Below are 57,671 nucleotides of genomic sequence, written 5' to 3' on the forward strand. Positions count from 1 at the left end.
GAGTAGTACTAATAGCCCGAAGCTTTCTACAGCGATAGAAACACTGTTGTTTTCTTCTTTGTTACTCTTCTTTCTTCCAGTATTGTCAATTAAATAATGCAGACCCTTAATAGGTTGATATAATGTGTCATTATTTATCAAGATATTCAGGTGCCTATATCGGCGGTGTCTACCTCTTCCCATTCCGAACAGAGAAGTCAAGCCCGCCAGAGCCGATGGTATTGCCGTAACAGGTGGGAGAGTAGGTCGGTGCCTAATTTTAAACAAAGCCCCTTCAGGAAACTGGAGGGGCTTTTTGTTTGTACTAACTTTTCCCCAATCACCAGACAGCAGCAAGCAGTCCCCATGCTGTAACTACAACAGCTATAGCTACACCTTATTTTAAGTAAAGCACGTATTCCTTATATAGCAGACTTAAACCTTCCTAAGCGATACTGCAAATTGTCATCCTGAGCCTGTCGAAGTACAGCATCACAACCTGAATAGCTTTATACAAAAGAAAAATGAGCCGCAAAACATAACTAATTTGCTTTGCTAAGAAGAAGGCCTAGGCATCTGCTGCGTAAAATCGTAACGTAGAAAATTCCGTAAGAAGAAAACGCTGTTTGAGCGTAGCGAGTTCGTTTTGTTCCGGAATTTACAAGCGAAGATAGCAGCGTATGCCAGCCTTGATTTTTGCCACACTTTTCATCAAGGAAAAGTGTGAAGCCCCGTCCTGGCTAAGGACACGCACTATAATTAAGCAAAAGACTCCATAAGCGTTGCAAACGCTATCCTCCAGCATCCTCGTTGCAAACGAGGACGATAGACTGTGCAAACAAAACCTTCCTAAAGGATGCTTCGGCTTTTCATCCTGAGCCTGTCGAAGGACAGCATGACAACCTTGATGGGTTGGCGGAAAAAAGAATTGACTTGCAGTTGCTAAGAAGAAGGCCTAGGCATCTGCTGCGTTAAATCGTAGTGCCGTAAATTCCGCAAGAGCAAAACGCTGTCTGAGCGGAGCGAGTTCGTTTTGCTCTTGCGGAATTTACAAGTGAAGATAGCAGCGTATGCCAGCCTTGATTTTTGCCACAATTTCATCAAGGAAAAGTGTGAAGCCCCGTCCTGGCTAAGGACACGCGCTATAATTAAGAAAAAGACTTCAATAAGCGTTGCAAACGCTATCCTCCAGCACCCTCGTTGCAAACGAGGACGATAGACTGTGCAAACAAACGGAGAGAACTAGCGAACAGTAGCAAAGTTGGTATTCCTTATATATAGGGGTAAACCTTTCTAACACGATGCTTCGACAAGCTCAGCATGACAACCTTGATGGGTTGTTGCAAAAGAAAGATGTGTTGCAAAACAGAACTTACTTGCAGTTGCTAGAAAAAAGGCCTAGGCATCTGCTGCGTAAAATCGTAGTGCCGTAAATTCCGCAAGAGCAAAACTTTGTCTGAGCGGAGCGAGTTCGTTTTGTTCCGGAATTTACAAGTGAAGATAGCAGCGTATGCCAGCCTTGATTTTTGCCACCCTTTTCATCAAGGAAAAGGGTGAAGCCCCATCCTGGCTAAGGACACGTTCTAATAATTAAGCAAAAGACTTTACTCAGCGTTGTAAACGCTATCCTCCAGCATCCTCGTTTCAAACGAGGACGATAGACAGTGCAAATAAATTTTTCTAAACGATGCTTCGACAAGCTCAGCATAACAACCTGAATAGCTTTATACAAAAGAAAAATGAGCCGCAAAACATAACTAATTTGCTTTGCTAAGAATAAGGCCTAGGCATCTGCTGCGTAAAATCGTAGAGCAGTAAATTCTGCAAGAACAAAACGCTGTCTGAGCGTAGCGAGTTCGTTTTGTTCCGGAATTTACAAGGGGAGATGGCAGCGTATGCCAGCCTTGATTTTTGCCACCCTTTTCATCAAGGAAAAGAGTGAAGCCCCGTCCTGGCTAAGGACATGTGTTATAATTAAGCAAAAGACTTCAATAAGCGTTGCAAACGCTATTCTCCAGCATCCTCGTTTCAAACGAGGACGATAAACAGTGCAAATAAATCTTTCTAAACGATGCTTCGACTTGTCATCCTGAGCCTGTCGAAGGGCAGCATGAGAACTAGGAAATAGGAATACGAAAAAATATCCTTATTAGATTAACTTTAGTTAGATAAGGAATTTCCTATTCCATTTTTAATGTTACAAAAATGAAATAGGAAACTAAACCTTGCATATTTTAGAATTAAAAAAATAAAATACTTTTTAAATATTACAACTAGATTTTACTTTTAAAATGCTCGTCGATACTCCATTGGTAGGTAGCAATTTTGAAAAGTAAAAAACTAGCTGATGAAGCCGTAAAAACTCCAAAATTTATCGGTTTTTGTATACCGACGGAAGTAGCCATAAATATGATAAAAGTTAAGGTTATCAAGGAACTAGCCAATGCTGCATATTTTGTTTTATAACCAAGTATAAGTAAAATAGCAATTATAAATTCTGCAATGGTGGCTATACCACCCATCACGTTAGTGATAGATCTATCAAAATAAGGCATTAATTTTTGGGTGTAGTTAATAAAATTACCCCAGTTTCCCCATTCAATATTTCCTTTCCCTAATGGACCTAAGACACCTAGTCTATCTAAAACAGGTACTAAAAATGTAAGGCCTAAGGCCAACCTCAAAACTAACTGAGGGACTTTAATGTTATCTTCCATAGTTATAAATTTTAGACAAATATAGAATGAGTATGAACTGTTGTAATGCCCCAGATTCAGCATATACTATAGCCCAATGAATAATTTCGTTATACCAATTTCTTTCCAAAGCGATATTTTACTCTATGAATAGTGCCCAGTTTATATACTTATGATTATACAAAGACGACTATTTTTTGTAGCAGTCTTACTGATTTTATTTATGACAGCGTAATAAAGGAATATATGTAAATCTGGGCTGTTACATATTTTGAAACTGTGCTATAATAATGGTGCAGGACATGGTTAACTTTGAAGTGTTAACAATAAGATAATATAATAATGGAAAAACGTATTAAAATCGATGAAGTGGAACCAGCAGGTTATCAGGCAATTTTAGGACTTGAAAAATTTATAGAAAGTACTCCTTTAACTAGAATTCACAAAGATTTAATTAAGATTCGTGCATCACAAATCAATGGATGTGCATTTTGTATAGCTATGCATACGAAAGAAGCCCGTAAAGCAGGAGAGTCTGAAAATAGGATATATGCTCTTAGTGCATGGCGGGATACTCCTTTTTTTACTAAGGATGAAAGGGCAATTTTAGCATTAACCGAGGAGGTTACTTTGATTGCAAACCATGTTAAAGATGAAACCTATAATGAGGCTGTTGAAGCTGTTGGCGAAACGTATTTAGCACAAGTAATATTGGCTATTATTACGATTAACGCATGGAATAGAATTGGAATTACCACACAGCTTATTCCTCAATAGTTTTAAAAATAAAAGCTAAATAGAGCTGCGCTCACCAATAGTGCAGCTTTTTTTTATAAAATTGGATTATATTTGTTTAGGCAAAACGCTATGTATTATGGCCCAGAACTTACCTTACAAATCTTTAATTCAACTAAAACGAAAATCAGATTTATCGCTCCACATTCAGATAAGTACACGTTTTATCTCTTTAATTACGAATGGTACCTTACTTCCTAAAAGCCCATTGCCAAGTACTAGGGTATTAGCCGACCTAATTGGAGTGAATAGAAATACCGTTAAGTTAGCCTATGAAGAACTGATAAGCCAAGGTTGGGCCGATTCCGTAGCTCGAAAAGGGGTTTTTGTTATTTCTTCACTACCACTATTGAAAAAACAAATAGCACCACCTCCTGTAGTGGATTATGAGGATTCATTTAGCTGGAATAATAAGTTTGAGACGCTGCCGTTTAGCCCCAATTTCCAAACTAATATGTTAACGGTTGACGATGGTTTTCCAGATGTCCGATTGACTCCAGTGGACTTCTTGATGCGTGAGTATAGAAGCATTTCCAAAAAATTTTATGGTAAGAGTTTCCTGAAATATGGCTCTAGCAAAGGGTCGGAGCGTTTGCGTGCTACACTTTCGAAATATGTAAGTACGACTAGAGGTTTGCAGGTCAATCTTGATAACATACTTATTACCAAAGGAAGCCAGATGGGAATATACTTAGCAGCGCACCTTCTCTTAAGCTCCTCCGATTATATTGCCGTAGGCATTAATAATTATGGACCAGCAGACAGTACATTTAAACTTTGTGGAGCGCAGCTTTTACGTATTCCAATCGACGATTTTGGAATGGATATAGACTACTTAGCCAAACTGTTAGAACATATTAAAATTAAAGCTGTCTATATTATTCCACACCATCATTTTCCAACGACGGTTACTATGAGCGTGGAACGACGACTAAAGCTGTTAAACCTTGCTAAACACTATAGATTTGCTATTATTGAAGACGACTATGATTACGATTTTCATTATAGCAATAGTCCTTACATTCCATTAGCCAGTATAGACCACAACAATAATGTAATCTACATTGGGTCGATTACAAAAACATTTGCCCCGGCTTTGCGAATTGGTTTTCTTATCGGGCCACCTAAATTTGTTGATAATGCATCCGAATTAAGACAGTTGATTGATAAGCAAGGCGACTCCTTGCTTGAGGAAGCTTTTGCTTCATTAATTGAAAATGGTGACCTCGAAAGGCATTTTCGGAAATGTTTGAAAATATATAAATATAGAAGGGATCTATTTTGTCAAATACTTAAATCAGATTTCAACGATGTAATTACCTATAAAGTTCCTGAAGGTGGGCTTGCTGTATGGTCATGCTTCGATGAAAAAATCGACCTATTGAAATTATCCCAAAAGGTAGCAAAGCAAGGACTTCGATTAGGCGATGGTACATTTTATAAGAATGAAGTATTCGATGTAAATGGATTACGATTAGGCTTTGCTTCGCTAAATGAGATGGAGATGCAAGAAGCTTTAAACATTCTTAAGAAGAACGTTTAAGAATCAACTGTAATAACCTTCTACAGTGACCACAGGAAGCGATGAGAACTAGCAATCAGAAAAAGTATACATTCATTACAGATATGACTTTCTAGGATGATGCTTCGACTTGTCATCTTGAGCGTGTCGAAGTAACGCATGATAATTTGCAAATAGGACTGCGGATTTTTTTTTATGCCTGACAAACTTAGAAACAGGCAAACCAATCCGGGGAGGATTGACACATTTTAGACAATTTATAGTAATCAAAATGAGGCTCCCTGCGGGTGAGCCTGAGCAAATTTTAGTACTTGAGTCGCCATAACATGTAGATAGAAAAATAGATAAAAATCATTTACTGTGTCCAGCTGTTTTAAAGCACGTATTTGATAAGTATAGAATAATAAGTGATTGGTATTCAGTTCTTATGACTACCTTTAGTTACCTCCCTACGTGCAGACCTTGTCAAGGACCGATCTGGTAGTATGCAAGGACACCTTACTTTGTTCACCATCATGATTTCAAAGAATTATAAAGAGATAGCCGTGCTATCTACTTTTCCTCCCCGTGCTTGCGGTATTGCCACCTATTCAACAGATTTAATTGATACTATCGTTGAAAAATTCCATACATCCTATCATTTTCAACGAATTCCTATTATACTAGAAAATGATCCAATTATTGCCAACATACCACAGAATAAGATTATTCTTCAGCCAAATAAAGCCTCTTCATTTGATGATTTAGCAAGCTACCTCAATGACCCTACAACAGTTGATATCGTTTTCATACAGCATGAATTTGGCTTTTTTCATCAGTATGAAGACCTATTTTTAACCTTTCTTTCACAGCTTAAAAAGAAAGTAATAATTACCTTTCATACCGTGTTGCCAACACCTGATGCCAATTTGCAAACTTATGTAGCTGCCATAGCAGGATACTGTTCAAAAATCATTGTTATGACCCAGTACTCAGCAGATATTTTGCGTGATACCTATCATATTCAAGATGATAAAATTGTTATTATAGCGCATGGAACACATTTGGCACCAGCTATCGATAAGGCATTAATTCGCAAACGATATAAACTTGTTGGTAAGAAAGTCCTTTGCACATTTGGTCTATTAGGACCAGGCAAAAGTCTCGAAACGACTATAGCGGCCCTGCCTAGTATAATAGCAGAAACTCCAAATGTGATTTTCCTAATCTTGGGAATGACGCATCCTAATTTAATTGCAGAACAAGGCGAAAGCTATCGTATGGGGTTGGAACAGTTGGTGCTTGATATGAACCTGACTAACCATGTAAGATTCATTAATCAGTACTTGCCAACCGCAGATTTGCTAGCTTACCTACAGATAACAGACGTTTATCTATTTACATCTAATGACCCATTTCAAGCAGTGAGTGGAACGTTTGCCTACGCGCTAGGCCTAGGCTGTCCTATTGTCTCTACTCCAATTCCCCACGTATTGGAGACATTAACACCAGCAATGGGTATTATCATTGATTTCAATGCTCCCGATCAGTTAGCGGTAGCGGTAAATACGATTCTTAGCGATGCAGAGGCATTGGAGAAAATACGAAAAGTGAATTTGCAGCAATCAATCTCCACTTCTTGGCATAATATTGCTATTGCACACGCACAATTATTCGGAACTTTGATGGAGACGGATAGTTTGACCGTTTATACAATCCCGAAGATAAAGCTCGATCATCTCGAGCGTATGACTACAGATATTGGGATAATTCAATTTGCAGAAATTGCCGAACCAAAGATGAGTAGTGGCTATGCGCTTGACGATAATGCGCGTGCATTAATTGCAATATTACATAACTACAATAGCTATAAAGCATCCAAAGATCTGGAAAAGATAAAAGTGTACTTCAGGTTTATAATGATGTGTCAGCAAGAGGACGGTACATTTTTAAATTATGTAGATAAGGATAGAAATTTTACTGAACAAAATAAGCTCGAAAATTTAGAAGACGCTAATGGGCGTGCTTTTTGGGCAATAGGGGAGCTATTGGCACAGAAGGATAGTCTACCAGATGAATTAGTGGTGCAAGCGCAAGCTGTATTGCGGTCGGCTTCTCGTCATTTATTGACGCAATATTCTACAAGAGCTATGGCTTTTAAGATTAAAGGACTGCATGCATTGGGCGTTTATCCCTATGATAAGGAGATGAATGAACTGGCGCATAGACTTCTTTCTATGTTCAGTAAGGTTAGTACCGATAATTGGCAGTGGTTTGAACCAGCGCTAACTTACGGCAATGCTGCACTGCCAGAAGCTATGTTATGTGCTTATGAGGCTACCGGGGACTATGCCTTTAAAGAGGTCGCTTACCTATCGTTTGACTTTCTGTTAAAGCAGACTTTTTATGATGACATGCTTCATGTGATTCCTAATGATGGATGGGCGGAGCATGATAAACCTTTTATAGATAGCGCTGGCGATGAGCAGCCTATAGATGTGGCGTATACGGTTATTGCACTTGATCGCTTTTATAACAGTAGCCTTAATTGGGCATACCGGGAAATACTAATATCATCGTTTGCTTGGTTTCTAGGTAAAAATCACCTACATCAGATTGTATATAACTCCATAACAGGAGGGTGTTTCGACGGACTTAAGCAGCAAACGGTGAATCTTAATCAAGGAGCCGAATCTACGGTTAGTTATCTGCTGGCGCGTATGGTAGTTGATAAATATACTGTTGGTTCATAATGATGACTTGCAGTATTTATTGTGTACATTTATAGTATCGAGTTGATTATCAAAATTCTACACTTATAATCCCTAAAGGAATCACTCGATAGTCCATTTGTCCAGCTTGTCCGTATAGCCCTTTTTATCCAATATTATCAGTGTAGGCTTACATGAATAGATAAGTTTCTGTTAAACGTTAATAAACCTGCCGGAAATTGAAAAGCTGAACCCTATTTATGGTTTTGGTGAGATTTAGTAGTCTTAAACGAGGTCGGTTTAATCAAAACCCTAGGTTGGAATTCTCCGCCTATAAATTAAAAGAATATGAGTAAAAATGAAAAAAAACCAAAAAGTACAAAGGTAAAAACGAAGTCGTCGTATCAACAAAATAAAGACTCTGACGATAAAACTACCTCAACGAACTTGTTTCCAAATAAAAAGAAATAGTTTTAAGAATGTCTTTCGAGTTTACACGTTGCAAATGACCTTCATAGGTTGTGTAGGTGAACATTACTAATTCCATAATTCAACTAGTCATGCCGAGTCTGTCGAAGGCTCAGCATGACAGTATGGGAAGAGGTTTGTGCAAAAGGTCGAATTTTGCAGTTGCTAGAAAAAAAGGCCAAGGCATATACTGCGTAAATCGTAGAGCCGTAAATTCCGCAAGAGCAAAACTTTGTCTGAGCGCAGCGAGTTCGTTTTGTTCCGGAATTTACAAGCGAAGATAGCAGTGTATGCCAGCCTTGATTTTTGCCACTCTTTTCATCCAGGAAAAGAGTGAAGCCCCGTCCTGGCTAAGGACAAGCACTATAATTAAGCAGAACACTCGAATAAGCGTTGCAAATGCTATCCTCCGGCATCCTCGTTACAAACGAGGACGATGTAAAGTGCAAGTAAACCCATTCTGCTAAACTTAAAAATCTAGCTACCTGTAGTTCCGTTAGAAAGAATATATCGTGAAAAATCCTTAACAATAGACTACAGATAGCCAGCTTTCTTTTTCAACTAAATCAAGGTCGTTGTAACCTTTATGTTTCCTTTAACAGCTTTTGAATAGGGGCAGGTTTGATGCGCCAGTCCGACAAGCTTTAGGGCGTCTTCAGTTGCTATGCCTGGAAGACTAACTTGCAGGCGTGCTTGTAAAGCGTAAGCGTCGTTCGTCAACACAAGGTCAACTTCAGCATCAACAAATAAGTCGGTAGGTAGGCTAATTTGCTGTTGCTTTGCGGCTACACCTAGTGCCCCGATATAACAAGCAGACCAACCTGCAGCGAACAGCTGTTCAGGATTTGTACCTGGTTTGTTAGATTCGGGAGGCGTTAAGGTAACTTTTAATTGTTCATCATTACTTACTGAATTTCCTTGTCTACCGCCTGTGGTGTGCGTTTTTGCGGTGTACACTATTTTTTCTGTCGTGCTCATGTTTTGCTATTTTAAGTAAACTATCTTTATGTAATACAATACAAATAGCGCCTAAATTGTTGTCTTTTTATATAAAAAAATTGGTGGACCAGACAAAAGAAACGTTTAAACGGACTGTAAAGGACGTGGAGCATACCTTCTTATTTTGTGTCTTTGTTTATGATAGCGTACTGGACTCTCTCTTTGCTTAAAGCAGAAAACCGCTTCATTAGAGAAAGCGGTTTTTAAGTTTTCTGTTCAACAGGGGGCACAATTACAAAGCACTCGTACCCAATAAAAATTAACGATGCAATAAGCTTATCTATTTTCTAACCAATGTAGAAACTGCGCCGTTTTTTCTTTGCCAATCAAGAGTTTATCAGGGGTAGCAATATTTAGACGTACGAATAGCTTTCGGCCGAAGTAGTGCTCCACCTCCTTTATCGCGGAGAAGTTTACAATATATTGTCTATTCAAACGGAAAAACTGTTTGTCGGAAAGCAGTCCTTGCACCTGATCTAAAGATTGATTAATGCTAAACTCTTCCCCCTTAAAGTTAACGATAGAAGGCGATGTATAGTTGATGTAGATAAACGCAATGTCGTCTGTCTTAACCGTTAGGTATTTATTGTTTTTGAATACAAGGAAGCTTTTTTTCTTATTCTCTTCTTCATTTATTTTTGTCAGTAGATCAGCCAATTTACTTTCATTATTTTTCTGAAAGAAATCCTTGAATTGATCGACTTTAGCTAAGGCCTGTTTAAGGTCCGTTTCAGAGAATGGTTTTAGCAGGTAATCAATGCCATTATCTTTGATAGCCTCCATGGCATATTCGCCGAAGGCGGTACAAAAAATAACAGGACAAGCGACCGACACAGCCTTGAAAATAGCGAAGCTAACGCCGTCCGACAGCTGAATATCCATGAAAATCAAATCGGGCATCTTCTCATTCGTTAAATAGTCGATGGAAGCCTCCACGCTCTGTAGCTTCGCTAGGATCTGCACCTGAGGACGAAGTTTTAGAATTAAATTTTCTAGCGCACGTGCAGCCTTAATCTCGTCTTCAATTATTAGGATTTTCATAGATAAGGGGAAGTTTTACTGTAAAAGTGTTGTTCGTTTCCTCAATCACTATTTCTTTTTCCGAAAGATGAAGATAACGTTGATTGATGTTTTCAAGCCCTAGTTTTGTTGATGCTTCAGATATTTGTTTTAGTTGTCGGTTATTCTGAATAACCAAATAATCATTTTCGGTATACATGTGTATGTTTAGCGGCTTCTCTAAGGAAACAACATTATGCTTGATACAGTTTTCAATAAGCAATTGTAGGGTAAATGGCGGAATAAACGTCTCGCAGCTAGCCGCGTTAAACTGCTGCTGCAGGTTGAACCCATCTTCAAAGCGCGCCTTTAGCAAATAGGTATAAGCATCCACAATAGCCAGTTCCTCGCGCAATGGAAGGAGGTTTAGCTTTAAACTACCGAGGGTGAAACGGTAGAAGTCTGCCAGCTTCAAGATAAAGGCTGTAGCTTGTTCATCCTTAGTCTCCACCATATATTTCAGGGTATTCAGGCTGTTAAACAAAAAATGAGGGTTTACCTGTTGTTTCAGCAACTCATATTGTGCTGCTAAATTGGCCGACATCGAGCGCTCTAGCTCTTGCACCACCTGTTGGTTAAGGTGCGTTTGGTAGAGTAAGTGGATAAACATGTAAAAAGTAAGGTTTATTAACACCCCCCGCACCTCATACATTAATATATTAGGGCCAAAGCTTAAGTGGGAAAGAGCATAGTACTGAATCAAGGAAAGAACAAGCATAAGTGCCAAACCTACAATAAGGCCTTTGAAGAGCTGAAGGGAGATAACTTCTCGCTTACCGGTCTTTTTGGTATAGGCAGGTATCATGTAGCTATTGTAGTACCATATCAACAAGGAGAAACAGGTGGTGACGATAAAATCGGCAATGGCTTCAGCTAAAATGAAATGATGCTCCACTATTTTGGGGATCGAAGTCAGGATTCCCAAAGAGATAGAGCTTATCCAAATGAGCTTTTTCGATATTTTAAAGGGTATAGATTTCTTTGTTTTCATGCTGTTCACATTATGTGCCCTTGTTGCTTAATAAGCTGCAAAATCGTTATTTAGTTTGATTGTGAAGGAAATTGAACCGGTTTAAAGCTTGAAATTGCTTTTATACGCTTTTCTTTGCTGCTATCGTCATTTAGTTTTCCAAAGTCTACACCATAGGTTATCGCTCCAATTGTGTCGGTTGTCAATGTTTCTACGCTTAGGAGCTCTCCATTTACCTTACTGCCGAAGTAGCTAGGACTATCCTGCACTTTCCATCGCACGACTTTAATGACGGCCTGTGGAGCTTGCCCATCTGTCAAGAAAGCTGTAGCCTGCTTATTTCCATATACAATAGACATCGTTTCTAGCGTCGGGTTGTAGGATGAAGCAACAAAGTTTAATGCTCCCTTGTCGAAGACAAAGCGCACCTTATCATCCCTTGTTTCTGCCGTTGGCGAACAGGAGTAACTGAAGCTAGCGAGCAGCACAAATATCCATATTTTTTTCATAGACTTTTATTTTAAGTAGTGGGCAATTGCTTTTTTAGCATTCACTTTTGGTGGCACATTGAATAAGAACCCTGTCGGTGCGGCAAGCTGCCTGTGGCAGCCTATGCAAGATTGCTGTGCGAAAAGAGCTGTCTTTCCTGTTGGTTTTAGTTTATCGCCACTAAATTTTGCAAAACCCCAGCCTTCTGTTGTTGGAAAAGTCTGATCATCCTTGGTCATGTATTGAACGTTTACAAATTCGCCCGGAACAATCTCTCCGTCGGCATTTGTCGTTTGCTTCCATACTGCTTTGGCTACCGTACTACCTTTGGGCCAGGGGTGGAAGTTTTCTTCATCTATTGCTTTTACCAAGATATCGTTCGCATATACGATACGTATAGATTGATCAAAAAGAACCGTCATACCAATAACTTTCCATGTTTTGAAGGCCTCATCGTAGGCAATTCCATTCGGTGATAATGGCACATGTGTCGTTGTGTCTAAGGAGGCATGCGTTGCTATTAAGGGCTGCGATGAAGCATAGGCTGGTGCCGGGGCTTGGTGTGCAGTTAAGGATAGGGCATAGGCTTTGAGTCGCTGGATTTCTGCCGCCGATAGCTGTGCTTCTTGGTGAAAAGCACGGTAGGCCGGTAGGGGCATTTTTCGGGCCTCCACCATATTATAAATAGCATAGAATTTTCCCATACGTTCTGCCGCCGAAAGTTTATCCCACTCTGAGAAGTTCATGACCTCGCGTGCACGCTCGATATCTTTATTGACCAACCACGAAACTGGCGCTATCTTATCGAAAAATGATAAGTTTTGTTCATTGGAATGACAGTTGTAGCAGGAACGTTTCAGAATAAAAGCGACATCTTCCGGAACCTCCGTAGGTTCGCCTGTTACGGGCTTTCGTTCCACGGATGTGTGGAAAAACTGTAATGTAATACAGGTTAAGCTAAGCAGAAGAAAGACTAGGCAAGCACGTGTTTTAGATCGTTTTAAATTCATATTGTCGTTTTTTTAGCTATGAAAGCGCTATACAATAGCGCTTTTAAGGGGTGTACTTAGAGATTCAGCTGCGCGGCATCTAGGATTGCTCCTGTATGGCTATCCTGTTCAAAAGCAATTATCTGCCAGTTCGCATTGTCATTAGGTAGTTTGAAGGTAAATGTGTCCGTCGTTTTTAAGGAACGCTTTTGTAGGTCGCGCACCAACTGAACATGCGTCAGCCGCTTACCTGCATTTTCTCCAGCAGCAACCTGCGAACTCGCTTGCCCCTGTACTAAGGCCATCAATAGCTGGGTGTTTTTGACCGTTGAGGCTGTTTCATACTGTATCTGCACTTCTTTCCCTTTTTCTTGTGCTAGTTTTAAGGATAAACTGCGCGTCTGGGGTTGTTGCAGCGTGGTCTGGATGCCTTGCAGCACTTTGCTTTCATCGGAACCTACGGTTTCTAGCTTGCCATTGATGACGAGCTGCGGCGTGTAGATCGTGCTGAGCCTCATCCATGTAGCATACTGCTTCTGCCTATCGGTAAATGCCGCTTTGCTGAAGCGATCTTTCCATCCTTGGTGATCCCAATAATCGACGTGAAAAGCCATGATGTATACGTGTTCATTTTTGTTGTTCTCCGCTAGTTTAGCCAGAAGTGCATCAGCAGGCGGACAGCTCCAGCAACCTTCGGAAGTGAAGAGCTCTATAACGGCAAAACTATTATTCGCCTGTTCTTTTTTTATATGTTTAATCAGCATCGTATTGTTGATTTCCTTGAAGGCCATTATCCCCCCGATGAGCAAGGGCAGGCTTAAGTAGATAAGGAGTTTTTTTGAGTAGTTCATTGTGTATATGTTTAAAGAGGTTAATGGCTCGGGTTGATGTTAAAGGCAATTGTTTGTGGTGGAAGACAGACCTGATCACTGCACTGCATAAAGGCAATAGTCCCTTTTATTGCTCCCTTTTTACCTGTTAACCGTATTTCTTGACGGAAATCAACCTCTCCTTTGAAATAGCGTACGGAAATCCCAAGTAGACTGTCATACTTAGTGAGCGGCTGCGGTTGCATGACGACGCCAATACGTTTGTAAGACGCACTGGGCGCAAAATCAAAAGTCATCTTGATGGGGCTATCCGCGTTGTTGCCCAACGCATAGAGCTGCCACCCTTCGGGAATGTGTGCCTTCATAACAATTTCCGCTTCCTCGGGCGATTTTCTTTTTAAGATACACTCCCAGCGGATGGTGCCGTCTACAACTTGGGCATAGCCCTCACTGCGGAAAACAAGCAATAGTAAGAGTAATCCTGCGGTGAATCCGTGTTTTATGATTTGTATGTTCATGTTTTTTTATCGCTAGGTAAACCTTGCCAAATTATAATCCTTTGCGCACCGTCTTGAATGCTGTTCTCATCTCATCGACAAAGACCTTTGGTTGTTCCCAAGCCGCAAAATGACCTCCTTTGGCCAGCTTATGATAATGGATGAGTTGCGGGTAGGCACGCTGTGCCCAACTTTCGGGTACGGCATAAATTTCATCGGGAAAAGCACTGACAGCAACGGGAATGGTTACGCCACGCGGATCAAAGAAGCCTCCCGTAGCGCCTTGTGACGCTTCCCAGTATAATCTTGCGGCAGAAACCCCCGTATTGGCAAACCAGTAAAGACTTATGTTATCCAGGATGTCATCTTTTGTTAATCCCTCTTGCTGTCCCGCAAATACGCGAGCGATAAGCTGCTGACTACGGTCGTCATGGTCTAATATCCAGGCTGCAAGACCTATCGGAGAGTCATCCAACGCGTATAAAGTCTGTGGACGTAAACTCATTTCATTGGCGTAGCCCAATCCTTTTTTATAGGAAAAGTCTAATTGTTTATAGGCCATTTGCTCATCTGTCGTTAGGTTTTTAGGCATTTCACCCTTTGCTAAAGCCGTAGAGATTTCTGCAGGAACCGCCGCCGCCATATTGGTGTGTATCGCTAATAGTCCTTTTGGTTTTAATAACGCCATGTTTTCGGTGACAGCATTTCCCCAGTCGCCACCTTGCGCCACATATTGCTGATAGCCTAAGCGTTCCATCAGGGTGATCCATGCTTTCGCTATCCGTTGTGGGTTCCAACCCAGTGTAGTAGGCTTCTCCGAAAAACCATGTCCCGGAAGTGAGGGAATAATAACATCGAAGGCATCTTCACTTTTACCGCCATATTTTTCCGGATTAGTCAAGGGTTCAATCACCTTAAGCTGCTCAATAAAAGAACCCGGCCATCCATGCGTAATAATAATAGGTAGTGCATTTTTGTGGGACGAGCGTACGTGGATAAAATGAATGTCAAGACCATCGATTTTTGTTACAAATTGTGGATAGGCATTGATTTTTGCTTCTATTTTACGCCAGTCATAGCTCTGACTCCAGTAGTTCGCCAATGCTTGCATAGTCGATAGCTGTACGCCTTGTGTTTCATCGTTTACCAGCTCTTGACTAGCCCATTTCGTTTGGGCGATACGATTTTTTAAGTCCATAATTTTGTCCGCTGAAATATCCAGATGAAATGGTCGAATAGTTTGATCGCTTACCATCATGCTAGCTGATACAGAATTATTACTTTGTGCATGTAGCTGTGGAATAACGCTGCTCGTTAGGAGGCTAGCGAATAGGATGGTTGTGATTTTTTTTATCATGATCTGTTGGATTTATGTATTCCTTTTGATTGTTCGTAATGTTTTGTTTTCTTTCTTAACGTCAAAAGTATAGCGTATTCCGCCGTTCAATAGCTGTTAAATCGCCCAAGACGACACATTCACTGCTCAAGTGGGATTTTTAGATGATGAAATAGACCTGACTTTTTAGATTTTTCTGCGGCGGGGGGGAGGTCAAATAAAGAGGTAGCTATAGCTAAGATTTTCTAAATGATACTTTGACTAGTCACCCTGAGCTTGTCGAAGGGGCAGTATGACAATAGGGGATGAGGTTTGTGCAAAAGGATAAATTTTGCAGTTGCTAGACAAAAGGCTGCGCCTTGATTTTGCTAAACGTTTCATCAGAGAAATTTTGAAACCTCGTCTTGACTAAGGACACGTACTCCCTTTAACAAAAAGACTTTATGAGCGTTGCAAACGCTATACGCCGGCATCCTCGTTGCAAACGAGGACGATAATAATATTCGACCCCGCCGGGGTCGTCTTTTCTCTTGGTTATGCTTAGCTATAAATATGTCAATCCTCCGGATTGAATCCCTAAAAAGCCTTACCGACTAAACAATAAATAGTTGTATATCATTACCCCAGAGGGGTAACATCTTCATATAAAATATATAATTTATAAAATCGACCCCGGCGGGGTCGTATAAACAGAGATGTAAAGGTATATTTCTAAATGATGCTTTGACTAGTCACCCTGAGCTTGTCGAAGGTGCAAGCATGACACGATGGAAAGGTTTGTGCAGCAGGTTGAATTTTGCAGTTGCTAGAAAAGAAATGCCTAGGGATTATAGATAATGTTATCGATGATAGGGATAAGCCACCTAAAGACGGGAATCTTTCTTCGTGCATAAAGAGTATTACGGCTTCCCGTAATTTAATCTAGCTCATCCTTTTTATATTTATTGCATAATTAATACGTGCATTATTAACCTTAATACTAAACGTTTTAAATTAATAGTAGACAAAAAAACTATTTTACAGAATATCGCTTCTGATTATAAATAACATTAATATAAATGATTAATAAAACCACTGAGTCTTTTTTTAGAGAAGTTAGACATAAAGAAGAACTCCAGCATAAATTAAATGAAGTTTACAGAAAGGCTTTAACATTAGACTTTAATCCATTAGACTTTGTTCGGTGGAATGAAAATAAAGTCTCCGAGATTATTGCTTTCTTTTTGGATCCACATGGCTCTCACGGACAAGGAGATTTATACCTTAAAACCTTTATTGAATATTTTGAATTAGCTTTTTACTACTCAGATATTAATAAGGTTAAAGTAACAGTAGAGGCTGGAACAGATGAAAATCGACGTATCGATATTTTAATTTCTTATGATAATTTTAAACGTGTTATTGGGATTGAGAATAAAATTTACTTGTGGACAAAAGATCAGGAACTTCAAGTCTCGGATTATATGCAATACTTAAAAAAGTTTTGTAGAACAGAAGACTACCATTTGATTTATTTAGCACCTCAAGGCAAGATTCTTAATGAATATAGTGCTGGAGAACATCAACAAGAATTGATATTGGATGGTAAATTAAAAGTTATCAGTTATGAAGAACATATGATTAACTTAATACATCGATTCGTCATTCAAACTGATAATAATCGAGTACGAGCTTTTATAAAAGATTTTGAATTAAAGTTGAAAGAAAAATTTATTGGGAACAGGATGACTGAAGAAAATGATATCGTAAAATACATAAAAAACAGTGAAGAAAATATTAAAGTAGCATTTTCTATAGCTGAAAACTTAACAACAGTAAAAAATCTTCTTAAAGAAGAATTTACAGTTCAAATGGAAGAAGTAGCTTTCGAATTGAATATTTACTTTGACGTAAAGCACAATCACTTTGTGTTATCTAATTTTAGAAAATTGCATGCTAAGTTTAATTTTGAAAGTGGAGGTTTAATTTATGGACTCGTAAAAACCCCTGAGTTTTATTACTCAAATTCGGAAAGGATCTATTTAAATGAAATTGCTGAAATATTAAAAATACGGTTCTCAAATTCTCCATGGTGGCCTTTGTGGACTTTTCTGTATGAAGATATTTCGATTGATTATAGTCTGTGGAATGATATTCAAAACGGAAAAGTAAAAGCTTTTGTCAAAGAATTTCTACAAGAACTTATAAATCTTCCTTTAGATTTGACCAAAGATTTATAGAATTATTTTATAGGATATGTTACTTAAGAGTAAGGTTTTCTAACCTTGCTCTTTCATTTTTTTACATAAAAGAAATATCAGGCTCAATATCTTTTTTTATGATTGGACTTGATAGTTCCCTTTTGAGTTCTTCAGAATCACAATGAAGAAATATCAACTTGTTTTGACGCCTTTTGTTAATTATATCCTTATCTCCCCTGATTTCAATTAGATTTTTGATGATACTAAATTTTGAAGATTCACTATGATAGATAATGATGATTTTTCCGGTGGATGAAATTTTGTCTAGACTTTCTACGCGGTCAAATACTTCATTTATATATATAGCGTCCGATTTATCTAAAGAATGCCCCCAGAAAAAGTATTGATATTCTTTGTCTTCATTTTCAATTTCATCAACAAATTTAAGTTCTAAATTGAGGTTTAGCTTTTGAAAATATTTCGTAAATGGTATAAGGTTAAAGTCCTCTTCTGATACCTTATTCCAACTGTTTATACCTAAAATTATATTTTTATTTTTTAAATCACCGTGAATAAAGGTTGTTCTAATATTTTCTGAAATTAGTTTAGAAAAAGTAGGCGTATAATTAAAGGTAAAGTGATAATCAATTGACTTTAATAAATCAGCTTTGTTGTCGCTTATTAAGAATTCATAAAGCGGTAAAACTATTTGAGAAAGATATTCTTGGAATAATTCTTTAAAAGCACTTAAATCATCTAAAATCCAAGAGTATATTTTACTATTGTCGATATCAATATAATAATCATGAATGGATTTTAAAAAATCAGAATTTAGTATTGGTAGATAGTGATAATCTACTTGGTGTAATAGAATTTTAAAATCGATTAATGTTAAATAAGAATCATAATTCTTTTCATCATAATTTTCTATATAATTAATCATACTTGATTTTGGAAATCGTCCCGTTTTTAAGAATGTTTCTGACTTAATTTCTGTTAGACTTAGGCTAATTAATGTTAATGCCTTTTCGATATGCTTTTCGAAATCTATCCAAGTAATAATAGAAAATTCTCTAGATAGATATTTAAACCAAATATTGGAATTAAGTGTATATACAAAATCAGAAAAATTGTCAAATGTAGAAGTTGGAAAACCGTTTATGTTTTTTAGAACTTTAACTTCATCTTTTAAAAAAGCCCAATTGAATTCAGTACAATTTTTGAGTTTGTTGCAAATGTTGATAAAATCTGAGTAGCCAGTTGGTAAATCAAAGCTCAAATCAAAACCATTTCCAGTAATAAGTATCTTAGGCATAATTCATTAATTGGTGTGTAATAAAATCATTGAATATGCATTTTTTACAATTTATTAACCTTGTTTATAAGGTCTTCTACAGCTTTAGTTAAGTTAATAATTGCTTGCGTTTTTACTTTGTCATCTTCAATAAGCTTTTCTAAAAGTGTTTCGATTTTATTATCCGATTGATAATTAATAGTCGGATAGTGGTTCAAACTATTTTGTTTCGAAGTATCCTGATTATGTTGAATATAATAAATTGCTTTTTCTTCATTAAAAGAACGTATAAACTCTACAGATACGCCTAACGCTTTAGCCAACTCCTGTAAGGTAGGTTCAGGAATCGTCCATAGGCTTTCAAACTCGGATACTCTACGCTGATCAAATTTGCTGTCACAGTTTAAGCCTAAGGCTTCCTGCTTCATGCCCATAATTTCACGAATTCTCTTTAGATTTTTTCCTTCGTGTATTTTATCTTCTTGAAATACGATACTCATGTTAAACAGAATTAAATATATCTGGTATTATACCGCTACTATACCATTTTGAAGTAGGCAATAGGATAACTAGCTTTAGTATAAAGATACGATTATTTATGGATTAAAACATGTGTAGACTAAGATTTGGTAACCGTAATTGTAAAATATGTCTACTTAAAAATTTGTCATATGCTAGATTTTATAACAAAAATAAATCCCGCACAGCGGAGCATTAGTCTATGTATACGAAATAGGCTAATAGAAAGAAACATGCCAATGGCATTGTCTATGAAAAATTGGGCGATGTGAAAAAAAGCGTAGGAGCTAGGACCTTTAATAGGAGCTTAGCGCGCTACGGCATGGTATGTTGGCCGACCTCTACATGCGGAAGCCAAAGTTTATTATCCGAAAGTCCCAAACGTAAGACATACGGTTTGCAATCTAAAAATACGTTTCCTTACGGTATTAAACAAATATTGGTGTTTATAGAAGCACAAAGAGGTCGGTTTTTTCTTAAAATCAAGATCTAACTAAGGCCGTAGAGAGGCCTTAACTCCCACTTAAACTCATTGTGATATGCGAAAAATGCGTAGGAGGGATACCTATGTCCTAAAGAAAAATTGGAAACAGCAACACGATGATCCTGTAACAAGGTACCGCTATAGACGGCAAGTATTGGAACAGGTAGCTTTGCTCTTTTGCCTATGTGTGTTAGTCATGTTACTGCTTCGTGAACTGTTGAGAACTAAGCTTTATATTTTTTTACCACTGTTTTTACTGTTTTGGTGTATTAATTAATTTGTTGAGGAACAAAAGTGTCTTAAAATATTTTTTATTTGTATAAATACGACTAAAAAGAGTTCATTCAAGCATGTTAAGTAGGAAAACTTATCTTAAAAAGAACTAAGCTTAAAGTACCTGAAAAAGAAAATATGCAAGGAAAAATCTAAACTTTCCTAAAAATAAAGCTATAAATAGGAACAATCTTATTATTTTTTTTAAAGTAAAGTATGCTTTAAAATTATGGGTGATAGTTTTATGTTACATTTATTGGAAATGATGTAAATCATTAAATATGAGTTTTTTAAAAACATCTATTCTTTATTGTTCGCTACTATTATCACTTTCTTGTTCTAAAGGTAGTGGTAGCACTGAAATAATTAAAGAAAGAATTTCCATAAATATCGAAAAATCATCAATTACGTTGGATGATTCGACATCCGTTACAAGGAGTCGCTTCATTAAAAGTAGGATTGAGTCGATACAGAATAGTTTAGGAATTATAGAAACTGGTTCTATCTCTGCTGGTCGTTCAACTTGTTCTGAAAATCTAGGAAGCATTGGAGGTTATGGTAAAGTTTCTTATGAAGTTGTTCCAATAACATCAAAAATATTTTAACTGGATACCTTTATTTAGTTAGAATAAATGAAAACTATAAATCCTTCTATCAAGAATTGAAATATAGTAAACAAGGAGTAGTTGAAAATTTTATTCTATGGTCAGATGAAAATCAATTCATATATAGCACAAACGATAAGTTATATAGGCCTAAAGATTTTTCTGGGTTATTTATGTCCTCGGATGCTACCTTAAAAGGTGAAGGGTACATAGATTGTGTTGCTAGAGTTTTTAAGGCTGCTCAAGATGCCTGTGAATCAAGTATAGGATGTAATTTGTTGTGTTTTATATCTGGGCCTGAATGTGAAGGGTGTATGTTGGCTGCAGCAGCTGTTGCTTGCGTTATTTATAAATAAATTTTATACTATGGAAATTGTGTTTTTGATAATAGGCGTCATTATATTGGCAACCTATTTATTTACGATCTACAAGATAAATAGATCAAAGGAGAGAATTGCTACTTGGAAACTGTTTCTTGTCGCTTTTATTCCATTTTGGGGTTGTGTAGTATACCTTTTGACTGACAATCGATTTAAAAAAATATAATAAGTAAGGCAGGCTTTTTTGATGCGATGCTTCGACAAGCTCAGCATGACAATTTGGATAGGGTCGTGCAAAAGAAAATGAGCTGCAATACAGAACTAATTTGCAGTTGCTAGAAAAAAGGCCTAGGCATCTGCTGCGTAAATCGTAACGTAGAAAATTCCGCAAGAAGAAAACTTTATCTGAGCGCAGCCAGTTTAGTTTTGTTCCGGAATTTACAAGTGGAGATAGCAGTGTATGCCAGCCTTGGTTTTTGCCACAATTTCATCAAGGAAAAGAGTGAAGCCCCGTCCCTGGCTAAGGGCAAACACTATATTTAAGCAAAAGACCTTAATAAGCGTTGCAAACGCTATTTCATGCATCCTCGTTACAAACGAGGATGCATGAAATAGCGTAAATAAGCCATTCTAACACGATGCTTCGACAAGCTCAGTATGACAATTTGGATAGGGAAGTATAAAAGAAAATGAGCTGCAATATAGAACTATTTTGCAGTTGCTAGAAAAAAGGCCTAGGCATCTGCTGCGTAAAATCGTAGAGCCATAAATTCCGCAAGAGCAAAACTTTGTCTGAGCGCAGCGAGTTCGTTTTGTTCCGGAATTTACAAGCGAAGATAGCAGTGTATGCCAGCCTTGATTTTTGCCACAATTTCATCAAGGAAAAGAGTGAAGCCCCGTCCTGGCTAAGGGCAAACACTATAATTAAGCAAAAGACCTTAATAAGCGTTGCAAACGCTATCCTCCGGTATCCTCGTTACAAACGAGGAAGATAGACTGTGCATATAAAACTTTCAAGCAGGATGCTTCGGCTGGTCATGCTAAGCCTGCCGTAAAAGAAATATGATAAAGAAGAGTGACAAAAATGGTATAAGTTAAGCGGTCTTTTTATTCTTCTGCGTAACCTTAGCATTCTCTTGAGCCACCTTTTTTTTCTGCTTTCTAAACTCCCAAGGAGCAATGGCATTCGGTTGTTTCCAAAGACCAATCTTTTTTGCACGTGCCTTTTCTTCAGCTTGCGCGTATGCAGGGGATTTGTCATATTGCTTATAGTGCCATGCAAGACCTGCTTTGAGAAGTTCAAAATTCACATTAACAGTGTCTTGTGCCCATATGATGCCTACCGTTCGACCATATCTATCAATATCACGTACTTCCACTTTTATATATTGACCAAAGCATAAATCGGAAGTGAACTTTTTAGCTACTTGACCGAAATCCTGTTTAGATTCAGGGCAATCGATGCCGTAAAGACGGATACGGATTTGTTTATTGGTAGAATCAAGTAGTGTTACGGTATCGCCATCCGCAACGCGTACTACTTTTCCGCTGATGGTTTGGCATATAATAATAAATGGAACTAGAAATAGAACTAAGGCAAAGAATTTCTTCATGTAATGTAAGGGTAGATGCGTTGTCGTGTATGTATCTGCATATAAACTAACCTCTAAACGGGTTAAAGGCACTTTATCGCCAGTGACACTGTAAAGAAATTAATATGGGCAAAGATAATACTATTCTGTAGCAACGATAGGATTGTTGAAATTTATTGCAGTTTAAGGAAAAGGGGGGGAGGCAAAAGGTGGATTTTTGCAGTTGCTACAAAAAGTTTAACAGTAGAGCTTGTCCATACTTTTGTAAAAAGTATAATGGTTAAAAAAGTGAAGTCAGTGTCTAGTAAAAGACGACATTTTGATAAAATTAGTTACTATTATTTATTTTGTCACATATTAGCGACATTAGTCTTTATTATGTGTCAATTGGCTAATTGTGTCCAAAAACATTTTTTTATCCCCATTATCAACAGAATAAATTGTTAGATGAATACGCTTTTCAATTGTTTATTATATCGGAAAAAGTACTCCTACGTAAAGACATTGATTGCTCAATTAGTAGTAGTTTTTTTTTGTTGTAATTTATTGTAAAACAAATTAGTGTGCTTTGTTTTCTTTACAATTTATAAACATTAAGGATACAGAAAGTTGTTCTAAGCGTTGCTATTTGTTAACATTCCTTTTCTAATTTTATGACAGTCAGATAAAGGGTATCGGGCTAAGTAATTGATGGAATAGCTTATTAACTTTTTCTATTATCCTTCAAAAACGACTGTTAATTCGGTTATAGGGTATAGAAACTAAAAAATAGATGGTTATGATTTTTCCTAAAGCACAAAAACTAGCTAGAACTTACGATTGGTATAAGACTATGCGTCTGGTGCCTACACGTTACCGCGGATATTTTTTTAAGGAAAATAGGACGCTACCTCAGCAGTCAACACCCGAACCTGGCTTCTGTCAGGTATGTGAGGAAGAAGATGCTGTTCGTTATTATGCAATAAGCAGTAAAGATATCGTATTGTGTGGTACATGTGCCATGTTAGCACAAAAGAAGGAGAGCGTAGCCGTGGATGTTAAGGAAAGAAATAGCTATGCTGTCGGTTTTCTGGGAGCCATGATTTTTGCTGTGCTAGGTATAATCGCCTGGACATATGTAGGTTTATTTCTCACTAAGTTTACAACTCCTTTGGTTGTTTTATTGGCCTATTTGGTTCATGCTGGTTATTTTTATTTTAAAGGTCCAATTGGAAAGGCTACATCTTATATTATTCTGTTTTCAATTCTACTTAGTATTGCCATCGCAACGTTGACAACGATGGTTATCGAGCTTACGCAGCATGGTTATTCTATAGAGGCCTCTTTTGCAGCTTGGCTGAAAGGCTATGGTGTTTTTGCTATGTGGTTCAGAGAAAGTTTCTTCTCTTTTGTTATTGGTTTTGTCGTTTGGTTGTGGTTAATGTCAGGCATAAAAGCTAAGGATGACGTAGTCAATACAACTGATAATTTTGCAACGGCAGATTAGTGGTTTTTTCTGCTCTGCGGTGTTATAAAAAAGAGTCTATTCAGATTCTTTTTTTATGCGTTTATCTACCGTCCATGTGTATGAGTCTGCAGGGAATAACGTTCATGATTTAGAAAAGGAGGAGAGAGGGTGTTCAATTTATAGATACTCATGGTTATTCGTTGTTAATGAGTCTGTTTTGAATGGTTGTTCTTTAGGATTAGATTCAAAAAAACGATTTCGTTATTAGGAAGTTTTCGTCTTTTTAACCTAAAAAGAACCCTTCAGTAGCTGCCTAAAAGTGATGGTAAAAAAAGAATTAACAACTTAGGGAAAGTTCGCAAAGGTGAAACAATGTTAAATTATCATATAAATAACATAATAAAACCAATTGTCTTATTTCTTATGCCTATATTGGCTGCAATATAATATATGAAAACGTCAGTAAAATTCGAAAACAAAGATAACTTATTCTCTAGGGCACTTAAACTTAAGGTGAATGATTATTTTAGTGTAAACGGTAGGAATAAAACCGGAGGTAGTGGAATCATGTTAAAGGCTGGAATTCTTTTCTTGCTATTTATTGTTTTCTATATTACGCTCGTATTTATTCAGCCTATATGGCCGATAAGTTTGATAATTTGCATCTTCCTAGGGATGAACCTTGCGGCCATTGGATTTAATGTAATGCATGATGCAGGACATGATTCTTTCTCAGAAAATAAACGTCTTAACACCGTTCTTTCTTACAGCTTGAACTTGCTAGGTGGTAATATTTATTTCTGGAAACTTAAGCACAATATCGCACACCATACCTATACCAATATTGACGGTGAAGACCATGATATTGAGGTGAAATTCATGCGCATACACCACGATCAAAAACTGGAAAAATACCACCGCTTTCAGCGCTTTTATTTTCCATTGTTGTATGGTGTTTCTTATTTAGCTTGGATCTTTTTCCAGGATTATGAGAAGTATTTCAGTGGACGTATGGGTAAAACTTCCGAGAAGTTTACCTTCCCTATGCGTGAGAAGTATATTTTCTGGACGAGTAAGGTAATCCACCTATTGTTGTTTATCGTGATACCCATTATTTTTGTGGGTTGGCTACCTACCTTGATTGGTATTGTAGTTGCAGGTGCGGTATGTGGAATGAGCTTGGCGACAGTTTTTCAATTGGCGCACGTAGTGGCATTAACAGAGTTTAAAACCATTGATGAATCTAAAGTAAAAGAGGAGTGGATGATACACCAAGTACAATCTACAGCCAATTTTGCAACAAATAGCAAGGTGTTGACGTGGTTGCTTGGCGGGCTTAACTTTCAGGTAGAGCATCACCTTTTTCCAAAAATTAGCCATGTGCACTATCCAGCATTGAATAGATTGGTAAAACAAACATGTCAAGAATTTAATATTCAGTATAACGAATTTGATAACTTTTGGGGGGCTTTTAGATCGCACGTTAACGTGATTTATGCCATGTCTAAATAAGTTTTAAGATATACGATGAGAAAAGGGCTATGCCCTTTTTTTTGTGCCCTCTCCACAAGGATTTCGTCTGTAGTAAGTATCGCAATTAGGTTACCTAAGCATTTAATAGAAAGGGTAATTAGCATGGTGAACTCTTCTTTTATTACATTTTGTTAACCTTTACACTACTAAAAATTAGTGTGAATATTCTATCTGCTTTTTCTATTTTTGCCACAACGTAAGGGGAATATGCTCTTCTGTTAACCAACTATTTTTTAACGATTACATCCAATTGTATATACAGGTTTTTATGAATTTGTTTAATGTGGATATATAAAAGTATAACATAATGATTTTTCCTAAGGCTAAAAAATTAGCACGTGAATTGGATTGGTATACGGCCAAAGACCTTGTATTTGGACTGTATAAAGGATATTTTTTTAGTGTCGGCGATGCAGCGATAACCAATAATCCGCAGTACAAATTTGTTGTTGTCAAAACCGGAGAGCTGACTGACGAACAGGTTGCTATTGTAGAAAAAGCACTTTTTGATAATAAGTCTGTGTTGAAGTTTACCATGTTTAGAATTACTAAATATGGCCTACATTTTGAGTTCCATGAAAATTTTAAATTTACGAAGCTAGAGCGTGTATATGCATTATTCGACTTTGCCGTTGATATACTGAAACAGGTAGGGGTTCCAGAGCAGAATAATTGCCATGATTGCGATACAAAGGAGCGTATTCAGTACTATAACATCAATGATGAAGGTGCTATATTATGCCCCTCATGTGCCGGCAAGGTAGAGGATACCTTCAATGAGGCGGCGAGAGAACGTGTGTTATCAGAAAAAGGCTACCTAGCTGGATTTTTAGGCGCATTGGCATTCTCTATTCCTGGAATTATAGCCTGGGTGCTTGTTTCTTTTTTCTGGGGAAAGCTGACTATTGTTTTGATTCTTGCTATTTCGATTTTAAGCTTTAAAGGCTATGTTTATTTTAAAGGTAAGCAGGGGACAGGTACGCGCTATCTGATTTTTCTATCTACCATTGTAAGTGTTATCATTGCCAATACCGCTACTATTTTAGCGGCATTAATGAATGAAGGTTTCGACTTTGACCATTCCTTAGGTATTATGTTTGAAGATCAAGAGGTATGGAGCATTTTGATTCATGATAATTTATTATCACTAGGCTTGTCTTTAATCGGTGGTATCTGGATTATGTCTTCCTTGAAACATAAAGAACTAAGTATTATCCCTGCTAAGAAATTTGTAGAAGCTTAGTTTAGTGCTTATTGCTTAACCTGTGCAGCACGGGGTAATTGCTGTACGATAAAGGATAGTAGTCGATTTTTTTTAGAAAGTAAAGCTAATTTCCTTTATCCTATGTAGAGGTGTATCCAAAGTGTTTAGGCATTGACATTTCCTTTTTACATCCATATTCTTGTCTTTAATTACCAAGCGTTTTTACGCTTGTTCTTTCCTGCTTGACACTTTTTATTTATACAAAATCGTGTTTTCTTTTTGGTGTATCTCTAGTATCGATTGATTGTTGTAAAGATCAAATTGAAGCTGATAATTCCTGTTTAAATCTTTATTTTTCCTGCTTTAATCCTAATCTTAGTTTGTTGTGGTTTTGTTACTTGGTTGATATACAGTGTTTTTGTTTGTTGTTTTACGAGATATGAAGTTTAGTTTTTCAACTTGTTTTCAACCAATAAAGGCTGAAAATATCGAATTGTCAGCTAGATGTTATAACCGCACGATGCGTCTTTTTTACAAGTATTGGAATCTTTCTGCCTTTTTTCCGGTTTGAGCACAGTATAATTTTGCTGCCGATATAAATAAAAGGATAATATATGAAGATGAGAAGCTTTCTTATGACCTGTGCGGGTTTAGGAATTAGTGCGGGTTTGTATTCCTGTAAAAACCAGGAGGCTCCCAAGCAAGAAGTGCAAGAGCCTGAAGTTACAGTGGCGCAGGTGCATCAAACGAATGGCATTGTGAAAAACACCTATTCAGCAGCCTTAGAAGGGGTGCGTAATATTGAGATACGACCACAGATTTCTGGATATCTAAATAATATCTATGTTGATGAGGGGGCTTATGTAAATGCTGGGCAGCTACTATTTAAAATTGATGACCGTCCGTTCCAAGAGCAATATCGTACAGCAAAGGCTGCAGTAGCAGTAGCTGAGGCAAATGTTAAAAATGTAAAGATAGACCTTGACCGTAAGAAAGAATTGGTGGAGAACCATATTGTTTCAGACCTCCAGGTAAGCCAAGCTATGGCTACATACGAAGGAGCACAGGCCGCTTTAGAGCAGGCACGTGCGGCGGCGAGTTCTGCTAAAATCAACTTAGACTTCTGTGTAATTAAAGCTCCAGTTTCTGGTTATGTAGGACGCATCCCATTCCGTTTAGGAAGTTTGGTGAGCGCAGCATCTATGGAAGCGCTAACGTTAATCACCGATATCAATGAGGTTTTTGGTTATTTCAGTATGAGTGAATCTGATTTTGCTGCTTACCAAGAGTGGACAGCTACACATAGCAAGCGTGATTCGGTAACATTAGTATTGGCTAATGGATCGGTATACGGTAAGCGTGGGGTAATCGATGCTGTGACGGGTCAGTTTGATAAAAATACAGGATCTATTGCTATTCGTACCAAATTCCTTAATCCGAAGCGTGAATTGCGTGCCGGTAATACAGGACGCATTGAGATAGAGCGCCACATGGAAGGTATTTTGTTAGTGCCTATAAAATCAACTATTGCCGTTCAAGATAAAATATATGCATATGTACTTGGAGAGGGCAATAAGGTTAAACAAGCTTTATTGGAAGTTGTCGGCAAGACTGCTGAAGACTACTATGTAAAGTCTGGACTTAGCGATGGACAAACCATTCTTACAGGAGGCTTAGGCTTCGTTCGTGCGGATATGGTTGTTAAACCTAAACAAGCGCAATAATTTAGAAACGTTTTTTGCATGGAGCATTGTTGTCGTAAAGCAACGAAGAGCTATGCTATTGCTTTTTAAAAGCCAATAGGACTGTCTCGCTCCATCAGTAAGCATCTGATAGAAGAAAAATATTATGCTAAAGAAAATAATTAAAAGGCCAGTTTTGGCCACTGTAATCTCCATCTTGCTTGTGATTTTGGGGGTGGTATCGATGCTTTCGCTTCCGATTACCAAGTTCCCTGAGATTGCACCACCAACGGTTATGGTGGTTGCCAACTACCCAGGAGCAAGTGCTGAGGTTATCTCGAGGTCGGTAGCACCGCCATTGGAGAATGCCATCAACGGGGTGGAAAATATGGACTACTTGACGTCAACAGCGAGTAATGACGGTAGTTTGATGGTCAACGTTGTCTTTAAATTGGGAACAGACCCCGATCAAGCGGCCGTTAACGTCCAAAATAGGGTGTCACAAGCAACAAGCATGCTGCCTGCGGAGGTTAACCAAATTGGGGTAACCACCATGAAACGTCAAAACAGTATGGTAGCTATGGTTACCCTATATGCTGATGAAAAAGGAGTCGATGAGTTGTTCTTAGAAAACTACGCGAAGATTAATATCGTTCCCGAGTTAAAACGTATTGCGGGTGTTGGTGATGCGCAGGTATTTGGTAATAAGGATTATGCGATGCGTATATGGTTGGATCCACAGCGTATGACAGCTTATGGCATTACCCCTCAAGAAGTAGCTGGTGCTATCCAAGCACAAAATAAAGAGGCTGCTCCAGGTAAATTTGGAGAAAGCTCTAAAGAGCTGATTGAGTATACCATTCGTTATAAAGGGAAATATACAGAGCCTAAAGAATATGAAGGTATTGTAGTACGTGCAAATAGCGATGGATCATCTTTGCTATTAAAAGATATCGCTAGTGTTGAATTTGGTTCATATACAAATACAATTACGACGAACTTCAATAATAAGCCAGCGATTATGGTGGCACTTTTCCAAACAGCAGGGTCAAATGCCAATGCCGTAGAGATTGCGATGAACAAACGCTTGGAAGAGCTGTCCGCATCTTTCCCTCCAGGGGTGAAGTTTTCCGTTCCTTATAGTTCTAAAGAGTCATTAGACGAGTCTATCTCTCAGGTAATCCACACCTTGTTAGAGGCTTTCGTATTGGTATTTATTGTGGTATTTATCTTCTTGCAAGATTTTAGATCGACGTTGATTCCTGCGATAGCAGTACCCGTTTCTATTGTGGGTACGTTCTTCTTCATGCAGTTGTTTGGTTTCTCCATCAACTTGTTAACTCTATTTGCTTTGGTGCTCGCCATCGGTATCGTGGTGGATGATGCCATTGTCGTTGTGGAGGCTGTGCATGCTAAAATGGAGAAGAAAAAGCTTGGTGCTCGTGCAGCAACGATGTCGGCGATGAGTGAAATTACAGGCGCTATTATCTCCATCACTTTGGTGATGTCGGCGGTATTCGTTCCTATTGCTTTTATGGAAGGACCTACGGGAGTTTTCTATCAACAGTTTGCTTTGACCTTAGCAATGGCGATTTTAATTTCGGCCGTAAATGCATTGACATTGAGTCCAGCACTTTGTGCGATTCTTTTGAAGCAGCATGATGCCGACCATAGCGACCATAAAGCAAGTTTCAAAGATCGTTTCTTCGCAGGCTTCAATGCGGGTTTTGATAAGCTTACCAATAGATATGTGAAGTCTATCATCTTTTTGGTGAAACGTAAGACGGTAGCTTTCTCTGCATTGGCACTTTTTATCGGTCTATTTGTTTATGCTTTTAGTTCAACGCCAACAGGCTTTATTCCAGATGAAGATCAGAGTTTCTTGATGGTTATTTCGAATAACCCTCCAGGATCATCATTAGACCGTACGGAAAAGGGAATCAAAGCAGCCGAAAATACATTGAAATCTCACCCTGCTATTGAAGATATTATCACAATCTCTGGTTTGAACATGATGAACTTCAGTACATCTTCTTCTTCTGGGGTATTGATGTTGCGCTTAAAACCGCTGAAAGAAAGAGGCGAGGTGCAGGATATCAACGAATTGACAGGACAGATGCAAGGGATGCTGATGGGAGCAGGTGAAACAAACTTTATGGTAGTAGGGATGCCTACAGTACCTGGTTTTGGTAATACCTCTGGTTTGGAAGTAATCTTGCAGGATCGTAATATGGGCAGCTTAACGGCTTTCAATGATGTATCTAACGATTTCGGTGCCGCTTTAATGGCTCGTCCAGAAATAGCATTCTCGTTTACAACCTTTAACGCTTCTTTCCCTCAATATGAAATGAAGGTTAATGAAAACCTAGCGAAGCAGCTTAACTTGGATGTTGCTGATGTGTTAAATGTCGTTCAGGCATATTATGGTAGTATGCAGGCATCAGATTTCAACCGTTTCGGTAAGTACTACCGTGTGGTGATGCAGGCTGATCCGAAGTTTAGAGCAGACCCTAGCTCCGTAGAAGCAATCAATATCAAAAATAAATTAGGACAGATGGTGCCGCTCAGAAGTGTTGTTGAGTTGGAGCAAGTGTCGGGTCCTGAAAATGTGGAGCACTTTAACTTGTTTAACGCCATCAACCTAACGGTGATGCCAGCTCCTGGCTTCAGTACAGGGCAGGCGATGGCGGCTATTGAAGAAGTTGCAAAATCTGGATTACCCCAAGGATACGGCATAGACTGGAAAGGAATGAGCCGTGAGGAGCGCAGCGCTTCAGGTCAAACGGCTATGATATTTGGGCTGTGTATTGTATTCGTATATTTCCTTTTATCCGCTCAATATGAAAGCTATATCCTACCATTTGCCGTTCTATTGGCTATTCCGGTTGGTCTATTGGGTGTATTCTGGGGTATATCTATTGCCGGCCTAGCCAACAATATCTATGTGCAGGTAGCGCTGGTGATGCTTATAGGTCTCCTCGCGAAGAATGCGATTTTGATTGTAGAGTTCGCTTCGCAGCGTCGTCGTTCAGGTAAGCCGTTGGCTGCTGCGGCTATTGAAGGCGCTAAGGCGAGGTTGCGTCCGATTTTAATGACCTCTCTTGCTTTTATTGCAGGTTTATTGCCTTTGCTATCAGCTATCGGTCCATCTGCAATTGGTAACCACTCTATTGGTTATGCATCTGTTTTCGGGATGCTGGCCGGTACCGTGTTAGGTGTGTTCTTTACTCCAATTTTATTTGTGTTGTTCCAGTATATACAGGAGCGTGTCAGTGGTAAAGAAATTAAAGATGAAGAGTGGGAGTATGATGAGGAACAGACCTTATCTTAATTACCTATTTTGAATTTACTTAGAATACAGAAAAATGAAAGTTTTTAAATATATATATGTTTCTGGAACGGCTGTGCTGCTGTTGACGATGACAGGCTGTAGTGCTCCCAAAGAGCTACAACATCCACGCGTGGAGCAGGACGCCCTACCTACAGCATTTCGTCTTACTCATGAAGAGCTTGCAACAGATAGCTTATCCAACTTGGCAGAGCTTCCGTATCAGCAGTTTTTTCAAGATGCCTACTTAATAGGGCTTATTGATACGGCATTGGCACATAATAACAATATGCTGGTGGCAGTTAAGCAGATAGAAATTGCGCAAGAAACCGTTAAACAGATGAAATGGGGCTATTTGCCGACAGTTGATCTTGCGGTTGGTGCGGCCAATATCAACAGACCATCAAACAACAGTATGAATGGAATGATGGCTAGCCAGTTTATGGGTAAAAGGTACATGGAGGATTATTCTACCACCCTTTCCGTATCATGGGAAGCTGATATCTGGGGTAAGATCAAAGAGCGTAATGCGATGGCATTAGCGGGGTATTTAGAAACGCAAGAGGCTGTAAATGCCGTGCGTACAAGCCTTATCGCTAATGTTGCTCAAGGTTACTATATGTTGTTACTTCTGGATCAACAGACGCAGGTAAGTCAGCAAAATTTAGCCATTATTGACAGTACGCTAAACATTACCAAAGTGCAACAGCGCTTGGGATTGACAACGTCATTAGCTATCAAGCAACTTGAGAATAACCGCGATAACCTCTTGAAGTCTATACGTATTATCGAAGAGAATAAAGCGGTTCAGGAAAATGCGATGAGTGCTTTGTTAGGACGCATGCCGCAGGAACTTAAAAATAGAGGTAGTCTTTTAAATATGCAGGAGGTTCAAGTTTTTGGTACCGGTGTGCCTGCGGAGCTTTTGAGCCGTAGACCCGATATTAAGCAAGCAGAGCTTACCTTGACACGTTCGGTTTCAGAAATCAAAGTGGCACGCGCAAATATGTATCCATCGTTGCGTATTACAGCACAAGGCGGTCTGAATGCTTTCAAATCGAGCAACTGGTTCAGCATTCCTGGGTCCTTATTTGGTACGGTTGCCGGATCACTTACGCAGCCTATTCTTCAGGGAAGACAGCTGAAAACGGCCTATAATCAAGCTACGATTCGTAGTGAGCAGGCAGAATTACGCTATAAAGAAAGCATGCTGCAGGCGGTAACAGAGGTGTCAACTATCTTAGAACAGTTGGCTTCACTACAAGAACAGCAGCAGGTAAATGAGCTATTAGTAGATCGTAATCGGGTGTTGTTGAAAGATGCTAATATCTTGTTCAAAAATGATATGGCTAGCTACTTGGATGTTTTGGCTGCGCAGCAGGTAAAATTGCAAGCAGAGCTTGATCAAATATCTGTAAAGAGCAGGTTGCTACAAACGCAGGTAGCTTTGTATCGTGCGTTAGGTGGTGGTGTTATATAACACGATAAAATAGGTTTGTATCATTAATAGCTAGTCAAAGTGTCTGAAAATTCAAATTTTGTACTCGATACGGTAGAAGGGATAAAGCCCCTTCTAATTAGTAAAGGTTTCAAAGCGGTCACGTTAAATGATGTTTTGGAAATCGCACAATTACCAAGAAGCACTTTTTTTGAGTATTTTGGAAGTGTGGGACAATTATACGAGTTGGTTTTGTATAGCGAATTATCAGCTTGCTATCAAGCAATTTATACGAAAATAGAAGGTATCCTAGATTTCGATGTTCTTTTAGAAAAGGCAAAGAAATATCGTGCCCAGTTTATCGTCGAAAGTAAGGTGTTGAGTCTTTATTTTCAAAGCTACTCGAAGTTGCCTATGCGTTTTGGGAAATTGAAGCGAACTGTGGTAGAGATGGAGCGTGAGATGTTTTTGTTTGTATTCTCGGAATGGTGGAAGCCTGAGCACAACAAAAATAAAGAAAGTATTGTTCAACGTGTAATTCAGTATTAAAGCTATGAAACAGGCTATATCATACTTATCGTTTTCAGATTTTCTCACCGAGAGAAATGAAGAGGTACTCTACGATGGACTAATTGTTCTCCAAACAACAAAAAGAGAACTGTTAGAAAATTGGCGTACTATTCCTAGTCGAATAGATTATCTAGGAGCCTGTCTGGTACGGACAGGTTCCTTTAAGATGTTCGTTAATTTTAAGGAATATACTTTCTCCGCTGGCGATATGATTTTCTTGTCACCCAACCAAGTGACACAGATGTTGAACTATAGCGATGACATTGAGCTCCTTGGTGTTTTTACGGATCTTGATTTTTTTCAAGAAGTAGGCTTGCCGATGTATAAAGCTTTCTCCATGGAGAGCTTAAGCCCTGAAATAGATAGCCACATCAGTTTGAACGCTAAGCAGAAGCAGCGCTTTATAGCGTATATCGAAAATTTGAAGCTGCAGAATATAGCAACTGGCGATACGTTGTTTAAGCATGAGATTATTAAGATGACGCTGATGCTTTTCTTCTATGAAATCAATGCTATTCGCAACTCCAATTTGGCGAAGGCAATGCCGGGCTTTGAGCATAAGAATAAGATGGTCATGGATTTCCTGACCTTGGCATCAAAAAACTTTAAAAAGAGTAGGAGTATTCAGTTTTATGCGGATGAGCTTTTTATTTCACGCAAACATTTGACGCGCATCGTAAAGGAGGTGACAGGAGCAGGACCGAAGTCTATACTAGATGAAATTGTGATTGCAGAGGCTGTTATTTTATTAAATATATCGGCTTTGACCGTCAAAGATGTCATGCATGAGCTCAATTTTACCGACTTCGGAAGCTTCAGCAAGTTTTTTAAAAACTACCTGGGTAAGTCTCCATTGGCATATCGTAGTGAGATTGCGGCGAAAGGAGTAAGTTCAATAGCGTAATGTAGTTTATCGATGTAAAAGCAATGGAAAGCAATAACGAACCTTTAGGTCTTAACAATGATATTTTCTATAGTGTAGTCTTGAATAATCTAGCGGCTATGGATCGAACGGAGCTGTATCATTTTTTTAAAAAGCGCTATGCCGCATTATTGCCCGTGCGTGTTCGCTATGAAAAAGATGTGAAGCTGCTGAATCTATTGCATAAGGCCGAAAAAAGTCATTACCGTCTATTGCGTAGCCGATTGGCTCACTTATATTTTCGCATTGCTCGTCTTTTAGGAAGCCGTTATTTTATAGCAGATAGCAAGAAAGAACGTGAACGCTTCAGGGAAATCATTATCACCGCCTGTTCCCTCGCTTTTGAGATGAGGGCGCCTACGGCGAAAGAACTGTCGTTCTTTTTACAATGGGGAGAAGTACAGGGAGGCGCTGCGATTGATAGTGATTACCTAGAGTTTAATCTTGTGTTGGACTTAGCTTTGGAGAAAATTGATGAAGAAGCGAAGGGTATGGACAGTGTCGATCTTGAAAAACAAGACCTTTCAACACGACGACGCCATAATTATAGCAACTCTACGGAGGAGCAGGATAAAGTAGAACAGCTTTATCAGTTTCTGAAGAATAAGCCATGGCAGCAAACGGAGGCTTCACGGCTAGCGTTGAGACAAGAGCAGCAGGTAGAGCAGGAATTGGAAGAAGCCTATTTAACAGCAGACTATATGCGCCTTCTCTTGCTTGAAATAAGGCTGATGTCACTAGTGCCTTGTTATCTGGAAGAGCTTGATGCCGAGAAACTTCGTTGGTTTATTGTTGCTATAGAATGGGAGTGGGCTGATGATTATGAACAAGATGAAGAACTGAGCGAACAGCTTGGTTATCCTACGCTTATGATGTATAGAATGTTGGAAGAAGAACCTGATGCTACAAAATTTGGTGTCATCATGGATGCGGTAAATTTTGATGAAATCGTCATCAGTTTGGAGAATGCTTTTGATTATATGGAGCGGTATCCATCCGTAGAAAGGTTACAAAAAATGATTCATAATTTGTGGACTAGCATTCGAATGTGAAGTGCACATAAAGAAAGATATATAAGATTTTATAGTAGTAATAGGTTGTGTTAAGTAGGGCAGAAGATGGCTATCTCTTAAGCCGTCTTCGCCCTCTTTTTCGCCTCGTATTTCCATCCTGTTGTAGTCAGGATTCCATTCATAAATACACTAAATTTAAAGGGATTTTCTGTACGGGAAGGCCCTTTTTTTGGGTAAAGACTACTTGATTATTCGGAGAAGCTATCCGTGCAGCTGCTGTAAACACCTTTTACATTTTTTACATCCTCAAATTTTTCAAAGATGACTTTCTTATCGTCGCAGGTATAGCCATATGCAGGTGGTATTGTATTACAACTTGCACATACGATATTCGGGAAATAAACGACTTCGCCCTTATAGGTACCTTTAAAAAGTTGACCTTCCATAAGTATTGGTTTTGTTATACAGGTTAGTTCTTCTTTAAAGCGCTCTTTCATAGCAAGAGCACAGGCCGAAGTATCGTATGTTTTTTCTTTTTTACAGCCGAGAAATAAGATAATAATTGTTGCAAATATGGTTAATCTTTTCATGTTAAATTGTTCTTTTGGTTGGGTGATATATAGTTTGCCGTTCTGTTTAAATCTTTATGAAATGAAAGATGGTAATCAGTTTTTGTAAAACTAGTTTTGTCTTTTAAAGACTTTTTTCGAAAGTGTCTTCACAACTGTTGTAAACGAGTTTTCTATACTTAACATCATCAAAATTGCGGAAAGGAATTTTAGTTTTAGCACAGGTGTAGCCGTAGCTTGGGGACTGCGCATCACAGGCAGGACAAACGAGCATCGTGAAATAGACTTGCTGTCCCTCATAGTTACCAACGAACAGGTTGACTTGCATTTCTCCCGCTTTGCTGCATTTCAATTCGTCTTTTAGAAATTCTTTTAGTTCGATAGCACAGTTTTTTGTGCTGTTCTTGTTCTCATTACAGCCCGTAAGGCATAATGCTGCTAGCAATAGAAGGTGAAATCTTTTCATATTTAATTGGTTGTTTGTTTAATAACGTGAAGATTACCTTTTTTGCTACACAGTACCGTAAAGAATAAGCTAAGGTGGGTGTGCTTATGTCGCTTATAGCTAGTGTATAGCGTAAGAGTAAGCAATTTGATTAAGGCTATGGCATGATTATAGCTTTAAGTAGCAAAGGATAGCCAAAAGGTAGTTTATAATAGCCTATTTTTTGTATTTAAGCACTCAGCTACCATTGTTACTTAAATAAAGCATAATCCTTACATTCGTGTTAAAGCCATAAATATACTATGCAGTCAATAATCAGCAGTGAGAGAGTTGCTTTGATGGTTCTGTCGTGCATGGTGTGTTATTTTGCCCATGCGCAGCGACCTGCCAACGAAATCGAAATTAGTAAGTATCATACGGATACCATTTATCAACGGGATTTGATTGATATTGGTAAGCGTTTGTTAAACGTTAAACCCCCAGAGGATAAAGATAGTACAGGAAAGAAGTTTTATTTTTCATTTTTACCCTTCTCAACTGCCGTTCCTGGTGGTGGGCATGCACTGATTACAACGACAACAGCAGGATTTTACTTAGGAGATCGGAAGGACACCCACATGTCCCGCGTTACCTTTACACCTTACACTAATTTTGGTCAACGCTTTGGCTTTCCAATACGTTCCTATGTATGGCTGAACGAAAATAAATGGGTGATAGATGGCGATATTCGTATTCTTAAATATCCACATGATACTTGGGGATTAGGAAAAGAACATGCCGCAGAAGACTATCTACGAATGGATTATACCTATTTAAGGGTATATCAACACGTATTAAAAAGAATTAAAGGTGGTTTTTTCATGGGAGGCGGTTACGATTTAGATTATCGTATGAATATCCGAAGCCGCGATGATATGCCTTTGGCTGAATATACCGATTATACACATGGTACAAGCAACAAAGGAAGCTCCACCTCTTCAGGTGTTAGCTTAAATTTGATTTACGATACACGCGCTAACTCCATTAACCCTTGGGATGGCTACTACGCCAATTTACAATGGCGTATAAACCCTAAATTTTTAGGTTCCGATGAATCGTGGCAGTCTTTATATTTTGAAGCGAAGCGTTACCATCGCTTTACAAAAAATAGAAATAAGCAAAATATGTTGGCCTTTCGCCATATTTTCTGGACGGTATTTAACTCCAAAGCGCCTTACTTGGACTTACCCAACTTGGGGTGGGACCCTTACAATAGCTCGGGACGTGGCTTACCCCTTAGCCGTTATCGTGGTAAGTCTTTGTACTACTTAGAAACAGAGTATCGACGTGACATCACTAAAAATGGACTCTTAGGTTTTGTTGCTTTCACCAATTTTACGACGGTGAGTGGGCCGGAAAGCACACTCTTTGGTACGTGGAATATGGCTGGAGGAGCAGGAGCTAGGATTAAGTTTAATAAAAACTCAGGTACCAATATTTCTATCGACTATGGTGTCAGTAAACATTTTAAAGGTGTAAGCCTATCCTTAGGGGAAGTTTTTTAGCCTTAAGTCTCTAGCATGAATTTACGCTTATTTTAAGAATTCTACCTTCAGTTCTTATAGTAATTGCTGCAATAGCTTTTCTAATTTTTCCGACTGCGGCGAACCTTGAAATATGAGTTTTCCTTGCTTATTGAGAAGTATAACTGTAGGATACCCTATAATGCCATAAGCCTCACTAACCTTATTGTCTTTATCCCAGACGCTCATATAGTTGGGGCTATTTTTGTCGATGAAGAACTGTATGTCATTTACGGTATCTCCAGCGTTTATACCCACAACCTGTAGTCCTTTAGATTTATACTTCTGTTTTAAAGTATTAAGCTTCGGTACAGCAGCAATGCAGTAACCGCAGTTCTTTATCCAAAATTCTAGCAACGTAGCTTTTCCAAGTAGATTAGCAGATTTTATAATTTCGGTATTTTTCACATTGGGAAGTTCCCAGTAGGGAACAGTTTCGTTCAGTGCTAACGTTTTTATAGGCTTATCTTCCTTGGGTTTGTAGTTTGCATAGTTCGAGTAATACCAAGAATTTTCTGGCGGAGCCTTAGCTATGTGATAGGTGAAGCTTGTTTTTGTGTAATCATCCTTTGTTACATCATTCGTTGATAGGATACTTTTTGGAAGAAAGCTTTCTTTGTCAATCACTATGGTATAGATGATATTTCTTTTGGCCGTTATAGTTTGTATATTTCCTAGATTTCCTAATACTTTTTGTCCCATATGAATTTGTACACTATAATAGGAAGCGGTACTCTTTTCCAGATCTAGAGATTTCAGAATGCTGTCGTTATTTAGGATTTCTGGCAATGCATATTTCCAAGTTATGGGACTGATGTTGAAAAACGTATAGCTGCTCAACTGCTGCATTTTAGCTTGTTTGTGAAGTTCAATCTCTTGCTTCGGAAGGTCTATTTCAAAAATCTCGGCACCATTGTAAATGATCTCGCTATTTGCTCTAGCGAATTGAAATCTAAATCCTAATGGGTTTTGGTGTTCCGTAAAGTCTACATATATCTTCCCTGTATATAATGATTTGTAGTTTTCAGATATATAGTTGATGTCTAATTGATAGTCGTAGCTCAGTTGTTGCTGTTTATTGATAGCTTGAGCAGCTTTATGAAGGATTTCATTTACATTTTGGCCAAATGTAGTCTTGCTCAGCATAAACAAACTGCATAAGAGTATATAGGTAAGGCGTAAAATCATTCGTTAGCTTGTTTTTTGACTTATAAAAATAATAATTTGCTGATAATAAATATTTTATTGTCGCCTTGTTTAACGTTTTTTATGTGTTGTCGATTTTTTCTGTTTTTTTGACCTAGGTCAAAGTTTTCCAATTTTCCAGCTTTGATATTTGCACTCGTATTATGTAAGACAATATTATTTATGCGAGTTACCTTAGAAAAGGGCCAAACCCTTAGTTTTTATAAAGCCACAATGCCGATTATTATTTCGGTATTTTGTGTCTATCTCACCATCGGATTAGCCCTAGGCGTTCTTCCCAAATTTGTGCAGCAAACTTTAGGCTTCGACAGCTTTGTTGTAGGCCTCGTTATAGGTCTGCAGTTTCTGTCAACCTTGCTTACGCGGGCATTCTCGGGCAAGATGACCGACACTAAAGGAGCAAAGCAAAGTAAGGTGCTCGGCGTCCTCCTAGCTGTTGTAGCAGGCTTAGCATATACGCTATCAGCCTTTTTTTACAGTAATAGTGCATTAGCCTTAGCACTTCTGCTCTTGGCACGTGTCATTCATGGCGTAGGCGAGAGCTTCTTAGTAACAGGAGCTATGGCTTGGGCTATTGGCCTTGTCGGAGGAGCCAATTCCGGCAAAGTGATGACCTGGAATGGTATTGCTATCTATGCCGGTATCTCCATAGGAGCACCTTTAAGCATTTGGGTGAGTATTGCCTATGGCTATCTTCCAGCTTTTGCCTGTATGATGGTTTTACCACTATTGGGGATGCTGTTTACAAATCATCTACCGACGCTAGAGGTTGTCAAAGATCAGGTGCGTACGCCCTTCTATAAAGTTATAGGTGCTATTTCAGGACAAGGCTTAAGCCTTGCTTTCTCCTCTTTAGCTTTCGGATGTATAGCTTCTTTTATCGCGCTGTTCTTCGCTGAAAAGAATTGGGGAGAGGCCTCTTTAGCGTTTATGGTGTTCGGTTCATGCTACGTCTTGACGCGCATCTTTTTTGCATCATTCCCAGATCGTTTTGGCGGTTTTAAAATAGCCTTAATTTCTTTACTTATCGAGATTGTTGGACAACTGCTCATCTGGACTGCAACAGGAAAGACGATGGCGATTATTGGTTGTGGACTTACTGGAGTGGGCTTTTCGCTTGTTTTTCCAGCTCTTGGTGTTTTAGCGTTGCAGAAAGTAAGCCCGCAGATGCGTGGTACCGCTTTGGGTGCTTATGTAGCTTTTGTCGATCTATCACTAGGTTTAGCAGCGCCATTGGCCGGTTTAGCGGCTTCATATTTTAATTATCAAGCGGTATACCTTTTTGGCGCCATCAGCTGCGTGCTGTCGATTGTAGTTTTAATGTTTAATAAAAAATAAAATTTAATGAAAGATACGTTAACAGAATTTGGAGTTGATGCATCGGCACGTGTGGAGCGTGCCTTGCAGGAGTTGCAAGCAGGAAGAGGTGTTTTGCTGATTGACGATTACGATCGCGAAAATGAAGGTGATTTGATTTTTTCAGCTGAAAAGATGAATCTAACAGATATGGTGCAGATGATCCGTTATTGTAGTGGTGTTATTTGCCTATGTATGCCCCATGAAAAGGCTGATAAATTAGATTTACCCTATATGGTAGCGGAAAATGCAAGTCCGTTTCAGACACCTTTTACTGTTTCTATTGATGCTAAAAGGGGCATCACAACAGGTTTGTCGGCTGCCGACCGTCTAGCGGCTATCCAAGCGGCTACGGCCGACGATGCGGTGGCTACAGACCTAGTACGACCGGGGCATATCTTTCCGCTGCGTGCACATGCGTATGGCGTTCTTGGCAGAAATGGACATACCGAAGGTAGTGTAGACCTGATGAAATTGGCTGGTTTAAAGCCGATGTCTGTACTTTGTGAATTGATGAATGACGATGGTACCATGTCTCGTCTACCGCAGATTATTGGTTTCGCTAAGCATCATGGCATGATGGTGCTCGCTATTGCAGATATTATCGCCTATCGCAAAGCCAAAGCATAGCCTGTTGTTTATTTATATTCCGCTGCGCGGGATTATTTGTACGCTTCGCTTGATTGTCATCCCATCTCTAGTATATTTGTAGCGATGGGAGGGCCGGCGAATTTAAAAATCCCTTTTCTTCCATTCACGCATGAAAGTCTTTACTATCGATTTAAGCATTGGAAGAATTACTCGCCTCCTATATTAAAAATGTAATTTCTGTCAATGACACGGAAATGCAGCTTATTCTTTCCTTTTTCAAGTTTAAGAAGTTGAAAAAGAATGAGCTTGTGTTACACCATGGAGAGGCTAGTCAGCGTACTTTCTTTGTGATTAAAGGATGCCTCCGTATTTTTTATATTGATGAACAAGGTGTAGAGTCTACACGTTATTTTGCTTTTGAGAACCAGTTTGCAACGGCTTTAGTGAGTTTTATAACTGCCAAACCTTCAGAAGAACTGATGCAAGCGGTAGAACCTACGGAGGTATTATACATTAGCCATGAGAATTTTTATCGTCTTTTAGAGCTATTACCTCAATGGGAGAAGTTTTACCGAATCTATTTGGAGAATGCTTACGTTAACAATACCAATAGGCTACAGTCTTTCTTTGTGCAAGATGCATTAACAAAGTATCGCTACCTCTTGGAGGAAAACCCCATTATCGTTCAACGTTTGTCCAATAAACTTGTCGCTTCCTACCTCGGCATATCCCAAGCTACACTAAGCCGCCTAAAAGCGAAGAAGTAGGGAGTCTCTTCTAGTAGTAAAGGTTGGAAGATGTTATTTTACCATTTCATACGGCTGTTTAATTTGTAAGAAAATAAAAGAAAGCAATAAAAAAAGATTGATTCTATGTTATTAACCAGATTATTCTTAATTTTACTTTTATAATGAAATGGATAACAGGCATATTACTTATTTATCTCGTAACTCTTTTTGGAGTTCCGTGTAGTGATAGCGTCGTTATACATAATGATAGCATCGAAAATACAAATGCTTTAAGCCATAGCCACGATACGGAAGACTATTGTTCTCCTTTTTGTGCATGTGCATGCTGTAGTGTTACTATTGCTATGTTAAAGATTAATTTACCGGAGTTTAGCATACCGCTACAGGAGTTTGGTAGCAATAAACAAAGGGTAAAGAAATACTTCGCTGTTTCCAATTACTCGGGAAGCATCTGGCAACCGCCAAAATTTAACGTCTAATTTTTTTCGAACGTATAGGCTAATGGACTAGGGAAAACCTGTGCCTTGAAGTGGAGTATAGCATTTTATGCTGGGCTCAAGTGACTTCTGCTATACCTATATCGTATCGATATTCCCTTTTTCGCTTTCGACGAAGGAGGTGTTTCCTATTCTTTATTAGACGTTAATTAACAGATATATTGTGTTAGATCGTATTATTAAATTCAGTATACAGAACAAGATTATCATTGGTTTGATGACCTTGTTGCTAATCATATGGGGGGCCTGGAGTGCCACAAAATTACCCATAGATGCCGTTCCTGATATCACCAACAATCAGGTTCAAATTTTCACTTCTTGCCCAACATTGGCTGGCCAAGAAGTCGAACAGTTGGTTACTTTCCCTATTGAGCAAAGTATTGCCAATGTTCCCCGCATTGAGGAGATACGTAGTATTTCACGTTTCGGTTTATCCGTAATTACAGTAGTTTTTGAGGAAGATGTCGATATTTATTTCGCTCGGCAGCTGATTAATGAGCGCCTGAAAGAGGCTGTTGATCAGATTCCTGATGGCGTAGGGGTACCAGAGATGGCACCTGTCAGCACAGGTTTGGGGGAAGTGTATCAGTATATTATACACCCTAAGAAAGGTAGTGAAGGCAAGTACAATGCTAAAGACTTGCGCACGATGCAGGACTGGATTGTGGCTAGACAGTTGTATGGCACACCAGGTATTGCGGAGGTGAATAGCTTCGGTGGTAAGCTAAAACAATATGAAGTAGCGGTAAACCCTGATCGTCTACGAGCAATGGGGGTAAGTATACCCGATATTTTCACCGCTTTAGAGAAGAACAACCAAAATACAGGAGGTGCTTATATTGACAAGAAGCCAAACGCCTATTTTATTCGTGGTATTGGCTTGGTTACCTCGCTGGAAGATGTCAACAATATTGTCGTTAAAAGTACAGGCTCCGTACCTATTTATGTGCGTGACGTAGCTACAGTGCAGTTCGGTAGCGCCGTTCGTTATGGTGCCTTAACCTACAATGGTGAGGTCGATGCCGTAGGTGGGGTTGTCATGATGTTGAAAGGAGAGAACAGTAATGAAGTGGTTAAGCGTATTAAAGACAAACTGCCTACCATTGAGAAATCATTGCCCGATGATGTGACCATTGAGCCTTATTTAGACCGTACAGATTTAGTCGATCGTGCAATACGTACGGTAGAGAAAAACCTGATCGAAGGAGCATTGATTGTGATTTTCGTCTTGGTTTTGTTTCTAGGTAACATGCGTGCTGGTTTAATCGTTGCCTCAGCTATTCCGCTAGCATTACTTTTTGCTTTAGGCATGATGAATGTATTTGGGGTAAGCGCCAATTTGATGAGCTTGGGGGCAATCGACTTTGGATTAATTGTCGATGGGGCCGTGATTGTCGTCGAAGCGACGATGCATCACTTAGGCTTGCGCAAATCGGTGAATAAGCTCACGCAGGAGGAAATGGATGAAGAGGTCTTTGTATCGGCGTCCAAAATACGGACGAGTGCTGCTTTTGGTGAAATCATTATCTTGATTGTATACATTCCAATTTTGACGCTTGTTGGTGTTGAAGGAAAAATGTTCCGTCCGATGGCACAAACAGTAGGTTTTGCCATATTTGGGGCCTTAATCCTTTCTTTGACGTACATACCAATGATGTGTGCTTTATTCCTTTCTAAAGAGCCTCATCATAAAAAGAACTTTAGCGACCGCATGATGGATAAACTGCAGGTGGTTTATCAACCGTTATTGCAGAAAGCAATACGCATTAAATATATTGTTGTTGCAGCAGCAGTGGGCCTGTTTGCCGTTAGTTTATTCTTTTTCTCCCGTATGGGGGGAGAGTTTATCCCGCAATTGCAGGAAGGTGACTATGCGTTCCACTGTATTCTTCCACAAGGAAGCTCCTTGAATCAAAGTTTGGAAACATCGATGCAAGCATCACGCATTATCAAAGGTTTTGACGAAGTGAAAATGGTCGTCGGTAAGACAGGGGCCGCCGAGGTACCTACTGATCCGATGCCACCGGAGGCAACCGATTTGATGGTCGTGTTAAAGCCACAATCGGAGTGGACCTCTGGTCGTAGCTATACCGAATTGGCCGATGAGATGATGGAAAAACTGGAAGTCATACCAGGGGTGTTTTTTGAGAAAAATCAGCCTATTCAGATGCGTTTCAACGAGCTGATGACGGGGATACGACAAGATGTAGCGGTTAAGATTTTTGGTGAAAATATCGATACGCTAGCTGCTTATGCACAAGAAGTGGCTGCGGTAATTCAAGCAGTGCCAGGTTCAACACCTCCACAAGTGGAGCGTGTGGGTGGTTTACCGCAAATTAATATAGAGTATGATCGCACACGTATAGCAAACTACGGATTAAGTATTCAAGATGTAAACGATGTGGTAAGCACGGCTTTCGCCGGAAAAAGTGCCGGTCAGGTATATGAAAATGAACGACGTTTTGATTTGGTGGTTCGTTTAGATAGCACACATCGCAGCAGTATTGATGATGTGAGCAATCTGATGATTCCAACGGCGGCGGGGTTGCAGATTCCGCTCTCGCAAGTAGCAACAATTAATTATAAATTGGGCCCGGCACAAATCAGCCGAGAGGCTGGAAAACGACGTATCGTTATCGGCTTTAACGTTGATGGTCGCGATGTGCAGTCGGTGGTAGAAGATATTCAGAAGCAGCTTACGGCTAAGGTAAAACTCCCTCCAGGTTATTATTTCACCTACGGAGGGCAATTTGAGAACCTTAAAAAGGCAAGCGATCGCTTGATGATTGCTGTGCCTGTTTCGCTGTTGCTTATCTATATGCTGCTCTATTTTACGTTCCACTCCTTTAAGCAGGCGACCTTAATTTTTACGGCTATTCCGATGAGTGCTATCGGTGGTGTCTTCGCCTTGATGCTACGTGGTATGCCTTTTAGTATTAGTGCGGGTATCGGTTTTATTGCCTTGTTTGGTGTCGCTGTGCTGAATGGCATTGTGTTGATAGGTACGTTTAACCAATTGAAAAAAGAAGGTGTTACCGATGTACTAGAGCGCGTCAAGGAAGGTACGCTGACACGTCTTCGTCCGGTATTGATGACCGCTATGGTAGCATCGTTAGGCTTTTTGCCAATGGCTATAAGTTCGAGCGCGGGTGCCGAGGTACAAAAACCATTGGCTACAGTGGTTATTGGTGGATTGATTACGGCTACATTCCTGACCTTATTCGTCTTGCCTTTATTGTACATTATTTTTAGTTCAAAAATTAACTTAAAAGGGAAAACTATGTTGAAGACAACTTCTGTAATTATCTTTTTTGTGTTCGCGGGGCTATCTACGGCGTATGGGCAGCAACGTATATCTGTTGACCAAGCTATAGAAAAAGCCTTATCTAGCAATTTGCAATTTGATGTTAACGCAGCACAAATACGGACGGCTTCATACACGGTTAAAACGGCTAATGAAATCCCTAAGACCGGTATTTTCGCGGAGAACGAAGACTTTCGTCCTTCGGATACACGGGGAGTTTTGAAAGTCGGCGTTTCGCAAGATATTGCTTGGCCGGGTTTGTATACGGCACGTAAAAACTATTTTAAAGAACAGTTGAAATCTGTAGAGCTCAATACGAATGTGCTGCAAGCAGTAATAAAAAGGGATGTCCGCACTGCTTACTATCAGTTGTGGTATCTGCAGGATAAACAGACCCTATTCCATCGTTTGGATAGCATCTACACATTGCTTTTGAATACAACGGAAGTGCGTCTACGTACAGGGGACGTGGCTAAGCTTGATCAAGTAGCAGCGGAAGCTAAGCTGCGCGAACTGCAGGCTTTCATTGAGCAAAATAAAAAGGAAATGACTATTCAGCAACAGCAGCTTATGATGCTGTTGAATCAAAACGAATGGTTGCTACCGGCCGTTGAGCCATTGAAGAAGCTGGAGGTTGCTTTGTTGGAAAATGGAGGGGTACACCCTCTAATCGCCTTACAAGAGCAAAATATACAAGTAGCAGCTTCTAATATTGACGTGCAGAGAAATGGAAATAAGCCTGAGTTTTCAGGACGCGTATTCAGTCAACGTCTATGGGGAGCTAAAGATCCATTTACAGGCGTTTCGGTGACCGCTTCTTTTCCTTTGTTTGGCTTAAGTGCTTACCGTAATAAGGTGAAAGTCGCCGTAGCTGAAAAAGAGGTGCAGGAGAAAACATTGGATTATGAAACGCAAGTTTTGCAAAATCAAAGGCTCTCTGCTATCGCAGAAATAGATAAAAACTTCTCTTTATTGAATTTCTATGAAACAGCAGGCTTGCGACAAGCCGAGGAGATTATCAGCGCGGCGAGTTTGAGCTACAGAACAGGAGAAATAAACTTTGCAGAACTAAGTCAGTTCTTGAATCAGGCCATTGGTATTCGTCAAAACTACTTAGATGTTTTAAATCAGTATAACCATTCGGCAATCCAGTTCAATTACTTCAATAACAAATAAGATAACATGAAAAGCATAAGCAAAATATTAGGTATAGCGGTTGTACTATTGTCTTTGTATAGCTGCGGCGGAAAAGCAAAGGACGGTGCGACGGAGGTCAAGACTGAAGCTGCCAAAGATGATGGACACGGTCATGATGAAGAAAAAGAAGGTACCATTGCCTCCTTGACAACGGAGCAAATGAAGGCTGTAGGGATCACGTTAGGACATATAGAGGATAAAAACCTGACAGCAACGATTAAAGCAAATGGTGCCTTGCGGGTGCCCAATAATAATAAGGCTAATGTAACCTCATTGTATGGTGGGGTTATAAAAAGTTTGAATGTACAATTGGGTGATTTTGTTCGTAAAGGGCAGGTTGTCGCGACGATTGAGAATCCTCAATTTATACAATTGCAGGAGGAATACTTGACTATGGATAGCCGTATTACGCTAGGACAACAGGAGTTGCAGCGACAAAAAGAGCTTAATCAAGGCAATGCGGGAGCATTGAAAAATTTGCAGGCCGCTACGGCCGATTTGAATGCTTTATTATCACGTAGAGCATCCTTGCAGAAGCAAATTCAGCTGATGGGTATCAATCCCAATTCAATAAGCTCTGGCAATTTAAAATCGGCCCTATTGGTTGTTAGCCCTATTCAAGGTGTGGTTACCAATGAATTTGCAAAAATTGGTAGTTATGTAGATGTCTCATCGCCTGTCGTGGAGATTGTTGATAATAGCCTTCTGCATGTAGACTTACAGGTTTTCGAGAAAGATTTACCCTACATGAAAGTCGGACAGCAGGTTAATTTTACGATTACCAATAATCCGCAAGTTGTATACACGGCCAAAGTATTTAACATAGGTTCTTCCTTCGAGAATGACAGCAAGTCGGTAGCTGTTCATTGTTCCGTTATTGGTAATAAGGCGGGGCTTATTGATGGCATGAATATCACCGGAATGGTAAGTGTAGATAATGTACTGTCACCGACGGTGCCTAATACGGCTATTGTTGAGGCCGATGGTAAGTTCTACATATTTGTACACACGGAAAAAGAACCAGATGCTGAACATGGAGAAGAGGCACATGAGCATAAGCCTGGCGAAAAGCATGATCATAATGCTGAACATAAGGAAACGGAAAGCAAAATGAATTTTGAAAAAATAGAAGTAGCGAAGGGTGTTTCTGAAATGGGTTATACAGCCATTACTTCAGTCGTTGCGCTGGCTAAAGATGTCAAGATTGTCACCAAAGGAGCTTTCTTTATTAATGCTAAATTAAGTAATACAGGCGGTCATGAGCATTAACAGTTTGTTTTACTAGTCTTTATTTTTCTATACACAGCGCATACGGATTATTAAAAAACCTGTGCGCTGTGTTTTTTTCTAAAAACTTACATGGTGAAGCCGTTTAGCTATACCTAAGCTTTTCTCTCCATCATGAAACTCTAGCAATTTGCTTATGCTCAAAATCAGTTTTCTCTTGTTCTTCTATCTCGTCTGTTTGAAGGGTTAATTTATTCAGGCACAACTAAAACCACAAGCCACAATCGACTCCGTATCCTACTGTAACGATAAACATCCTGTTCGCTATCCGAAATTGATTGTTCCTATAGGGCTGATAACGGCTGGAGCCACAAGTTTTGCCATTCCAGCCTTGAAGGAGCTGGACCGAAGCACCATGACTGAAGTCCTGCATGTACAAGCCAAAAGAACAACCTGGGATAACTATACGCAATATTTTCCTGCGGTAATGGTGTATGGCCTGAATGCTGCAGGTATAAAAGGGAAGCATGATTTTAAATATCGTACGTTCATCTATGCGTCGAGTCAGCTGATAGCTACCGCCATCGTGACACCATCGAAAAACTGGATCGGAGAAATGCGCCCAGATGGGTCTAACTATAAATCTTTTCCCTCGGGCCATGCTGCCACAGCTTTTTCGACGGCACATTTTATGTTTCGTGAATACCACGACAGGAATCTTTTATGGAGCCTTTCGGGCTATCCATTTGCAGTTTTTACGGGAGTTTATCGTGTCATCAATAACAAACATTGGGTGACAGACGTAGTGGCTGGGGCAGGAGTAGGCATTCTATCTACAGAATTGGCCTACCTAGCTTATCCAGTAGCTAGTTCGCTTTTTCGTAAGAAAAATAAACCGAGCAATGCAGTTTTAATGCCCTATTACCAGTCAAAAGCAATAGGGTTAAGCTATATGACGCAATTTTAAAGTAGTATTGTATCTTTTACTTCAACCCGCTCCCAATATTTTTGGTATTGTTGAGCTCCCTTGATATGTTCTGGATGGTTCCCGTAAACGGAGATATCTGCAAGATTTTCAAACGTCAACAGTAAGTTGTAGGAATAGGAGTGATCTACGACTTCTCTTTTCTCGGTTTGGGCGGGGACGCCATAGTTTATAGATTTTACTTCCGGTATTTTTTTAAGGACTTCAAAGTAGTTCAGGAAATCTTTTTTTTCCGCCTCTGTAAGATCCTTGCGTAACCAGAAGTACACGGAGTGAAGAATCAGTCCGCTTTTTAGAACCGTTTTATTATTCTCTTTTTCCTTTGCTTTGACAAGGCTAGTACTAGCAGCCATTGCCAAGACTGTACTTCCTATAAACGTGCGTCTTTCCATAGTTTTCTTGTTAAATAGTGAATATTACTGTCTAATTCATCCATAATCCGATAATGGAAGACCTGTCGTCGTCCGTTTTGTTGTAATCGGTAAATTTTATGGTGTGCAGAAGTGTACGTAGGTTGATAACTGTTCCTTATAGACTTCTAATTTTTCAAACAGTTACTAAATATAACAATATGCTTTATAAATGGCAATAGTTGATGTGCCAATTTTTATAGGTGTTTAGTAATGACGTTTGTTGGTTTTTTTTATTTTTTAATATATATAGTTTTTTGTATATCAGTGTTTAATTGTTTTTATATAATGTTTTAGATTAATCTTTCTTTGGTCTAAAAAATGCCCTTTTTTCAACGGTTGGGAAGCTTTCTAAGATATCAAAGTAAAGTTAATTCCCACATGCGCTTGGTATTGATTCCAAAAAGAAGGAGGTAAAGAGCTATTTGATAATCTTCTATTGTATGTTTTCAAATAGCTTGACCAATTTTTTTTCTTCACGATAAGGCTATAAAAAATCACATCTAGTCTATCGCATTGAATCTGTACAAAATCCATCCTACGTATGAAGATTATCATGGTAATACCTAATCCTATATTAATCCGTTTCAATAATTCTAAATTCTTAAGGCAGTTTTATTTTTTATTATTTAATTTTAGAATTATTGCCAAATAATTAACAAGAGGAACCAATGATAAGTAAAAGTGGGTATTATATATTTAATTTAGGCTTCGGTTTACTTTTGTTTTTGTTAACGATTACCTGCCGAAATGATTTAGCTTATACTTGGTTTGAAGATGTTAAAGCTGTGGGTTTATATATCGAAGTATGGAATTGGGTTATGCTCTTGAGTTTGCTAATTACAGCCGTTTTTAGCGCACGATTGGCACGTCAATATGCAGGGATATATGCTCTTTATTTCGGTTTTAGCGTAATACTTTTGGTATTAACAGCTTTCGCCATGTTTATAATGCCTGCAGGTATCATGTAGATTGCAGGCTGTAAGATCGTATGAAGAAATTAGTAACACGGGAAAAGATTGTTCTTGTAGAATGTCTTTTTGTTTGATGCATATCTTTTTATCATGATTTTATTATAGAGATAAGTCTGATTTTATTATTCAAGCGTATGAAGAACTCAGAAAGGATAAGAGTGTCTTGATTAATGTTGGTGAAGTTGACAAGTTTTTATAAGTGGGTAATTTTAATAATGTAGAAGAGTAATAACTAAGTTATGCGCATAATACCTAAAAAAGCAGATAACTATCTTGTATATGATGGTAATAGTGTAACTACATTTAAGAACTTTTGGAATAAGGAGTTCAAATGTGGACAAACCATGTTTTTTACCTTCTTTAGAAAAGAGGATTTGACCGAGAATACAGAACTTAATCGTATAGAAAGAGAACTAGAACATATTTTCACGAATGAAAATACCTACAATATAATACACATAGATGAGAACAGGTTTTCTTATGCCTTTAAATATGAGTTTAAATTTGGTAGTGCAGAGTTAATCTTAAAATTTTGGAAATACTTTTATGGGATGTCCATTATTATCCCTGACGCTGGGGTCCTCTTCGAGGATGTTTGTCGATATTTGTATTACGACCGAGAGCCAGATGAATATCTTCGACGTTTTAAATCAAAAGGGTTTTCTAACTGTGTTTATGTAAAAGGCTTAGGAGGAGATTATTTAGTGAAAATTGAAAATTAGATAGGCTGACAAGCTGCTGTATATCTTTTGACACAAAAAACGCCCTGTTTTTCATCGAAAACAGGGCGTTTTATATGCTTTATGGTCGGTTACCAGCCTTTTACAGCGCCACCTTTAAATGCCTCTTCAGCTGCTTTTTCCACTTCTTCTGATTGGTAAGCTTTTAAGAATTGCTGCACTTTTTCATCATTTTTATTATCCTTGCGGCTTACGATGATATTCACGTATGGTGATTTCTCATTCTCTACGAAGATACCGTCTCTTTTTGCGATTAGGTTGTTGGATGCCGCAAAGTTGTTGTTGATAATTGCGACAGATACTTTGTTGTCGTCCAGCGTACGTGGAATTTGAGGAGCCTCAAGCTCTAAAATCTTCACTGGGATTTTATTCTCTACAATATCCAATTGGGTAGGTAACAAACCGACATCAGCTTTAAGCTTGATTAAACCGACCTCTTGCAATAGCAATAAGGCACGACCAAGGTTTGTTGGGTCGTTTGGAATAACAATAGTATCATCCTTTTTTAACTCTTGAATGCTTTTAATCTTTTTCGAATAACCGGCCATCGGATAGATAAATGTATTACCCACGACCTCCAATTGATAACCTCTATTTTTGGATTGCTCCGCAAGATAAGGTCTTGTTTGGAATACGTTGATGTCGATATCGCCTTGGTTTAAGGCCTCATTGGGCATCACATAGTCTGTGAAGGTGATAAGGTCTACATCTAAGTTGAATTTCTCTTTCGCTACTTTCTGTGCTGCTTCTGCCAATTTAAGCTCAGGCCCACTTTGCACGCCAACGTGTAGGATATTTGTGTTTTTATTCGATGATCCGCAAGAAACCAATATCGCCAGTAGGGCGACGCTGCCTATGCGTTTTAAAAAAGATGTATTCATAGTTTAAGAAGATTTTATTTATTTTCTGTGATCAAAATGTTTCGAAAGTCGGTCGCCAGCAAACTGTATAGCAAAGACAATGCCTATCAGTAAGATGAGTACGGAGTTCATCATCAAGGCATCATACCCAACATAACCATATTGATAGCCAATATGACCAAGTCCGCCAGCACCCACAGCACCACCCATTGCTGAGTAACCCACTAAGGTGATTAACGTCAAAGATACATTGTTAATCAGCGAAGGCAAAGCCTCCGGGATTAACACTTTAGTGATAATCTGGAATACGTTAGAGCCCATAGCACGCGCTGCTTCAATCACGCCGTAAGGCACTTCTAATAGGCTGTTTTCGACTAGGCGAGCAACAAAAGGTGCGGCACCAATACTAAGTGGCACAATAGCAGCATATAAACCAATAGAGGTTCCTGCCACGATGCGTGTGAAAGGTATCATCCATACAATAAGGATGATAAAAGGAATCGAACGGAAGATATTCACGAAGAAAGCTATCGTTTTATTCAGCGTTTTGCTTTCTAGTAATTGCCCCTCACGGGTGATAAATAATAAAATGCCAATCGGAAGGCCCAGTAGGAGGCTGAAAAATCCCGAGGTGAAGGTCATGAAAAGTGTTTCCCAAACGCCTTTTCCTAGTAATAGTAATGTTGATTCAGACATGCGCTTGGTGTTAAACTAAAACAGAAGGGTTAAGGAGCTCTTTGGTTATCTCCGACTGTGGGTTTTCAAATAGCTCAACCACTGTGTTTTTTTCAACGATAAGGCCGTCAGAGATAACAGCCACCTTATTACAAATGGATCGTACCACGTCCATCTCATGCGTGATGAGTACAATGGTGATACCTAGTTCGAGATTGATACGTTTCAACAAACTTAAAATTGAACGTGTTGTTTTAGGGTCTAAGGCGCTAGTGGCTTCGTCACATAGCAACACTTCAGGGTCGGTAGCCAAAGCTCGCGCTATAGCGACACGTTGTTTTTGCCCTCCAGATAAGTTTACTGGATATTCGTCTTTCTTCTCGCTTAAGTCTACGAGTTTCAGAAGGCTGTCAACTTTATTTTTAATGGCATCTTTGGGTATACCCGCTAGCTCTAAGGGATAAGCAATGTTTTTGAATACGGTTGACGATGATAACAGGTTAAACTGTTGGAAAATCATACCCATCTTACGGCGGTATGGAATCAGTTGGCTCTCCGAGAAGGTTGTTATGTCTTCACCTTTGTACCACACCTTGCCCTGTGTAGGACGCTCAAGTAGGTTGATGGTACGTACTAGCGTACTTTTGCCTGAACCGGAGTAACCGATAATGCCATAAATATCACCTTGCTCAATAGGGAGGTCAACACCCTTAAGCGCATGAATCTCTGCTTTTCGTTTATAAAATTTCTTTTGGATGCCTTCCAATCTGATCATATCTCGCGCTTAAATCAGCCTTAATCGTTAGCTTCTATCGCCTTGTATTATTTTCGTAGATGAAGTTTAGGGCTGCTTTATTTTAATCTACAAATATAGTAGATTATTGATTAATTCCTGTATGCTATTTTACTTTATTATTGTTTGTACGCACTAAGCAAAGAGGCTATTACTTGATTTTTAATTTCTTTAAATCTTTGTAATTCTGGTTGATGCTTCCTGTTTGTGGAAGCAATAGCTTAGCTTATCGCTTTGTAAAAACACACAAAGGTAGCTAAACTTAAAATCTTCCTAGCATTTTGTTCTTGAAAAATAGCCTTAAATTTTAAAATAACAGGAACTGTCTTTTCTTAATTATCTGACGACAGTGGAGGAGCTTAAATAGCTATTTTCTTTAGATCCTTGGTTTTCTTGCCTATGAAGTTATGCTCAATAAACGGAAAAAACCAAAACCTACATTTTAGTCCGTTTTTATTTTTCACAAACAAAAAATGCTCTTGTGGACAATGGAGGGGTATTTACGGTAAGTAAAGATTATAATTCCTTGTGGTAGACTCGTTTTGTTGAAGAAAACTACCCTAATAAAGTTTGAATAAGTTTATTTATCAAGCAGATAGTCAGTAATTTGAGTTAGTGGATGTGTGAGCTGAGATCCACAAGGTATTGAAAAACATAAAGAAAACTGCGATGCTAGGATTAATACATACGGCCGAACCACAATACTATAAGATTGACCTAACTGGAAATCTAGTATTTAAGGATAAGAATATCCTTTCTACATCTACCCATTACATTTGGAAATACTCCGTTATTGAGGAGGTAGACTATAAAGAGTGGTTGGTTTCGCTAGAAGTGGTTAAGGTAGAGCAAGATAATATTGCCGCCATCGAAAAGACAACTGATTTTCTGAAGATAACGAATATACCGCTAGAAAAGCTAGTCTTATTGCTAAACGTAAATGGAAGGATAAACGAAGTACAAAACCAAAATGAAATATTGGAAAAATGGCATGCTTTAAAGGTGGACTATATAGCCTCAAAAGAAGAGATGTCGCCAGAAGAGAAAGCAATTATTGAAAAATGTACGAATGATTTCCGTCAGTTAAAAAGCGTGTTAAATAGTTCTTTACTCCATTTTATATTCTTTGCCCCTGTTTATGATGTACATCCTGATAATACACTAAAAGAAAACTTGACTTTTTCGTCTGTAGTAAATAGTGGAGCGATATTGTATAATAAAGTAAAATTGAAAATTGACGAAGATTCGGGGGTAAAAGATTGGGTAGTCAAACACCATTGTAAACATTACGACTATGGAAGTATAAACTTAATGAGGAAGTATAATAAGGAGTTTAAGAAATTCTTGGATGCTCCGTTTAATTATAACTTTCAGTACGATGCGACCAGCATTTATAGTCGGAAAACAGGTCTTTTGCAAAGCTCGAAGGCGACTATTATTGAGGAAGCAAGCTCAGAATTTATATACACTTGTGAGGTGAATATTTTATTAATGGAAAAAGGAGAAATATTATGAGTCAAAAATATGTAACCGAGGGCGCATGGCTTGTCTGTTCAGAGGGCAAAATGATGCAAAAGCTGAAAGTAGATAGCCAAACTACCGTGTACATGCATGGTAAACTAGCAGCAACAGAGCTTGATTCTACAGGAGAGAACTTTAATTGTCTTAAGATGGTTATGGCTGCAGCCTTTATTGGAGCTGTTATTGCTGCAGCCATTATTGCGATCACCGTCTTAACAGGAGGTGCGTTTGTAGGGGTGTTGGCAGCCTCTGCTGCAATAGGTACAGGAGTTTTGGCTGGAGCTGTTACCGGTACGGCGCTATCATTTATGCCTTGCATTTGTAGCTTATTGACCAAACCAAATGATTGGACAATGCTGCATGATAAAGTGTATTTTCAGCGGAAGCAAGCCTTACTGGAAAATGCTACGCTACCTTGTCTCTTGGGAGGAATAATCACTATCGTTAAAACGAATATTAAAATGGCGATAGATATGACTATGCTATGTGATCATTTATATGACAATGGGGCTGGTTTAGCTGATTCTTGGCGTGCTGTGCCTGATGATGAATATCCCGTTGGATTAAAAGATGAAATGCTCTGGCAAGATGAAGGCTCTAATTTTTTTGCCAAACTTTATCGAGGACCAGACGGTTCCTATGCAGTAATATTTAGAGGCACACAACCAGCGAAGATGGCCGACTGGGGAACAAATGTGCAACAAGCATTTGGATTAACAAGTGAACAGTATCAAAAAACATATGAATTAGCAAAGTTGATTAAGGAATATCTTCCAGCCAATAAAACGATTATTGCTGGTCATTCTAAGGGAGGAGCAGAGGCTGCTCTGGCAGGTGCGGAAACGGGATTTCCGACATACACATTTAATGCTGCAGGTTTGCATGAGAGAACATTAAAATCTAACAATCTTGGTCTTGAAGATACCAAACATATTCAAGCTATCGGTTCGGATGATGATCCCTTGAGTATGCTTCAGGATAATAGAGCCTTGATGGGGGCGGTCCTATTAAAAAGTGGAGGTTTCGTCGGTAAGCTCACCAATGCAGTTATCAAACTAGATGGTGCGATACCTCAAGCAGTAGGACAGCGACTAGGTTTAGATACTGATGTCAATCGATTAGATCCGCTAAAAGCACATTCTATTCCCCCTTTGGTAGAAGTACTGAAAAATGAAGAAAAAGAAAGCCCAAACATCAAAGTAATCACCGACACGAAATGATATTCAAAACAAAGGGGTATTCATACATGCAAAGCAGTACTGAAAATGTTATGGATATTTCAGGAGGTTTTAAAAAAGAAGCTGATTAAGCTCCTTTTAATACTTATATAACTATGAGATTTATTGTTTTATTAACCACACTATTATTTACGTTAAACAGTTGCAATATGGCAGATAGCAGGTTCCCTCCAGAAAGATTTTTTGATGGTCAAGATTTAAAAATAGCTGAAGCTATTTACGACAATGATAGAAGGATGTTGAAAAATTATATCAAAGAGCCCGGTTTTGATATCAATAAGCTAGGAAAGCAAAATATTACGTTTCTGTTATATGCGCTACGTGCTAAGCAAATGGATATGGTAGAAATTCTGTTGGAAAATGGAGCTGACCCTAATTTGTTAAATCCAGAAATTGTTAGCACTAAGAATTCGATATGGATTAATACTATTTCTAACGATTTACCTTTAAGTTTTGTTGCCCGATCTTATTATGCTTTCGATTTAGCTGATGTTAAGCTGCTGCTTAAGTATGGTGCCAAGATAAACGATTCAAGAGTAAATCCTGCATTAATTGCTTGTATGTCAAGTGGAAATAATAAAAGAAAACTAAAACTAATAGACTATTTATTAGATAAGGGAGCCGATATCAATATTAAAGGGCGAGAAAATAGAACACCTATAATTGCAGCTGCTGATATATCGCTTTGGGATATCGTTAATTATCTTTTAGATCATGGCGCAGACTATAGAGCTGTAAGTAATTCTGGTTGGTCTGTGGCATATAATGTGCAGGATGAAATTGAGATGAATAAAGGCACTGACGAACGTAAGCAAAAGGTGCACGCCTTAAAACGTAGACTGGAGGGCTTGGGCGTAGCATTTCCTGTGCAAAAAGGAATAAATATATACGATAAGAAAGAAGTGCCTGATAGTCTTGATACAAAGAAAATAGAATAACTGTAAGCTTTCTCTTATCGTGCTTATTTCTCCTCCTTTAATTCTTTTGTTAATTATCGCGAAGCTATATGTACACTTTTACCAAAACGTGAATACTATAAAAATTAGATG

47 protein-coding genes and 1 rRNA gene are annotated in these 57,671 nt (G+C 38.8%); 29 read left to right on the forward strand and 19 right to left on the reverse strand.

Translation table 11 applies throughout. The annotated features are described in order from the left end of the window. Positions 1 to 146: 146 nt before the first annotated feature. Positions 147 to 258 (forward strand): 5S ribosomal RNA (rrf, locus tag WH223_RS14425). Positions 259 to 2,252: 1,994 nt separating this feature from the next. Here rrf and WH223_RS14430 read toward each other — a convergent pair. Further along, the gene (locus WH223_RS14430) at positions 2,253 to 2,696 is read right to left on the reverse strand and encodes a DoxX family protein (RefSeq protein WP_340048451.1); all 444 of its coding nucleotides are present in this window, start codon (positions 2,694 to 2,696) and stop codon (positions 2,253 to 2,255) included. Positions 2,697 to 3,017: 321 nt separating this feature from the next. Between WH223_RS14430 and WH223_RS14435 the strand changes: the two genes are divergently transcribed. The 3 genes from WH223_RS14435 (at position 3,018) to WH223_RS14445 (ending at position 7,724) form a co-directional block, all read left to right on the forward strand. Beyond that, positions 3,018 to 3,452, forward strand: coding sequence for a carboxymuconolactone decarboxylase family protein (locus tag WH223_RS14435; RefSeq protein ID WP_340048452.1), 435 nt, complete (start codon positions 3,018 to 3,020; stop codon positions 3,450 to 3,452). A 97-nt stretch (positions 3,453 to 3,549) separates the two neighbouring features. Next, entirely contained in the window at positions 3,550 to 5,013 is a 1,464-nt protein-coding gene (pdxR, locus tag WH223_RS14440) for a MocR-like pyridoxine biosynthesis transcription factor PdxR (protein ID WP_340048453.1), read from the forward strand. A gap of 494 nt (positions 5,014 to 5,507) precedes the next feature. Beyond that, on the forward strand, positions 5,508 to 7,724 hold the full coding sequence (locus WH223_RS14445; RefSeq protein ID WP_340048454.1) for a glycosyltransferase: 2,217 nt from the start codon (positions 5,508 to 5,510) through the stop codon (positions 7,722 to 7,724). A 987-nt stretch (positions 7,725 to 8,711) separates the two neighbouring features. On the opposite strand, the gene WH223_RS14450 is transcribed toward WH223_RS14445, so the two are convergent. The 8 genes from WH223_RS14450 to WH223_RS14485 form a co-directional block, all read right to left on the reverse strand. Then, on the reverse strand, positions 8,712 to 9,128 hold the full coding sequence (locus WH223_RS14450) for an organic hydroperoxide resistance protein (protein ID WP_340048455.1): 417 nt from the start codon (positions 9,126 to 9,128) through the stop codon (positions 8,712 to 8,714). Between the two features lie 297 nt (positions 9,129 to 9,425). Next, positions 9,426 to 10,190 (reverse strand): LytR/AlgR family response regulator transcription factor, encoded by a 765-nt coding sequence (locus tag WH223_RS14455; RefSeq protein ID WP_340048456.1) that lies wholly within the window; start codon positions 10,188 to 10,190, stop codon positions 9,426 to 9,428. Then, a complete protein-coding gene (locus WH223_RS14460) occupies positions 10,171 to 11,199 on the reverse strand; it encodes a sensor histidine kinase (protein WP_340048457.1) in 1,029 nt (342 codons plus the stop codon). Before WH223_RS14460 ends, WH223_RS14455 begins: the two co-directional genes overlap by 20 nt. A 50-nt stretch (positions 11,200 to 11,249) precedes the next feature. Then, positions 11,250 to 11,687: a hypothetical protein gene (locus WH223_RS14465; protein WP_340048458.1), complete on the reverse strand. Its 438-nt coding sequence runs from the start codon at positions 11,685 to 11,687 to the stop codon at positions 11,250 to 11,252. 6 nt (positions 11,688 to 11,693) lie between these two features. Further along, on the reverse strand, positions 11,694 to 12,677 hold the full coding sequence (locus tag WH223_RS14470; RefSeq protein WP_340048459.1) for a heme-binding domain-containing protein: 984 nt from the start codon (positions 12,675 to 12,677) through the stop codon (positions 11,694 to 11,696). 56 nt (positions 12,678 to 12,733) lie between these two features. Further along, positions 12,734 to 13,507 (reverse strand): DUF1223 domain-containing protein, encoded by a 774-nt coding sequence (locus WH223_RS14475; RefSeq protein WP_340048460.1) that lies wholly within the window; start codon positions 13,505 to 13,507, stop codon positions 12,734 to 12,736. A 20-nt stretch (positions 13,508 to 13,527) separates the two neighbouring features. Next, entirely contained in the window at positions 13,528 to 14,004 is a 477-nt protein-coding gene (locus WH223_RS14480; RefSeq protein WP_340048461.1) for a protein-disulfide reductase DsbD domain-containing protein, read from the reverse strand. Positions 14,005 to 14,035: 31 nt separating this feature from the next. After that, positions 14,036 to 15,340, reverse strand: coding sequence for an epoxide hydrolase family protein (locus tag WH223_RS14485; protein ID WP_340048462.1), 1,305 nt, complete (start codon positions 15,338 to 15,340; stop codon positions 14,036 to 14,038). 1,037 nt (positions 15,341 to 16,377) lie between these two features. Between WH223_RS14485 and WH223_RS14490 the strand changes: the two genes are divergently transcribed. After that, a complete protein-coding gene (locus WH223_RS14490; RefSeq protein WP_340048463.1) occupies positions 16,378 to 17,538 on the forward strand; it encodes a PDDEXK-like family protein in 1,161 nt (386 codons plus the stop codon). A 61-nt stretch (positions 17,539 to 17,599) separates the two neighbouring features. Here the strand turns inward: WH223_RS14490 and WH223_RS14495 are convergent, their stop codons facing one another. Both WH223_RS14495 and WH223_RS14500 read right to left on the reverse strand, forming a co-directional pair. Then, positions 17,600 to 18,814, reverse strand: coding sequence for an AbiH family protein (locus WH223_RS14495; RefSeq protein ID WP_340048464.1), 1,215 nt, complete (start codon positions 18,812 to 18,814; stop codon positions 17,600 to 17,602). A 44-nt stretch (positions 18,815 to 18,858) separates the two neighbouring features. Continuing rightward, entirely contained in the window at positions 18,859 to 19,293 is a 435-nt protein-coding gene (locus WH223_RS14500) for a helix-turn-helix domain-containing protein (protein ID WP_340048465.1), read from the reverse strand. Between the two features lie 1,057 nt (positions 19,294 to 20,350). Between WH223_RS14500 and WH223_RS14505 the strand changes: the two genes are divergently transcribed. Both WH223_RS14505 and WH223_RS14510 read left to right on the forward strand, forming a co-directional pair. Continuing rightward, the gene (locus WH223_RS14505) at positions 20,351 to 20,674 is read left to right on the forward strand and encodes a hypothetical protein (protein ID WP_340048466.1); all 324 of its coding nucleotides are present in this window, start codon (positions 20,351 to 20,353) and stop codon (positions 20,672 to 20,674) included. A 56-nt stretch (positions 20,675 to 20,730) separates the two neighbouring features. Beyond that, entirely contained in the window at positions 20,731 to 21,030 is a 300-nt protein-coding gene (locus WH223_RS14510; protein ID WP_340048467.1) for a hypothetical protein, read from the forward strand. Positions 21,031 to 22,088: 1,058 nt separating this feature from the next. Here WH223_RS14510 and WH223_RS14515 read toward each other — a convergent pair. Further along, the gene (locus tag WH223_RS14515) at positions 22,089 to 22,607 is read right to left on the reverse strand and encodes a thermonuclease family protein (RefSeq protein WP_340048468.1); all 519 of its coding nucleotides are present in this window, start codon (positions 22,605 to 22,607) and stop codon (positions 22,089 to 22,091) included. A 757-nt stretch (positions 22,608 to 23,364) separates the two neighbouring features. Here WH223_RS14515 and WH223_RS14520 point away from each other — a divergent pair. The 9 genes from WH223_RS14520 (at position 23,365) to WH223_RS14560 (ending at position 35,762) form a co-directional block, all read left to right on the forward strand. Further along, positions 23,365 to 24,072, forward strand: coding sequence for a hypothetical protein (locus WH223_RS14520; RefSeq protein WP_340048469.1), 708 nt, complete (start codon positions 23,365 to 23,367; stop codon positions 24,070 to 24,072). Positions 24,073 to 24,483: 411 nt separating this feature from the next. Further along, positions 24,484 to 25,545, forward strand: coding sequence for a fatty acid desaturase family protein (locus WH223_RS14525; RefSeq protein WP_340048470.1), 1,062 nt, complete (start codon positions 24,484 to 24,486; stop codon positions 25,543 to 25,545). 328 nt (positions 25,546 to 25,873) lie between these two features. Continuing rightward, positions 25,874 to 26,809, forward strand: coding sequence for a hypothetical protein (locus WH223_RS14530; RefSeq protein WP_340048471.1), 936 nt, complete (start codon positions 25,874 to 25,876; stop codon positions 26,807 to 26,809). Between the two features lie 575 nt (positions 26,810 to 27,384). Continuing rightward, positions 27,385 to 28,494 (forward strand): efflux RND transporter periplasmic adaptor subunit, encoded by a 1,110-nt coding sequence (locus tag WH223_RS14535; RefSeq protein WP_340048473.1) that lies wholly within the window; start codon positions 27,385 to 27,387, stop codon positions 28,492 to 28,494. Positions 28,495 to 28,618: 124 nt separating this feature from the next. Beyond that, positions 28,619 to 31,783 carry an efflux RND transporter permease subunit gene (locus WH223_RS14540; RefSeq protein ID WP_340048475.1) on the forward strand — a complete coding sequence of 1,055 codons (3,165 nt, stop codon included), beginning with the start codon at positions 28,619 to 28,621 and terminating at the stop codon, positions 31,781 to 31,783. A 34-nt stretch (positions 31,784 to 31,817) separates the two neighbouring features. Then, entirely contained in the window at positions 31,818 to 33,260 is a 1,443-nt protein-coding gene (locus tag WH223_RS14545) for a TolC family protein (protein WP_340048476.1), read from the forward strand. A 39-nt stretch (positions 33,261 to 33,299) separates the two neighbouring features. Further along, positions 33,300 to 33,767, forward strand: coding sequence for a TetR/AcrR family transcriptional regulator (locus WH223_RS14550; protein WP_340048477.1), 468 nt, complete (start codon positions 33,300 to 33,302; stop codon positions 33,765 to 33,767). A gap of 4 nt (positions 33,768 to 33,771) precedes the next feature. Further along, the gene (locus WH223_RS14555; RefSeq protein ID WP_340048478.1) at positions 33,772 to 34,692 is read left to right on the forward strand and encodes a helix-turn-helix domain-containing protein; all 921 of its coding nucleotides are present in this window, start codon (positions 33,772 to 33,774) and stop codon (positions 34,690 to 34,692) included. 23 nt (positions 34,693 to 34,715) lie between these two features. Beyond that, complete coding sequence (locus WH223_RS14560; protein ID WP_340048479.1) at positions 34,716 to 35,762, forward strand: hypothetical protein; 1,047 nt, start codon at positions 34,716 to 34,718, stop codon at positions 35,760 to 35,762. A gap of 209 nt (positions 35,763 to 35,971) precedes the next feature. On the opposite strand, the gene WH223_RS14565 is transcribed toward WH223_RS14560, so the two are convergent. Together WH223_RS14565 and WH223_RS14570 are read right to left on the reverse strand one after the other, a co-directional pair. Next, positions 35,972 to 36,313 carry a hypothetical protein gene (locus tag WH223_RS14565; RefSeq protein ID WP_340048480.1) on the reverse strand — a complete coding sequence of 114 codons (342 nt, stop codon included), beginning with the start codon at positions 36,311 to 36,313 and terminating at the stop codon, positions 35,972 to 35,974. 103 nt (positions 36,314 to 36,416) lie between these two features. Next, positions 36,417 to 36,758 carry a hypothetical protein gene (locus WH223_RS14570; RefSeq protein ID WP_340048481.1) on the reverse strand — a complete coding sequence of 114 codons (342 nt, stop codon included), beginning with the start codon at positions 36,756 to 36,758 and terminating at the stop codon, positions 36,417 to 36,419. A 281-nt stretch (positions 36,759 to 37,039) separates the two neighbouring features. Between WH223_RS14570 and WH223_RS14575 the strand changes: the two genes are divergently transcribed. Beyond that, the gene (locus WH223_RS14575) at positions 37,040 to 38,281 is read left to right on the forward strand and encodes a BamA/TamA family outer membrane protein (RefSeq protein WP_340048482.1); all 1,242 of its coding nucleotides are present in this window, start codon (positions 37,040 to 37,042) and stop codon (positions 38,279 to 38,281) included. Between the two features lie 54 nt (positions 38,282 to 38,335). Here the strand turns inward: WH223_RS14575 and WH223_RS14580 are convergent, their stop codons facing one another. Beyond that, a complete protein-coding gene (locus tag WH223_RS14580) occupies positions 38,336 to 39,487 on the reverse strand; it encodes a TlpA disulfide reductase family protein (protein WP_340048483.1) in 1,152 nt (383 codons plus the stop codon). A gap of 180 nt (positions 39,488 to 39,667) precedes the next feature. Between WH223_RS14580 and WH223_RS14585 the strand changes: the two genes are divergently transcribed. The 7 genes from WH223_RS14585 (at position 39,668) to WH223_RS14615 (ending at position 49,393) form a co-directional block, all read left to right on the forward strand. After that, positions 39,668 to 40,843, forward strand: a complete 1,176-nt coding sequence (locus tag WH223_RS14585; RefSeq protein ID WP_340048485.1) for an MFS transporter — start codon at positions 39,668 to 39,670, stop codon at positions 40,841 to 40,843. Between the two features lie 6 nt (positions 40,844 to 40,849). Then, the gene (ribB, locus tag WH223_RS14590) at positions 40,850 to 41,491 is read left to right on the forward strand and encodes a 3,4-dihydroxy-2-butanone-4-phosphate synthase (protein WP_340048486.1); all 642 of its coding nucleotides are present in this window, start codon (positions 40,850 to 40,852) and stop codon (positions 41,489 to 41,491) included. A 158-nt stretch (positions 41,492 to 41,649) separates the two neighbouring features. Beyond that, positions 41,650 to 42,219, forward strand: coding sequence for a Crp/Fnr family transcriptional regulator (locus WH223_RS14595; RefSeq protein ID WP_340048487.1), 570 nt, complete (start codon positions 41,650 to 41,652; stop codon positions 42,217 to 42,219). A gap of 143 nt (positions 42,220 to 42,362) precedes the next feature. Next, positions 42,363 to 42,680, forward strand: coding sequence for a DUF6660 family protein (locus WH223_RS14600; protein WP_340048488.1), 318 nt, complete (start codon positions 42,363 to 42,365; stop codon positions 42,678 to 42,680). Positions 42,681 to 42,861: 181 nt separating this feature from the next. After that, positions 42,862 to 47,178, forward strand: a complete 4,317-nt coding sequence (locus WH223_RS14605; RefSeq protein ID WP_340048489.1) for a CusA/CzcA family heavy metal efflux RND transporter — start codon at positions 42,862 to 42,864, stop codon at positions 47,176 to 47,178. A 6-nt stretch (positions 47,179 to 47,184) separates the two neighbouring features. Further along, complete coding sequence (locus WH223_RS14610) at positions 47,185 to 48,468, forward strand: efflux RND transporter periplasmic adaptor subunit (RefSeq protein ID WP_340048490.1); 1,284 nt, start codon at positions 47,185 to 47,187, stop codon at positions 48,466 to 48,468. Positions 48,469 to 48,760: 292 nt separating this feature from the next. After that, positions 48,761 to 49,393 (forward strand): phosphatase PAP2 family protein, encoded by a 633-nt coding sequence (locus WH223_RS14615; RefSeq protein ID WP_340048491.1) that lies wholly within the window; start codon positions 48,761 to 48,763, stop codon positions 49,391 to 49,393. On the opposite strand, the gene WH223_RS14620 is transcribed toward WH223_RS14615, so the two are convergent. Beyond that, positions 49,390 to 49,803, reverse strand: a complete 414-nt coding sequence (locus tag WH223_RS14620; protein ID WP_340048492.1) for a Dabb family protein — start codon at positions 49,801 to 49,803, stop codon at positions 49,390 to 49,392. The genes WH223_RS14615 and WH223_RS14620 overlap by 4 nt on opposite strands. Positions 49,804 to 50,492: 689 nt before the next feature. On the opposite strand from WH223_RS14620, the gene WH223_RS14625 reads away from it, so the two are divergent. After that, the gene (locus WH223_RS14625; protein ID WP_340048493.1) at positions 50,493 to 50,792 is read left to right on the forward strand and encodes a hypothetical protein; all 300 of its coding nucleotides are present in this window, start codon (positions 50,493 to 50,495) and stop codon (positions 50,790 to 50,792) included. A 242-nt stretch (positions 50,793 to 51,034) separates the two neighbouring features. Beyond that, positions 51,035 to 51,517, forward strand: coding sequence for a hypothetical protein (locus tag WH223_RS14630; protein WP_340048494.1), 483 nt, complete (start codon positions 51,035 to 51,037; stop codon positions 51,515 to 51,517). An 89-nt stretch (positions 51,518 to 51,606) separates the two neighbouring features. Here WH223_RS14630 and metQ read toward each other — a convergent pair whose 3' ends face one another. From metQ to WH223_RS14645, 3 genes are read right to left on the reverse strand one after another with little or no spacing between them, the layout of a single operon-like run. Beyond that, complete coding sequence (gene metQ, locus WH223_RS14635) at positions 51,607 to 52,416, reverse strand: methionine ABC transporter substrate-binding lipoprotein MetQ (protein WP_340048495.1); 810 nt, start codon at positions 52,414 to 52,416, stop codon at positions 51,607 to 51,609. Between the two features lie 18 nt (positions 52,417 to 52,434). Next, a complete protein-coding gene (gene metI / locus WH223_RS14640; RefSeq protein ID WP_340048496.1) occupies positions 52,435 to 53,091 on the reverse strand; it encodes a methionine ABC transporter permease MetI in 657 nt (218 codons plus the stop codon). 10 nt (positions 53,092 to 53,101) lie between these two features. Further along, the gene (locus WH223_RS14645) at positions 53,102 to 53,845 is read right to left on the reverse strand and encodes a methionine ABC transporter ATP-binding protein (RefSeq protein ID WP_340048497.1); all 744 of its coding nucleotides are present in this window, start codon (positions 53,843 to 53,845) and stop codon (positions 53,102 to 53,104) included. 687 nt (positions 53,846 to 54,532) lie between these two features. Between WH223_RS14645 and WH223_RS14650 the strand changes: the two genes are divergently transcribed. The 3 genes from WH223_RS14650 (at position 54,533) to WH223_RS14660 (ending at position 57,560) form a co-directional block, all read left to right on the forward strand. Then, a complete protein-coding gene (locus tag WH223_RS14650; RefSeq protein ID WP_340048498.1) occupies positions 54,533 to 55,378 on the forward strand; it encodes a hypothetical protein in 846 nt (281 codons plus the stop codon). Next, on the forward strand, positions 55,375 to 56,604 hold the full coding sequence (locus tag WH223_RS14655) for a PAAR-like protein (RefSeq protein WP_340048499.1): 1,230 nt from the start codon (positions 55,375 to 55,377) through the stop codon (positions 56,602 to 56,604). The genes WH223_RS14650 and WH223_RS14655 overlap by 4 nt, the downstream gene beginning before the upstream one ends. 113 nt (positions 56,605 to 56,717) lie before the next feature. Further along, positions 56,718 to 57,560, forward strand: coding sequence for an ankyrin repeat domain-containing protein (locus tag WH223_RS14660; protein ID WP_340048500.1), 843 nt, complete (start codon positions 56,718 to 56,720; stop codon positions 57,558 to 57,560). Positions 57,561 to 57,671 lie beyond the last annotated feature (111 nt).

Source organism: Sphingobacterium sp. MYb382 (genome assembly GCF_037572665.1).
Lineage (GTDB): Bacteria > Bacteroidota > Bacteroidia > Sphingobacteriales > Sphingobacteriaceae > Sphingobacterium.

Bases quoted from the DNA above. Each gene is read 5' to 3' on its own strand.
- WH223_RS14430 (WP_340048451.1), bottom strand. From the start codon at position 2,696: ATGGAAGATAACATTAAAGTCCCTCAGTTAGTTTTGAGGTTGGCCTTA.
- WH223_RS14435 (WP_340048452.1), top strand. From the start codon at position 3,018: ATGGAAAAACGTATTAAAATCGATGAAGTGGAACCAGCAGGTTATCAG.
- pdxR (WP_340048453.1), top strand. From the start codon at position 3,550: ATGGCCCAGAACTTACCTTACAAATCTTTAATTCAACTAAAACGAAAA.
- WH223_RS14445 (WP_340048454.1), top strand. From the start codon at position 5,508: ATGATTTCAAAGAATTATAAAGAGATAGCCGTGCTATCTACTTTTCCT.
- WH223_RS14450 (WP_340048455.1), bottom strand. From the start codon at position 9,128: ATGAGCACGACAGAAAAAATAGTGTACACCGCAAAAACGCACACCACA.
- WH223_RS14455 (WP_340048456.1), bottom strand. From the start codon at position 10,190: ATGAAAATCCTAATAATTGAAGACGAGATTAAGGCTGCACGTGCGCTA.
- WH223_RS14460 (WP_340048457.1), bottom strand. From the start codon at position 11,199: ATGAAAACAAAGAAATCTATACCCTTTAAAATATCGAAAAAGCTCATT.
- WH223_RS14465 (WP_340048458.1), bottom strand. From the start codon at position 11,687: ATGAAAAAAATATGGATATTTGTGCTGCTCGCTAGCTTCAGTTACTCC.
- WH223_RS14470 (WP_340048459.1), bottom strand. From the start codon at position 12,677: ATGAATTTAAAACGATCTAAAACACGTGCTTGCCTAGTCTTTCTTCTG.
- WH223_RS14475 (WP_340048460.1), bottom strand. From the start codon at position 13,507: ATGAACTACTCAAAAAAACTCCTTATCTACTTAAGCCTGCCCTTGCTC.
- WH223_RS14480 (WP_340048461.1), bottom strand. From the start codon at position 14,004: ATGAACATACAAATCATAAAACACGGATTCACCGCAGGATTACTCTTA.
- WH223_RS14485 (WP_340048462.1), bottom strand. From the start codon at position 15,340: ATGATAAAAAAAATCACAACCATCCTATTCGCTAGCCTCCTAACGAGC.
- WH223_RS14490 (WP_340048463.1), top strand. From the start codon at position 16,378: ATGATTAATAAAACCACTGAGTCTTTTTTTAGAGAAGTTAGACATAAA.
- WH223_RS14495 (WP_340048464.1), bottom strand. From the start codon at position 18,814: ATGCCTAAGATACTTATTACTGGAAATGGTTTTGATTTGAGCTTTGAT.
- WH223_RS14500 (WP_340048465.1), bottom strand. From the start codon at position 19,293: ATGAGTATCGTATTTCAAGAAGATAAAATACACGAAGGAAAAAATCTA.
- WH223_RS14505 (WP_340048466.1), top strand. From the start codon at position 20,351: ATGAGTTTTTTAAAAACATCTATTCTTTATTGTTCGCTACTATTATCA.
- WH223_RS14515 (WP_340048468.1), bottom strand. From the start codon at position 22,607: ATGAAGAAATTCTTTGCCTTAGTTCTATTTCTAGTTCCATTTATTATT.
- WH223_RS14520 (WP_340048469.1), top strand. From the start codon at position 23,365: ATGATTTTTCCTAAAGCACAAAAACTAGCTAGAACTTACGATTGGTAT.
- WH223_RS14525 (WP_340048470.1), top strand. From the start codon at position 24,484: ATGAAAACGTCAGTAAAATTCGAAAACAAAGATAACTTATTCTCTAGG.
- WH223_RS14530 (WP_340048471.1), top strand. From the start codon at position 25,874: ATGATTTTTCCTAAGGCTAAAAAATTAGCACGTGAATTGGATTGGTAT.
- WH223_RS14535 (WP_340048473.1), top strand. From the start codon at position 27,385: ATGAAGATGAGAAGCTTTCTTATGACCTGTGCGGGTTTAGGAATTAGT.
- WH223_RS14540 (WP_340048475.1), top strand. From the start codon at position 28,619: ATGCTAAAGAAAATAATTAAAAGGCCAGTTTTGGCCACTGTAATCTCC.
- WH223_RS14545 (WP_340048476.1), top strand. From the start codon at position 31,818: ATGAAAGTTTTTAAATATATATATGTTTCTGGAACGGCTGTGCTGCTG.
- WH223_RS14555 (WP_340048478.1), top strand. From the start codon at position 33,772: ATGAAACAGGCTATATCATACTTATCGTTTTCAGATTTTCTCACCGAG.
- WH223_RS14560 (WP_340048479.1), top strand. From the start codon at position 34,716: ATGGAAAGCAATAACGAACCTTTAGGTCTTAACAATGATATTTTCTAT.
- WH223_RS14565 (WP_340048480.1), bottom strand. From the start codon at position 36,313: ATGAAAAGATTAACCATATTTGCAACAATTATTATCTTATTTCTCGGC.
- WH223_RS14570 (WP_340048481.1), bottom strand. From the start codon at position 36,758: ATGAAAAGATTTCACCTTCTATTGCTAGCAGCATTATGCCTTACGGGC.
- WH223_RS14575 (WP_340048482.1), top strand. From the start codon at position 37,040: ATGCAGTCAATAATCAGCAGTGAGAGAGTTGCTTTGATGGTTCTGTCG.
- WH223_RS14580 (WP_340048483.1), bottom strand. From the start codon at position 39,487: ATGATTTTACGCCTTACCTATATACTCTTATGCAGTTTGTTTATGCTG.
- WH223_RS14585 (WP_340048485.1), top strand. From the start codon at position 39,668: ATGCGAGTTACCTTAGAAAAGGGCCAAACCCTTAGTTTTTATAAAGCC.
- ribB (WP_340048486.1), top strand. From the start codon at position 40,850: ATGAAAGATACGTTAACAGAATTTGGAGTTGATGCATCGGCACGTGTG.
- WH223_RS14600 (WP_340048488.1), top strand. From the start codon at position 42,363: ATGAAATGGATAACAGGCATATTACTTATTTATCTCGTAACTCTTTTT.
- WH223_RS14610 (WP_340048490.1), top strand. From the start codon at position 47,185: ATGAAAAGCATAAGCAAAATATTAGGTATAGCGGTTGTACTATTGTCT.
- WH223_RS14620 (WP_340048492.1), bottom strand. From the start codon at position 49,803: ATGGAAAGACGCACGTTTATAGGAAGTACAGTCTTGGCAATGGCTGCT.
- WH223_RS14625 (WP_340048493.1), top strand. From the start codon at position 50,493: ATGATAAGTAAAAGTGGGTATTATATATTTAATTTAGGCTTCGGTTTA.
- WH223_RS14630 (WP_340048494.1), top strand. From the start codon at position 51,035: ATGCGCATAATACCTAAAAAAGCAGATAACTATCTTGTATATGATGGT.
- metQ (WP_340048495.1), bottom strand. From the start codon at position 52,416: ATGAATACATCTTTTTTAAAACGCATAGGCAGCGTCGCCCTACTGGCG.
- metI (WP_340048496.1), bottom strand. From the start codon at position 53,091: ATGTCTGAATCAACATTACTATTACTAGGAAAAGGCGTTTGGGAAACA.
- WH223_RS14645 (WP_340048497.1), bottom strand. From the start codon at position 53,845: ATGATCAGATTGGAAGGCATCCAAAAGAAATTTTATAAACGAAAAGCA.
- WH223_RS14650 (WP_340048498.1), top strand. From the start codon at position 54,533: ATGCTAGGATTAATACATACGGCCGAACCACAATACTATAAGATTGAC.
- WH223_RS14655 (WP_340048499.1), top strand. From the start codon at position 55,375: ATGAGTCAAAAATATGTAACCGAGGGCGCATGGCTTGTCTGTTCAGAG.
- WH223_RS14660 (WP_340048500.1), top strand. From the start codon at position 56,718: ATGAGATTTATTGTTTTATTAACCACACTATTATTTACGTTAAACAGT.